Annotated in this window: 47 protein-coding genes and 2 tRNA genes (2 of these 49 running past the window's edge); 26 read left to right on the forward strand and 23 right to left on the reverse strand. The window is 37.6% G+C overall.

Going from position 1 to position 57671, the window contains the following annotated elements; genetic code table 11:
• Positions 1 to 389: the 5' portion of a bifunctional pyr operon transcriptional regulator/uracil phosphoribosyltransferase PyrR gene (pyrR, locus tag EGM47_RS10270; RefSeq protein ID WP_124980721.1), read on the reverse strand. 160 nt of this gene lie to the left of the window's left edge; 389 of the gene's 549 nt are visible here — the first part of the coding sequence; it begins with the start codon at positions 387 to 389; its stop codon lies beyond the left edge, outside the window.
• Positions 390 to 562: 173 nt separating this feature from the next.
• Complete coding sequence (gene rpsA / locus EGM47_RS10275; RefSeq protein ID WP_124980722.1) at positions 563 to 2419, reverse strand: 30S ribosomal protein S1; 1857 nt, start codon at positions 2417 to 2419, stop codon at positions 563 to 565.
• A gap of 320 nt (positions 2420 to 2739) precedes the next feature.
• Here rpsA and EGM47_RS10280 point away from each other — a divergent pair, with 320 nt between their 5' ends.
• Together EGM47_RS10280 and EGM47_RS10285 are read left to right on the forward strand one after the other, a co-directional pair.
• Entirely contained in the window at positions 2740 to 4872 is a 2133-nt protein-coding gene (locus EGM47_RS10280; RefSeq protein ID WP_124980723.1) for a vWA domain-containing protein, read from the forward strand.
• A gap of 114 nt (positions 4873 to 4986) precedes the next feature.
• On the forward strand, positions 4987 to 5442 hold the full coding sequence (locus EGM47_RS10285; protein ID WP_124980724.1) for a DUF1801 domain-containing protein: 456 nt from the start codon (positions 4987 to 4989) through the stop codon (positions 5440 to 5442).
• A gap of 3 nt (positions 5443 to 5445) precedes the next feature.
• Here the strand turns inward: EGM47_RS10285 and cmk are convergent, their stop codons facing one another.
• From cmk to EGM47_RS10305, 4 genes are all read right to left on the reverse strand, one after another.
• Positions 5446 to 6147: a (d)CMP kinase gene (gene cmk, locus EGM47_RS10290; RefSeq protein ID WP_124980725.1), complete on the reverse strand. Its 702-nt coding sequence runs from the start codon at positions 6145 to 6147 to the stop codon at positions 5446 to 5448.
• Positions 6148 to 7227: a type IX secretion system protein PorQ gene (porQ, locus tag EGM47_RS10295; RefSeq protein ID WP_124980726.1), complete on the reverse strand. Its 1080-nt coding sequence runs from the start codon at positions 7225 to 7227 to the stop codon at positions 6148 to 6150.
• 66 nt (positions 7228 to 7293) lie between these two features.
• A complete protein-coding gene (gene mtaB / locus EGM47_RS10300; protein ID WP_124980727.1) occupies positions 7294 to 8634 on the reverse strand; it encodes a tRNA (N(6)-L-threonylcarbamoyladenosine(37)-C(2))-methylthiotransferase MtaB in 1341 nt (446 codons plus the stop codon).
• Positions 8635 to 8785: 151 nt separating this feature from the next.
• On the reverse strand, positions 8786 to 9151 hold the full coding sequence (locus tag EGM47_RS10305; RefSeq protein ID WP_124980728.1) for a nuclear transport factor 2 family protein: 366 nt from the start codon (positions 9149 to 9151) through the stop codon (positions 8786 to 8788).
• A 113-nt stretch (positions 9152 to 9264) separates the two neighbouring features.
• Here EGM47_RS10305 and miaE point away from each other — a divergent pair, with 113 nt between their 5' ends.
• The 4 genes from miaE (at position 9265) to EGM47_RS10325 (ending at position 12814) form a co-directional block, all read left to right on the forward strand.
• Positions 9265 to 9870, forward strand: coding sequence for a tRNA-(ms[2]io[6]A)-hydroxylase (gene miaE, locus EGM47_RS10310; RefSeq protein WP_124980852.1), 606 nt, complete (start codon positions 9265 to 9267; stop codon positions 9868 to 9870).
• A 142-nt stretch (positions 9871 to 10012) separates the two neighbouring features.
• On the forward strand, positions 10013 to 11077 hold the full coding sequence (locus EGM47_RS10315) for a COX15/CtaA family protein (RefSeq protein WP_124980729.1): 1065 nt from the start codon (positions 10013 to 10015) through the stop codon (positions 11075 to 11077).
• Positions 11078 to 11224: 147 nt separating this feature from the next.
• Positions 11225 to 11752 carry an IS1096 element passenger TnpR family protein gene (locus EGM47_RS10320; protein ID WP_124980730.1) on the forward strand — a complete coding sequence of 176 codons (528 nt, stop codon included), beginning with the start codon at positions 11225 to 11227 and terminating at the stop codon, positions 11750 to 11752.
• Between the two features lie 3 nt (positions 11753 to 11755).
• Complete coding sequence (locus tag EGM47_RS10325) at positions 11756 to 12814, forward strand: nucleoid-associated protein (RefSeq protein ID WP_124980731.1); 1059 nt, start codon at positions 11756 to 11758, stop codon at positions 12812 to 12814.
• Between the two features lie 87 nt (positions 12815 to 12901).
• Here EGM47_RS10325 and EGM47_RS10330 read toward each other — a convergent pair whose 3' ends face one another.
• Both EGM47_RS10330 and EGM47_RS10335 read right to left on the reverse strand, forming a co-directional pair.
• On the reverse strand, positions 12902 to 13087 hold the full coding sequence (locus EGM47_RS10330) for a T9SS type A sorting domain-containing protein (RefSeq protein ID WP_124980732.1): 186 nt from the start codon (positions 13085 to 13087) through the stop codon (positions 12902 to 12904).
• Positions 13088 to 13377: 290 nt separating this feature from the next.
• The gene (locus tag EGM47_RS10335) at positions 13378 to 14442 is read right to left on the reverse strand and encodes a hypothetical protein (protein WP_240642394.1); all 1065 of its coding nucleotides are present in this window, start codon (positions 14440 to 14442) and stop codon (positions 13378 to 13380) included.
• A 58-nt stretch (positions 14443 to 14500) separates the two neighbouring features.
• On the opposite strand from EGM47_RS10335, the gene EGM47_RS10340 reads away from it, so the two are divergent.
• The 10 genes from EGM47_RS10340 (at position 14501) to EGM47_RS10385 (ending at position 31702) form a co-directional block, all read left to right on the forward strand.
• Positions 14501 to 15397, forward strand: a complete 897-nt coding sequence (locus EGM47_RS10340; RefSeq protein WP_124980733.1) for an ABC transporter ATP-binding protein — start codon at positions 14501 to 14503, stop codon at positions 15395 to 15397.
• A gap of 8 nt (positions 15398 to 15405) precedes the next feature.
• Positions 15406 to 16248 (forward strand): ABC transporter permease, encoded by an 843-nt coding sequence (locus tag EGM47_RS10345; protein ID WP_124980734.1) that lies wholly within the window; start codon positions 15406 to 15408, stop codon positions 16246 to 16248.
• A gap of 23 nt (positions 16249 to 16271) precedes the next feature.
• Entirely contained in the window at positions 16272 to 19547 is a 3276-nt protein-coding gene (locus EGM47_RS10350; protein ID WP_124980735.1) for a T9SS type B sorting domain-containing protein, read from the forward strand.
• A gap of 31 nt (positions 19548 to 19578) precedes the next feature.
• On the forward strand, positions 19579 to 21630 hold the full coding sequence (locus tag EGM47_RS10355) for a T9SS type B sorting domain-containing protein (RefSeq protein ID WP_124980736.1): 2052 nt from the start codon (positions 19579 to 19581) through the stop codon (positions 21628 to 21630).
• Between the two features lie 24 nt (positions 21631 to 21654).
• Complete coding sequence (locus tag EGM47_RS10360) at positions 21655 to 24288, forward strand: T9SS type B sorting domain-containing protein (RefSeq protein ID WP_124980737.1); 2634 nt, start codon at positions 21655 to 21657, stop codon at positions 24286 to 24288.
• Between the two features lie 305 nt (positions 24289 to 24593).
• The gene (locus tag EGM47_RS10365) at positions 24594 to 25052 is read left to right on the forward strand and encodes a MarR family winged helix-turn-helix transcriptional regulator (protein ID WP_124980738.1); all 459 of its coding nucleotides are present in this window, start codon (positions 24594 to 24596) and stop codon (positions 25050 to 25052) included.
• 1 nt (position 25053) lies between these two features.
• Positions 25054 to 27462, forward strand: coding sequence for a 3-hydroxyacyl-CoA dehydrogenase/enoyl-CoA hydratase family protein (locus tag EGM47_RS10370; RefSeq protein WP_124980739.1), 2409 nt, complete (start codon positions 25054 to 25056; stop codon positions 27460 to 27462).
• Between the two features lie 120 nt (positions 27463 to 27582).
• Complete coding sequence (locus EGM47_RS10375; protein ID WP_124980740.1) at positions 27583 to 28776, forward strand: acetyl-CoA C-acyltransferase; 1194 nt, start codon at positions 27583 to 27585, stop codon at positions 28774 to 28776.
• A 104-nt stretch (positions 28777 to 28880) separates the two neighbouring features.
• Positions 28881 to 30686, forward strand: coding sequence for an acyl-CoA dehydrogenase family protein (locus EGM47_RS10380; protein WP_124980741.1), 1806 nt, complete (start codon positions 28881 to 28883; stop codon positions 30684 to 30686).
• Between the two features lie 194 nt (positions 30687 to 30880).
• Positions 30881 to 31702, forward strand: a complete 822-nt coding sequence (locus tag EGM47_RS10385; RefSeq protein WP_124980742.1) for a mechanosensitive ion channel family protein — start codon at positions 30881 to 30883, stop codon at positions 31700 to 31702.
• Between the two features lie 617 nt (positions 31703 to 32319).
• Here EGM47_RS10385 and EGM47_RS10390 read toward each other — a convergent pair.
• Genes EGM47_RS10390 through EGM47_RS10400 form a run of 3 tightly spaced genes read right to left on the reverse strand, consistent with a single transcriptional unit; the run spans position 32320 to position 33713 of the window.
• A complete protein-coding gene (locus EGM47_RS10390) occupies positions 32320 to 32724 on the reverse strand; it encodes a hypothetical protein (RefSeq protein WP_124980743.1) in 405 nt (134 codons plus the stop codon).
• Between the two features lies 1 nt (position 32725).
• Positions 32726 to 33502 carry a hypothetical protein gene (locus EGM47_RS10395; RefSeq protein ID WP_124980744.1) on the reverse strand — a complete coding sequence of 259 codons (777 nt, stop codon included), beginning with the start codon at positions 33500 to 33502 and terminating at the stop codon, positions 32726 to 32728.
• Complete coding sequence (locus tag EGM47_RS10400) at positions 33465 to 33713, reverse strand: hypothetical protein (RefSeq protein ID WP_124980745.1); 249 nt, start codon at positions 33711 to 33713, stop codon at positions 33465 to 33467. The genes EGM47_RS10395 and EGM47_RS10400 overlap by 38 nt, the downstream gene beginning before the upstream one ends.
• A 92-nt stretch (positions 33714 to 33805) precedes the next feature.
• Here EGM47_RS10400 and EGM47_RS10405 point away from each other — a divergent pair, with 92 nt between their 5' ends.
• Entirely contained in the window at positions 33806 to 34030 is a 225-nt protein-coding gene (locus EGM47_RS10405) for a helix-turn-helix domain-containing protein (RefSeq protein WP_124980746.1), read from the forward strand.
• Here the strand turns inward: EGM47_RS10405 and EGM47_RS10410 are convergent.
• From EGM47_RS10410 to EGM47_RS10420, 3 genes are all read right to left on the reverse strand, one after another.
• On the reverse strand, positions 34017 to 34472 hold the full coding sequence (locus EGM47_RS10410) for a hypothetical protein (protein WP_124980747.1): 456 nt from the start codon (positions 34470 to 34472) through the stop codon (positions 34017 to 34019). The genes EGM47_RS10405 and EGM47_RS10410 overlap by 14 nt on opposite strands.
• 52 nt (positions 34473 to 34524) lie before the next feature.
• Positions 34525 to 34962, reverse strand: a complete 438-nt coding sequence (locus EGM47_RS10415) for a JAB domain-containing protein (RefSeq protein WP_124980748.1) — start codon at positions 34960 to 34962, stop codon at positions 34525 to 34527.
• Positions 34963 to 35152: 190 nt separating this feature from the next.
• A complete protein-coding gene (locus tag EGM47_RS10420; protein ID WP_124980749.1) occupies positions 35153 to 35524 on the reverse strand; it encodes a hypothetical protein in 372 nt (123 codons plus the stop codon).
• A gap of 253 nt (positions 35525 to 35777) precedes the next feature.
• Here EGM47_RS10420 and EGM47_RS10425 point away from each other — a divergent pair, with 253 nt between their 5' ends.
• Genes EGM47_RS10425 through EGM47_RS10455 form a run of 7 tightly spaced genes read left to right on the forward strand, consistent with a single transcriptional unit; the run spans position 35778 to position 44800 of the window.
• On the forward strand, positions 35778 to 36068 hold the full coding sequence (locus EGM47_RS10425; protein WP_124980750.1) for a helix-turn-helix domain-containing protein: 291 nt from the start codon (positions 35778 to 35780) through the stop codon (positions 36066 to 36068).
• Positions 36065 to 38953, forward strand: coding sequence for an SNF2-related protein (locus EGM47_RS10430; RefSeq protein WP_124980751.1), 2889 nt, complete (start codon positions 36065 to 36067; stop codon positions 38951 to 38953). Before EGM47_RS10425 ends, EGM47_RS10430 begins: the two co-directional genes overlap by 4 nt.
• A gap of 4 nt (positions 38954 to 38957) precedes the next feature.
• Complete coding sequence (locus EGM47_RS10435) at positions 38958 to 40706, forward strand: site-specific DNA-methyltransferase (protein WP_124980752.1); 1749 nt, start codon at positions 38958 to 38960, stop codon at positions 40704 to 40706.
• On the forward strand, positions 40696 to 43431 hold the full coding sequence (locus tag EGM47_RS10440; RefSeq protein WP_124980753.1) for a DEAD/DEAH box helicase: 2736 nt from the start codon (positions 40696 to 40698) through the stop codon (positions 43429 to 43431). The genes EGM47_RS10435 and EGM47_RS10440 overlap by 11 nt, the downstream gene beginning before the upstream one ends.
• Before the next feature lie 8 nt (positions 43432 to 43439).
• Positions 43440 to 43826 (forward strand): hypothetical protein, encoded by a 387-nt coding sequence (locus EGM47_RS10445; RefSeq protein WP_124980754.1) that lies wholly within the window; start codon positions 43440 to 43442, stop codon positions 43824 to 43826.
• A gap of 43 nt (positions 43827 to 43869) precedes the next feature.
• The gene (locus EGM47_RS10450; protein ID WP_124980755.1) at positions 43870 to 44286 is read left to right on the forward strand and encodes a DUF6998 domain-containing protein; all 417 of its coding nucleotides are present in this window, start codon (positions 43870 to 43872) and stop codon (positions 44284 to 44286) included.
• A gap of 1 nt (position 44287) precedes the next feature.
• The gene (locus EGM47_RS10455; protein WP_124980756.1) at positions 44288 to 44800 is read left to right on the forward strand and encodes a DUF6933 domain-containing protein; all 513 of its coding nucleotides are present in this window, start codon (positions 44288 to 44290) and stop codon (positions 44798 to 44800) included.
• 38 nt (positions 44801 to 44838) lie between these two features.
• On the opposite strand, the gene EGM47_RS10460 is transcribed toward EGM47_RS10455, so the two are convergent.
• Genes EGM47_RS10460 through EGM47_RS10480 form a run of 5 tightly spaced genes read right to left on the reverse strand, consistent with a single transcriptional unit; the run spans position 44839 to position 51615 of the window.
• Positions 44839 to 45927 (reverse strand): response regulator, encoded by a 1089-nt coding sequence (locus tag EGM47_RS10460; protein WP_124980757.1) that lies wholly within the window; start codon positions 45925 to 45927, stop codon positions 44839 to 44841.
• Positions 45924 to 46373 carry a response regulator gene (locus EGM47_RS10465; RefSeq protein WP_124980758.1) on the reverse strand — a complete coding sequence of 150 codons (450 nt, stop codon included), beginning with the start codon at positions 46371 to 46373 and terminating at the stop codon, positions 45924 to 45926. The genes EGM47_RS10460 and EGM47_RS10465 overlap by 4 nt, the downstream gene beginning before the upstream one ends.
• Positions 46366 to 49728 carry a hypothetical protein gene (locus tag EGM47_RS10470; protein WP_124980759.1) on the reverse strand — a complete coding sequence of 1121 codons (3363 nt, stop codon included), beginning with the start codon at positions 49726 to 49728 and terminating at the stop codon, positions 46366 to 46368. Before EGM47_RS10470 ends, EGM47_RS10465 begins: the two co-directional genes overlap by 8 nt.
• 44 nt (positions 49729 to 49772) lie before the next feature.
• Entirely contained in the window at positions 49773 to 50780 is a 1008-nt protein-coding gene (locus tag EGM47_RS10475) for a DUF3871 family protein (protein WP_124980760.1), read from the reverse strand.
• Positions 50755 to 51615, reverse strand: a complete 861-nt coding sequence (locus EGM47_RS10480) for an AAA family ATPase (RefSeq protein ID WP_124980761.1) — start codon at positions 51613 to 51615, stop codon at positions 50755 to 50757. Before EGM47_RS10480 ends, EGM47_RS10475 begins: the two co-directional genes overlap by 26 nt.
• 174 nt (positions 51616 to 51789) lie before the next feature.
• Here EGM47_RS10480 and EGM47_RS10485 point away from each other — a divergent pair, with 174 nt between their 5' ends.
• Positions 51790 to 53238, forward strand: coding sequence for a hypothetical protein (locus EGM47_RS10485; RefSeq protein WP_124980762.1), 1449 nt, complete (start codon positions 51790 to 51792; stop codon positions 53236 to 53238).
• Between the two features lie 16 nt (positions 53239 to 53254).
• On the opposite strand, the gene EGM47_RS10490 is transcribed toward EGM47_RS10485, so the two are convergent.
• From EGM47_RS10490 to EGM47_RS10505, 4 genes are all read right to left on the reverse strand, one after another.
• The gene (locus EGM47_RS10490; RefSeq protein ID WP_124980763.1) at positions 53255 to 54475 is read right to left on the reverse strand and encodes a site-specific integrase; all 1221 of its coding nucleotides are present in this window, start codon (positions 54473 to 54475) and stop codon (positions 53255 to 53257) included.
• Positions 54476 to 54667: 192 nt separating this feature from the next.
• Positions 54668 to 54742: transfer RNA gene (locus EGM47_RS10495), tRNA-Pro, on the reverse strand.
• 75 nt (positions 54743 to 54817) lie between these two features.
• Positions 54818 to 54901 (reverse strand) — tRNA-Ser (locus tag EGM47_RS10500).
• 96 nt (positions 54902 to 54997) lie between these two features.
• Entirely contained in the window at positions 54998 to 57046 is a 2049-nt protein-coding gene (locus EGM47_RS10505) for an HD family phosphohydrolase (protein ID WP_124980764.1), read from the reverse strand.
• Between the two features lie 125 nt (positions 57047 to 57171).
• Between EGM47_RS10505 and EGM47_RS10510 the strand changes: the two genes are divergently transcribed.
• On the forward strand, positions 57172 to 57671 hold the 5' end (the start) of the coding sequence (locus EGM47_RS10510) for an acetyl-CoA C-acyltransferase (RefSeq protein ID WP_124980765.1). Its footprint extends 673 nt past the window's final position; 500 of the gene's 1173 nt are visible here — the first part of the coding sequence; the start codon lies at positions 57172 to 57174; the stop codon falls past the right edge of the window.

Raw genomic sequence — 57671 nt, forward strand, 5'->3', positions numbered from 1 at the left:
AATTCTATACTCTGAGGTCGGCCAAAAGACTGAAGAGCCGTCAATGCCGCTCTTATACTGCGACCAGTATAAAGCACGTCATCAACAATCACCACCTTTTTATTTTCTACCAGAAAATCAATTTCGGTCGAATTGGCTTTTAAAGGTTCGTCGTTGCGCCTGAAATCATCCCTGTAAAAGGTAATATCCAACAATCCTGTTTGCAAATTCTTGATTTTGTATTCTTGGGTAAGCAACTGTTCCAAACGTTTCAAAAGATAACTCCCTCTGGGTTGAAGACCGATCAGAGCAGTATTTTCAAAACTATCGTGATTTTCAATCAACTGGCAGGCCAGCCTGTTCAGGATCAAATGCAGGGCGGTGGCGTCGAGAAGTAACTTTTGACTCATTAAGGACTGCTGATTGGGACAAAGATACATATTTTGCCTCATGACCACCGTACTTTTTTGATCGCATTCGATGTGGATTAGTTGAGACCGCATACTAGGCCTGGCTCTCAATAGAGAACAAAAAAAATCCCCTACCGCAGGGTAAGGGATTTTGGTTAATTAAAAGGCAATGATTATTTACCTTCCATTCTATCTTTAAGGGCCTGCAGTTTGGCATTGGCATCACCCAAGGTAGGCTTGGATTCTTCCTGCGCTTTGGCAGCCGCCTGCTGTACGTTCTTGGCTTCTTCTTCCTTGTGAAGAACCATGTGAGAACCTACGACTCTCTTGAATTCTTTATTGAACTCGATGATTTGGATTTCTGCCTTATCACCTTTCTTCAATTTAGATCCATCTTCTTTTTCCAAGTGACGAGATGGGATGAATACAGAGATATCTTCGTTGAAGTTAACTACTGCACCTTTGTCCACCATTTCGGTAATTTCTACCTCATGTTTGGTACCCATTCCAAATTCGTCCTCATACTTATCCCATGGGTTTGGCATAGTTTGCTTGTGGCCTAGAGACAATTTGCGTCCTTCAACATCAAGCTCCAATACTACTACCTCCAGGGTATCTCCTACAGCACAGAATTCGCTTGGGTGCTTCACTTTCTTAGTCCAGGAAAGGTCAGAAATGTAGATCAATCCGTCTACTCCTTCTTCCAATTCTACAAACACACCAAAGTTAGTGAAGTTTCTCACGGTACCTTTGTGACGTGAACCAACTGGGTACTTACTAGTAATATCAGTCCAAGGATCAGGATTCAATTGCTTCATACCAAGAGACATCTTGCGATCTTCTCTATCGATGGTCAATACCTCAGCCTCGATCTCGTCTCCTACCTTGACAAAGTCACCAGCACTTCTCAAGTGCGTAGACCATGACATTTCAGATACGTGTACCAGACCTTCTACTCCTTCTTCTACTTCTACAAACGCACCATAGTCGGCGATGACTACTACTTTACCTTTCACACGGTCTCCTGGCTTGATTTTGTCAGACAAAGCTTCCCATGGGTGAGCTTCAAGCTGCTTCAAACCAAGTTGGATACGTGACTTGTCCTCATCAAAGTCAAGGATAACCACGTTTAGGGTCTGGTCTAGCTCTACCACCTCATTCGGATGATTGATACGAGACCAAGAAAGATCAGTGATGTGTACAAGTCCGTCAACACCTCCAAGGTCAACAAACACACCGTAAGAAGTAATATTCTTTACGACACCTTCCAATACCTGTCCTTTTTCCAAACGAGAGATAATTTCCTTCTTTTGCTCTTCGATATCTGCTTCGATAAGTGCTTTGTGGGAAACAACTACGTTTTTGAATTCGTGGTTAATTTTCACCACTTTGAATTCCATAGTTTTATCTACATACTGGTCGTAATCACGGATAGGCTTGACGTCGATCTGCGAACCAGGAAGGAAAGCTTCTATACCAAATACATCTACGATCATACCACCTTTGGTACGACATTTTACATAACCGTTAACGATCTCGCCGGTATCGTGTGCATTGTTCACACGCTCCCATGCTTTGATCAAACGTGCTTTACGGTGAGAAAGGACCAATTGTCCTGTCGCATCTTCACGCACATCTACGAGCACCTCAACCTTATCACCTTCTTTCAAATGTGGGTTGTAACGGAACTCGTTTAGAGAAATCACACCTTCAGACTTGGCATTGATGTCAATGATGGCATCACGATCAGTCATTTTGATTACAGTTCCCTCGATTACATCGTTGTCAATAGTGTCAACAAAGTTTTCGGCAACCAGTTTTTCAAATTTTTGAAGTTGCTCTTCATCTACCTTTTCAATTCCTTCGCTGTAACGCTCCCAGTCAAAAGAGTCTAGGAATGCTTCAGGATCTTCCTGTTGCGGAGAAGTAGTTGTTGAGGCAGATGCTTTCTCTACTCGTTCTTGAACTTGTGTTTCGGTCACACCTTCTTGTGCTGCCTCAAGTTCTTGTTTTGTTGTTTCTTCAGCCATGTTGTTGCTGATTAAAATTTGTATTCCAGAGGATGGCGGAAACTGACAGAACACCTCTAGAAGATATTTTTATAACTTTTTGATTCCCAACCGGTTTCCTTGTTCTCGATTTGGGAGTGCAAAAATACATTCTTTTTTTTAGATATCCTACAACTGTTCTGGCATAAATGCTTGTGAGTGTTTCGCTTTCGCGAAAGCGAATATCAAAAAGCTTGAGGCAGGATATTCAGCTCACTCATTCAAAAGGTCGTTTGACTCATTCTCGCTTTTTAAAATCTAGCATTGGAAATAATTTAGACCTGAATTAAAAAACACCTCCAATGAAAAATTTTATGATTTTTATTGTCATCTGCCTCACAAATCTGACAATGGCACAACAAACTATTACGGGAACCGTCAGCGATGCCGATGGTCCGCTATTCGGTGCAACGGTTGTTGTAAAAGGCACCAAAAAAGCAACTACCACCGATTATGACGGAAAATACACCATTCAAGCCAGTATAGAGGATAGCCTTATATTCAGCTTTTCTGGCTATGACAGTCAGGAAGTACTGGTAGGAAATCAGCGTGAAATAAACGTACAATTAACCAGCAGTCTAGATCAGGTGGTGATTACTGGTTACCGTACCAGAACAAAAGCTGCCTTAAAGGTGTCATCAGAAACTATATCTTCTAGGCCAAATAGGTCTGTTATTCAGAGGTTGTCTGGTCAGACAACAGGAATTCAAATCACCACTGCAAGCGGCCAGCCCGGCGCAAATTCTAGCATATCAGTTAGAGGACAAGCCTCCATAAGAAGTAATAATAGTCCGTTGATTGTCATCAATGGTTATATAGCCAGCAGGGATGATTTAAGCCAGATAAATGCCGATAAAGTTTCTGAGGTAAAAATTTTAAAAGATGCCGCTGCAACAGCCATTTACGGGAATCGTGGATCCAACGGTGTCATCTTAGTCAATACACAAGGTCGCAAAAAATTGAAAAAAGCTGATAAGCTATTGCACCAAATCAAAGATCTTTTTCACAATGAATCCTATAAGGAAATTGAGGAAAACAAATTTGAACAAACCTATACTGCTCCGCTCAGCACTTTTTCTATTGATGTGGACAAGGCCTCTTATGCCAATGTGCGCAGAATGATCAATCAAGGCCAACAAGTTCATCCAGATGCAGTGAAAATTGAAGAAATGATCAATTACTTCACTTACGACTACGATCAACCTACAGATGAGCATCCTTTTGCAGTCCACACCGAACTTACACAAACCCCATGGAACGAGGATACCCAATTGGTTAAGATCGGATTACAGGGGAAAATTTATGAAGAAAAGGATTTGCCGCCATCCCACCTGACTTTTCTTATCGATGTTTCTGGATCTATGTCTTCGCCCAATAAGCTTCCTTTATTGCAATCTGCTTTCCATCTCCTGGTTCAAAAATTACGCCCAGAAGACAAAGTGTCCATCGTTGTTTATGCAGGTGCTGCTGGGCTTGTACTGGAACCTACCTCTGGAAATAATAAACAGAAGATTTTGGAAGCATTGAACAGCTTGAAAGCCGGAGGTTCCACCGCAGGTGGTGAAGGTATCGAACTCGCCTATGATATCGCCCAAAAGCATTTCATCAAAGAAGGAAATAACAGGGTAATTCTTGCCACCGATGGTGACTTTAATGTTGGTGCATCTAGCGATAATGCCATGGAAGAAATGATTGTAGAAAAAAGGAAAACTGGGGTTTTTCTTTCTGTTTTGGGAATGGGTTACGGGAATTACAAAGATGCCAAACTTGAGATTTTGGCCGATAAAGGCAACGGGAACCATTCTTATATCGACAATATGCAGGAAGCACGTAAGGTGTTTGGCCAAGAATACGGCGGTAGCTTATACACCATTGCCAAGGATGTCAAACTACAAGTGGAATTCAATCCTAAAAACGTACAGGCCTACCGGCTTATCGGCTACGAAAACAGATTGCTTGCCACAGAAGACTTTGTGGATGATACCAAAGATGCAGGGGAACTAGGGGCCGGACATACCGTAACCGCACTATATGAGATTATACCTACTGGAAGTCAAAGCGAACACCTCAAAGCATTAACCAATTTAAAATACACCAACACCCAATTTGCCCATGCTTTTGATGACGAGTTGTTCACCGTGAAATTGAGGTATAAAAAACCAGATGGAGACCAAAGTATTTTGCTAGAATCTATACAAGAAAATGAGTTGACCAAAGCTGGAACTGACATGCAGTTTGCCGCTGCGGTGGCCCTGTTTGGAATGCAATTGAGACGCAGTGACTTTAGTAATGGAGCAACATTAGAAGATATTGTCCAATTAGCTAAAGCAGGTCGAGGAAAGGACGAGGACGGCTACCGTGCGGAGTTTGTTAGATTGGTGGAAGCCTATGCAGCTACCACAGTAAACAATATGTCCTATTTACAACAAAATTAAGTTTGGGGGTGGAAACCTCGCGGCAACAAAGCCTGACCGACCTAAAAGCCAAAGGTATGGCCAGGAGCTGCGAGGTTTTTTAAATTATCTATTTTAGAGGTTTTACGAAAAGCCATGAATAGTAAAGCAAACACACCCAAAGCTTATCTGGAAGAGCTTCCTTCAGACCGACGGGAACCTATTAAAAAAATTCGCCAACAAATCCTGGATCACCTACCAGACGGATTTGAAGAGGGAATGCTTTATGGGATGCTGGGCTATTATGTGCCAAAAAAAATATACGAACCTGGGTACCATGTAGGAAAAGAGTGGACTCCACTACCTTTTATCAATCTCGCTTCCCAAAAAAATTATATCGCCCTCTATCATTCTGGGATATATGCCAACGCAGACTTGCACGATTGGTTTGTCCAAGCCTATAGCCAGCACAGCCAGTACAAATTGGATATGGGGAAAAGCTGTATCCGCTTTAAACGCATGGATGATATTCCTTATGATCTAATCGGACAATTATGCGGCAAAATGACCCCAGCAGAATGGATTGAAATCTACGAGCGGAGAAAAAAATAAGATTTAGGCAGAAGCTTTGTTAATCGCCTCCTTTGACCAGCGAACCAATTGTTCAAATTGTTCCTCCCTATTCATGTGTGAGGTATCGAGTAATTTGGCATCAGGCAATTGAACCAGTGGGCTATCCTCTCGCGTTGAGTCGATATGATCCCTTTCAAGTACGTTTTTCAGCACCTCATCGTAAGAGACGTGATCGCCACGTCCAGTGAGTTCGTCATATCTGCGCTGTGCCCTTACTTCTGGATCAGCAGTCATAAAGATCTTTAATTCAGCCTCGGGAAATACTACACTACCTATATCCCGACCGTCCATAACAATACCCTTTTCCTTACCCATGGCTTTTTGTTGCTCAACGAGTTTAGCACGAACTTCTGAAATGGCTGCTATTTGACTTACGGTATTACTGACCTCTAGGGTACGGATGTCTTTTTCGATATTTTTATCATTCAGATATACATCAGCACGATCGGTAACGGGATTGTGCTTGAAATAGATGGTAAGGGAAGGTAACTGATCTACAAGTGCAACACGATCCAATTGATCTTCTTTGATCATATTTTCGCTTAAAGCGAAAAAAGCCACAGCCCTATACATCGCTCCAGTATCCACATACACATAATGTAAATGGGCGGCCAGTTGTTTGGCAGCGGTACTTTTACCCGTACTGGAGTGTCCGTCGATGGCAATGATAATTTTGTTTTTCATTTATTGCAAATTGATGTTGACCCCAAAAAGGCTGGTATGAGATGCGAGTGTATATCTCGCGTGGGTATAACTGAACCTTAATTTATTCATTTTAAGGGAAAAACCAGCACTCACGCCAGAAAATGCCCTGGTATTCTGTATACGCAATTCCTCTGCCCTTCTAAAACTATAGCCCAATCTCACTTCAAATACCTGTTCAGGGAAAATTTCCAATCCCAACACTGTATGACGTAATATATTATTAAAAAAACCAGGTTCTTCTGGAATTACATTACCGTCCAAATCGGTTTGCGCATTGGCATCATTAGAAAAAGCGATGTTCCATTTTTGAAGATTTTCCAGCGTCACATGAAGTCGCAAAGGCAAGTTTTTCATGGTATTGGAAAAGCCAGCCGATATTTCCAAAGGCAGTTTTTCATATATCTCGTTGTAGGGGGTAAATTGAGTTCCCAAATTGCGCACTACCACAGCTGCACGTATCGCTTTATCCTCATCGTAGTAAAGTAGGCCTAGATCTACTGCTCCTCCAGTTGAAGTAAAGTTTTCCAATTGAGACGTAATCAATTTGAGATTACCACCAACATAAAAATCCGACCACGGAATATTATAACTGTAACCAAAAGAAACAGCCACCTCATTTCCACCAAATTCGCCAGTAGAATTGCCTTGTTCATCATAGCCGTCAAATGACCCGTAGTTGAGATAAGTAACTCCAGCGTGAAAAGTCTGCACGTGTCGATCCCAAGTGTAGGCATAACTGGCAGTACCATAATTCACATCGCCTAAATAATTGACATAATTAACCTGCAACTGATTATCCATCTTAGGGTTAATGGTCGCCGGATTATAGATTCCTGAAGTAGGGTCGTAATCCACAGCGGTTAATACCCGACCTCCTAATGCTGCTTGTTTGGTACCTGCTACCAAGTTCAGAAACTGATAGGTGGATTCACCGCCAATTTGCGCCTGAACGGATAAGACTGGAACTAAAAGAAATAAACCAAATAACGTGTAAAAAGTACCTGACCAGCGACAGGACAGACTGGAACAACGCGTGAAGACAGGTTTAATATTTGGCATTAAGAAATTCTAAGATCGCTATGCTGATAACGGATGCAAGTTTAAAATATTTTTAAGAGTCCGAAGCTAATTACTGGCTGAATCTACATTTTTTACTCTTACCAAGCCATCTTCATCTATGCGATCCAAGGTGACATCCTGTAAGGTATTGACCAATGCTGGGTCCCAGTATGTTTTTACTTTCACGTAATTTTCTGTAAATCCCTGAATAAAACCTTCCTTGTTTTCGGCTTCCCAAAGAACGGTTTTTTGTTTACCTAGCTGACTTTCATAAAAGGCCCGGCGTTTTTTGGCCGATAAACCGCGTAACATTTTAGAACGCTTCTTGCGAACTTTGAGAGGAACAGCGCCCTCCATCGTTGCTGCGGGTGTATTATCTCTTTCAGAATAGGTAAAAACATGTAGATATGAGATATCCAAATCACTTAAGTAATTATAGGTATCCAAGAAGTGATCATCTGTCTCTCCTGGAAAGCCTACGATCACATCCACCCCTATACAACAATCTGGCATGGTGCTCTTAATTCTTTCCACCCGATCAGTATAGAGTTCGCGGTTGTAGCGTCTACGCATTTTACCCAACAATTCGTTGTTTCCCACCTGCAACGGAATATGAAAGTGAGGAACAAAAGCATTGGCCCCTGACACAAAATCAATGGTCTCATTTTTCAACAGATTGGGTTCGATAGAAGATATGCGCAACCTTTCAATCCCTTGCACTCGATCCAGCGCGTGCACTAAATCCAAAAAGGTATGCTGATGGCGTTTATTTCCAAATTCTCCCTTTCCATAATCACCGATATTGACACCTGTAAGTACGATTTCCTTGATACCTTGCTCTGAAATCTGCCGGGCATTTTCCATCACATTTTCTAAAGTATCACTGCGCGAGATACCTCTGGCCAATGGTATGGTACAGTAAGTACATTTATAATCACATCCGTCCTGCACTTTTAAAAAAGCGCGGGTACGATCGCCGTTAGAATAAGATCCCACGTAGAAATCGGCTTCGTCAATCTCACAAGAATGGATCTGGGCAGGTAGCTCCTTGGACAACTGATTGAGGTAATCGGTGATTTTAAACTTTTCGGTAGCACCTAAGACCAGGTCCACCCCTTGCACTGCTGCTAGTTCTTCTGGTTTAAGTTGGGCATAACAACCCACGGCGATCACAAACGCATCCTCATTTAGTTGATGGGCTTTTTTGACAATGCTTTTAAAACGCTTATCTGCATTTTCAGTCACACTACAGGTATTGATCACATAAATATCAGCCGTTTGATCAAACTCTACCCGGTCAAATCCTTCCTGAGCAAAACTGCGTGCAATAGTACTGGTCTCGCTGAAGTTGAGCTTACAGCCTAAGGTATAAAAGGCAACAGATTTAGTATCAGTCTCCACAAGCATAAGATCCTCAGATTTTTGGCCTGCAAAGATAGGCGTTTTTTACAGAGGAGAAAGCTCCGGAACAATGGCAGTTAGCCTGTACAAGTTTGCGATCGAGTAATAGGAGATGACTTGAGAATTGCCCAACTAATAACTCACAACTATAAAAAGCCTACTCCTCACCCTTATCATAAAAAAACTGCTCTCGCCAGATTTTGCCATCCTTCACCTGATATACCCCTATTTCATTCATTTGAGATCGTTGACCACTAGGTTTGTGGGTGGTATCCATCCAAAAAGTCACTGCAAAATGATTATCGGCAACCATGGGATCAGAGACTTTGGTACCGTGCACCTCAAAATTTTCTTCCCACCACTGGCCTTTTTTCTGGAGACCTTCCATGCCATGCACTTCTTTCATGGGTTCTGACATTTCGATGCTCGTGATATTTGAACTGTACAATTCTTGATAGGCCTTTTCCTCCTGTTGGTTGCGGCAATAGGCCACAAGCTGGTCTGCTACTTCTTTAGTGGTCATGATAATAGGTTTAAGATTAGTTCTAGAAAGTTAAGAAAAATTCCGCTGAACCAGGGCAAGAATTTTTAGCTGAGTAATTGTTATAAATGAGCCCTGTAACCGACCTTTGTATCATGGAGAAACAAGTTTCTAAAACAACTCTCGGATTGAACCTGCCCACGGATCCGCGATGGGTAGATCTGGCCGCCATGAGCTTACAGGATATACTAACTGACCATGCCTTTTGTGAGCAAAAAGCAGCCAGTAATATCATTTCGATCATTCAAATGCACTCAGATAAACCCATGATTGTTGAAGAATTGTCGCCGGTGGTGACCGAGGAATGGGGACATTTCAGGCAAGTCTTGAACGAACTCAAAAAACGCGGGATGACCTTGGGAATTCAGCGTAGGGACGAGTATGTAAAAAAGCTTATGAAAGGTCGACCCAGCGGACAGGGCCGTCAGGCAGCATTTTTGGATCAGCTGTTGATCTGTGCCCTGATCGAGGCTCGCAGTTGTGAAAGGTTTAAAACGCTTTCGCAAAAACTGGAAGATCCAGAGCTACAGGAATTCTATCATAAATTTATGGTGGCCGAAGCAGCGCATTATAAATTGTTCTTACGACTTGCCAAAAACTATTTTGACGAACAAAAAGTAATGGAGCGTTGGAATTACTGGCTGGAATATGAAGCCAGCTTCCTCCCTCTGCTGGAGGTACGTGGGGATCGCATGCATTGAAAAAGTTGGGGTGACTTTCAATCAAACAATTGTGATGAACAAACAGTGGCATCTCGACCTTCAATACTCAGGATGCAATTTTTAAGTCCATCCTTACAACGCCATATTAGCCATTCTGGTCAGCAACAATGAAAATAAGCAGATGATCCAAAAAGTAAAAAAACAATTTACAGAACAACGCTATCGCTGGTGGCTCAGAGCCAGCATCATTGTGATTTATCTGATCATAGTCGCTGGTGCCGTGGTACGTATGACCGGAAGTGGTATGGGATGTCCAGATTGGCCCAAGTGTTTTGGGGTTTGGATTCCTCCTACTGAACAGAGCCAACTTGAATTTTCGCCGAATACCCCATACAAGGATGGTATGGTTATTATCGTCGATAAGGAACTACGGGTGGCTGCCACAGATTTTACCTCTTCAGATACCTATTTGGAATCCAATTGGGAGCCTTATACCAAACACGACTATGCAATTTTTAATGTCTATCATACCTGGACCGAATACATCAATAGATTAATCGGAGCTCTGGGTGGAGTTGTGGTATTTTTTATGTTCCTGTTTTCATTGCGGTACATCAGGCGACGCCCTAAGATCACCCTGCTCAGTTTTCTAGCAGTGGTTGCCATGGGCGTTCAAGGGGTGATCGGTAAAATTGTAGTGGACACCAATCTATCTCCAGCATTGATCACCTTTCACATGATCTTTGCCCTCCTTATCGTGGGACTGCTGGTTTATCTACTGCATAAAGTAAAGCCGGTAGACTATAGGTACAAGACCAATCCGGTGATGCCTAAATTTGCTTTGGTCTTAATTGTGCTCACTTTAGTTCAGGTCGGATTGGGTACACAGGTGCGCCAATTTATTGACGAGCAAATCGACCTATGGGGTTACCCTTTACAGTCTTATTGGCTGGAAAATAATGGCCCATTGGTTTTTTATATACATCGTAGTTTTTCCTTGGTACTCTTGGTGTTAAATGCGTGGTTTATATACAAAGCCATTACCCATTTCAAACATCCGAAATCTACCTATCTGATCCTTGGACTTTTGATACTGATTACAATTGTAAGCGGTGTTTTCATGAACTATATGGATTTCCCGTTTGGATCACAAGCGGTGCATTTGGTAATCGCCTCCATCATTTTGGGGGTTCAATTTTATTTATGGATGCGATTGCGGGTGGCTGATGATACTACTACTCTTTAAGGTCTAGCGATGTTTGTATTCAACCGATGCTTTTGGGAACAAAAGCCAGTTGACGAAAGGCCTCCGTTGAACCGCAATATTAACGATTGACTTCATCATAAACGCCGTAAATCCGTTATCTTTGCCGACCTTAAATTTTGACTTTAAATGATCTATAGAATTCGAGTCATCCTGGATGCCTCCACTGACTGTTTTAGGGATATCGAGATTGATGGTGCCAGTAATTTGGAAGAATTTCACAACGTCATCACACAATCCTTTCAATTGGAAGGTGATGAAATGGCCAGTTTCTATGCCAGTGACGAGGAATGGAATCAAGGTGAGGAATTTTGCTTGTTTGATATGAGCGAGGGCACCGCACCCGTGCAGAAAATGTGCGATACCCAATTAGAGGACGTCATGGGCAAAGAAAAGACAAGGATGATTTATGTCTATGATTTTCTTTCCATGTGGACCTTTTTGGTAGAGTTGGCCGATGTGGCTGGACCTGTGGATGGCACTTCTTATCCCCAAGTTATTTTTGCCATGGGCGAACTCCCAGATTCCCCTCCAGATAAAAATTTTGAAGCTGATCCCAGATTCCACGACGGTGAAGAAGAGTACCGTGGTGACTTAGATGATGACGATGATAACTTCTACGATGAAGAATCCTTTGACGAATACGACCTTTACTAAGCCATGATCAACCTTTATAATACAAGAATAGAAAACCTCGCCATTCACCGCGTCGGTAACAAAAACAAAGGTGAGATGTTACTTACCTCCAGCGACAGCACCTCCCTGGACGATGAGATGCATGCTTTACTGAAGGAATATTTCCTGAAACCCTTCCGTTCTAAGGAAGAGGCTTACTACAGTTTTTTCCACGATGAGGATCTTGAATTTCACGAGATGTACGCTTTCGCGAAAGCGATATTCTCCACCCCTGCCTCCTTACTGGACAACAGTAAAAAGATTGCTAAACACCTCTATCAGCAATCGGTACACCCACATATCAGAAGCGGCGAACTCTACGTTTGCTATTTTGATAATGTAATGGTGGACAATAACAAAACCGATGCTATCGGAATCTTCAAAAGTGAGATTAAACAGGACTTCCTGCAGTTTGAAGAACAGGAAGACAATCTTAAAATGATTCTACAACAAGGCGTCAACCTCAACAAACTAGACAAAGGGGCTATTATATTTAATGTAGAAGCTGAATCTGGCTATAAAATACTATCAGTAGACTCCAATAGGTATGATGCCAAATATTGGCTAGAAAGTTTTTTAGGTGTGGATGTTTTTGAAGATGAAAACTTTTTTACCAAGAAATACTTGAAATTCTGCCAGGATTTTGCCAAGGAAGTTGTGCTTCCTGCAGAAGATAAAAAAGAAGAAGTAATGTTTATGAATCGGGCGGTGAATCACTTTGCCAAAAATGATGCTTTTGAAGAAACTGCTTTTCTGAATGAGACATTGGACAACCCAGATTTGATTCCGGAATTCAAAAACTATAAGGTAGAAAAAGGGCCCAAATACTCCATTGAAGATGTATCGAGTTTCCCGATTTCCAATCAAGCCGTAACCGCGGCCCGTAAAGGCATCAAAAGTGTGATCAACCTGGATACTCATGTACAGATCAAGATGGACTTTACAAATCCCGACAGCGCAGATAAGTTTATTGAAAAAGGTTGGGACGAGGAGCGACAGATGTATTACTATCTGGTCTATTTTAACCGCGAGGAGAAAAAATAAAGACCTTCTCTTATCGGCCTAAGACCATTAAAACGCTGGAACCGCTATGATGTCGTTCCAGCCTTTGTTTTTAGCAAATATTGTTTCTTATTTGATTACCAATTTTATAGTTTGCGTGGTGGTCTTAAAGAAATAGATTCCGACTGATTGGGTCGATAGATCTACTCTGAGATCATCACCAGCAGCTACTTCTCTTCCAGCGGCGTCATACACCGACCATGTTTGTTGAGAACTAGTGTGAAATGCACCTGTATGACTGGGATCGGGAAACATGATTATATTTTCTCAATCGGCCATTGATCTACAACAACACAGCGGCTGAGTTGGGCACTCCTGCACCACACCACAACAAAAAAAGTCTTCATGATAAAGGGATGAAGAGTTGATGTAAAAATCAATCTACATTGATCCACAGCTCAAAGTTTGCTCAGTATCTATCTTAATTACTGTCAACAATGAGGACTGCCGATATCCCTTGCGAAGGCTAAACGTGGTTTAAACGAATCAGTAACTAGATCTGTTTTTAAACCAAATAGTCATATACAAGCTAAATCTAGCATAATTTAATGATCGACATCATGATAATTGCGTTTCACAAAGTTGAGTGCTGTATTCAGCACACCCCCCATGTTTCGGGCGGTTTTAAACTTGATATCGCCGGTGAATTGGTGGAGTTCGCGTCTTAACTCCTTAAATTTCCCCGGTGTGGAAAGATAATCGGCTTTCATACATTTGATCAAGTGCTTATACCTGGTTTGGGTATTGATCAGACGTTTGGCGATCAAAGCACGCTCTTCTTTTTTGTATTGTTCGATACTTTCATTTTTCAGACAATCGGCTACATTCATCACCATGGCCACATTTTCTTTAAAAAACTGTGGTCGGTATACTTTCAGTTTACCTTCATAAGATTGTTGGTCAAAATCAATGGCCCTGATGGCATAACTTACGCGATCAAAATCATGGGTGGGTATGACGACATAATTATAGGCCCTCATATCCCCCAACAAACGGATCAGACAGCGCTCGTTGAATTTGACAAATTCTTTGGCGATTTGGGTGAGTTCCTGGTGATCACAACCATCCATATAATCTTCAATGAATTCGTCACCAGGTATTCCGGCAATATGTTCTTCAATTAAGGTGTCTTTATACACTAAGAAATTGATACGGTGTGGTGAGAGCAGGTGTTCGAGTTCAAGCCCGTAAACCCGGGAGGCATCGGCTTTTTTTACGTAGAAATAGGTAAAACCGTCATTCAGGATATTCCTGATTTTGATCCTGAAGGGTTTGGTATTGCCAAACGTGCAGTAGTCTACTGCATCCACACTCAGGTAATCCAGGGACTCATCCCGGCCATCACTGTGGAGTATATCATATATTTTTTTGAGGTGATTGTCAATATGGATACGCTCGTAGTCTGGATAATAACAACGCACCCATAACGTATCTTCATCATTTTTATCATAAACAGTAACGGAGCCTGAAAACCTCAACAAATCGTCATAGGACACCGGGATGCTCGTGCTTCTGTTATATTTTTTTACGTAAGCCGCGAGCGAAGTGGCAATGGGGAAAGTAGGCTTCTTTTCTGAAAGCAATTTATCGTTCAGCACCTTTTGACTCATAGATTCGGTAACATTTTTTGTTTCTTTCAGTCACATAATACAACAAAAAAGCTTATTCATGGAAACAATCCTTGAAATTAATGACCTGCATAAAAAATATGGTAACCTGACTGCGGTGGATCATATTTCCTTTACCATAGAAAAAGGACATGTGTACGGCATACTAGGTCCCAACGGGAGTGGTAAATCAACCACACTAGGAATGGTGTTAAGTGTGGTCAATCCTACCAGCGGAAATTATTCATGGTTCGATGGAACCACGACGACTCATCAAGCACTGAAAAGAATTGGCGCTATTATTGAACGCCCCAATTTTTATCCGAGTATGAGTGCGGTACAAAACCTTAAATTGGTTTGCAAGATCAAGGAAATCGACTACTCAAAAGTTGAAGAAAAGCTAGAGCTTGTGGATTTGCTTTCGCGAAAGCACTCTCCCTTTAAAACCTATTCATTAGGGATGAAACAGCGTTTGGCCATCGCTAGCGCGCTACTCAATGATCCCGAAATCCTTATACTGGATGAACCTACCAATGGACTGGATCCGCAGGGAATAAGACAGATCAGGGATATTATTCAGAAAATTGCAGCCACTGGCACTACTATATTGCTGGCTTCTCATTTGCTAGACGAAGTGGAAAAAGTCTGCAGCCATGTGATAGTGTTGAGAAAAGGACAGATGTTGTATTCAGGCCCTGTAGATGAAATGAATAATAACCATGGTTCCATTGTTATCGACGCTCCTAATCGCGATGATTTGTTTGCCTTTATCAACAATCAGAACTATGCCGGATCCATTGAAAAATTGGCAGATGGTTTTGAAGTTATCTTAATAAAGGATGTAGACAACAGCCAGATCAACAAGGATGCCTTTGACCAGGGGATTCATCTGAGCACGCTTTTCCACAAAAAACAAAGTTTGGAAGACCAATTCATCGAACTTACCAACCAATTATAATTCCTACCATGAAAAGACTAATCGACATAGAATTCCATAAATTCAAGTACAGTAAAAGCAGTAAGGTGCTCACGATTATTTATTTGGTGATCGTATTTGCCTTAATGTTTGTAGGATTATATGAAGTTCCTTTTAAAGGTGCAAAGGCCAGTCTTTCGGACTTAGGGATTTTTGACTTTCCCTACATCTGGCATTTGAGCCCTTACATCCTTAGTTTTCTAAAATTTCTGATCGCCATTGTGATTGTATCTCTTACGGCAAGTGAATACAGTAATCGAACCTTAAAGCAAAATCTGATCGACGGTTTGAGCAAAAAAGAACTGGTATTGTCCAAGTTTTATTTGGTGGTTGCTTTGGCTCTTGTAGTGACTCTATTGGTCTTTCTGGTTTGTTTATTCCTGGGCTACCTGTATTCTGATATCACCGAATTCAATTTAGTATTTCGGGATGTAGAATATGTCGGCGCTTTTTTTCTGAGTCATCTCACTTTCTTTGCTTTTTGCTTATTTGCTGGTATTTTGGTCAAGCGCAGTGCTTTTGCACTGGGACTCATAGGCATCTGGTGTATTTTTGAATTGTTAACTTTTTTATTTACCTCCCACATTGATTTGAGGTTTGGTTACGGAATTTGGGATGTATTGCGTGATATCTTACCCATGTCTTCTATATCTAATTTGATAGTAGAACCATTTACCAAGGTAAGTCTTGTAAAAAATGGATGGGAAACTTTATCGCAAAGCGAATTTGAAAAAGATTACAGCGTGCGCTGGATCAATGTGCTGGTTTGCCTGGGATGGACGACATTGTTTACATTTTGGTCTTATCGATTGTTAAAACGCAGGGATTTGTGATACTTCTGTGGTAAATTCGCGCCATGCGCAGAAAAACCTTAGTACTACTCCTGTTTTTTATGATTTCTCTAGGCTTTATGGCCCAGGCACAACTACAGGCATCTAATTGGTATTTTGGTTTTAATGCTGGGATAAGTTTTGATCCTGCTACTGGAGCGGTTACTGCGCTTACGGATGGCCAAGTAAGTACCAATGAAGGTTGCGCATCTATTTCCGATGAAAATGGTCAGTTATTATTCTACACTGATGGAACTGTAGTTTTTGACCGTAGCCATCAAATCATGCAAAATGGTCAGGGACTGAGAGGAAACCCTTCTAGTACTCAAAGTGCGATCATCATCCCAAAACCTCAGAACCCAGACATTTATTACATCTTTACTGTAGACAATCCGGTAGGGCGTCAAGGTGGTGGAGATGGAGTGAATTATTATGAAGTGGACATGACGCTGAATCTGGGCATGGGCGCTGTAACCACCAACATAGCCAATCCGCCGCAACTTTTGTTTGACAGTTCTGAAAAATTGACCGCTATTAATCACGCGACCAATGATGAGATCTTTGTGACCACTTTGGCAAGTGCTGGGGGCGGAGCAACCTTTGATACCTTTTACACGTACAAGGTTGGTGTCAATGGAGTAGATCCAATTCCCGTGCAGTCCACAGTCGCCTCCCCTGTTTCCGAGAGAAGAGGTAATCTCAAGTTTTCTCCTGATGGCAGATTTCTCGTTTCATGTAATATGACTGCAGGTACTTATATCTATGATTTTGACCAGACCACCGGCGCGGTATCAAATGAGAGACGTGTACAGGTCAATGCTCCCAATATCGCAGGATATGGCGTGGAGTTTTCTCCAGATAGCAGTCTTCTGTATGTAACAGCCTCCAACGATGCCCAATCGGCCCAGGCTACAGCACATAACTCTTCATTATATCAATACGAATTAACCCCACAAAATTTATCGAATGTTTTACTGGCTGGGACTGTCATCGATCAGCGTCAAGGATACAGAGGCTCCCTTCAATTAGGACTGGATGGTCGGATTTATAGAGCACTTTCTGAAAGCTACAATAGTGGCCGCGGGTTTTTGGGTGTGATCAATAATCCAAATGTACCTGGCCCTGGATGTAACTATCAGCACGACGCTATCCCTCTGGCTGGGCGACTTTCCACCCAAGGATTGCCGCCATTTATTCAAAGTTTTTTTGCTTTGATCCAAGTAGAAAACACCTGTTTTGGAGATGCGACTACCTTTGAATTTCAGACCGATACACCTCCTACCAGCGTACTTTGGGATTTTGGAGATGGAACGACCTCTTCTCTAGAGAATCCAGATCACATCTACGCCACCCCAGGAATTTACAATGTCACACTCACTTTAACTACTGGAGGGGCTTCACGTGTGTATAGAAAAAATGTACAAATCTTTGAATCTCCTGTAGCCAATGCACCTACTGATATCAATGTTTGTGATTTGGGTCAAGACACAGCAGAAACTATTGATCTAGCAAATGTTATATCTCCACAGGTGCTGGGAACTCAGGATCCCACCATTTTTAACGTATCCTATTTTGTCTCAGACACAGATGCGATGGACAATATGAATGAATTGTCTTTGCCTTATACACTTACCCAACCCTCCGTAAGACTTTACGCCCGAATAGCCAATAATAACAACGCGGATTGTTTTGATTTGGTTGATTTTGAACTGAGGTTGTTTGAACAACCTATAGCAAATCCAACTAGTGATCTGGAGCAATGTGATGATGATTTTGACGGCTTGGCAACGTTTGACTTGCGCTCCCAAGATCAAACAATACTAGCTGGGCAAGATCCCAACCTTTTTGACATTTCCTACCACCGGTCGCAGGCAGATGCTGATGCAGGACAACAAGCCTTGCCAGATCTCTACACTAATGAAACTCCTTTTAATCAAACTGTCTTCGTTCGCATCCAAAACCGAAATGAGCAAACCTGTGAGGACACGACCCAAAGTTTTGTACTGATCGTTCATCCGAAACCTGTAGCGATTGACTCCCAAGCCTTCCAATGTGATGAAGATGGTACGCCAGACGGTCGGACGATTTTTAATTTATCTAATTTTGACAGTACCGTTTCTGCCGCAGCTACTGGTGTTGATGTTCAATATTACCTGAATCAAACAGATGCTGATCAGCAAAATAACCCCCTAGACAAAAACTCCTTCACCAATGCAACTGCAATGCAGGTGGTAACTGCTAGGGTCACGGATACGACCACAGGATGCTATACCTTAAGCCAGATTACCTTGTCAGTGAGTGCCAGTGATGCACAGGATACCAGCCTGGAATCTTGCGATGATGATGGTACTGAAGATGGCTTTGCTTTATTTGACCTCAACAATGCAGATAGCGATGTGTTAGCAAATGCACCAGCTGGGGTACAACTTAATTACTATGCGAACTATGATGAGGCGCTTACGGAACAAAATCCTCTTCCGGTCATGTTCACCAATACTACCGCCTTCAATCAGACCATATTTGCAAGAGCAGAGTCAGCCGATGGAAACTGCTATGGGATCGCTGAAATTGAATTAGTGGTTAATCCATTACCCAATATTGAAAGGGTAGAACTGATTGATTATTGCGGTAATGATCCACAGCCCCTCCAAATAGACAGTGGTTTATTACAAGGAACGCCCAGCGATTACAGTTACCTCTGGAGTACAGGCGAGATGACCGAGTCCATTACAGTTTCTACAGGTGGAAATTATCAGGTTACAGTAACGGATGCTAATGGTTGCTCACAAGATCGTGAAGTCACTGTGATTATTTCAGAACCCGCTACAATTGATGCCATCGATATCGTTCATGCAGGTAGTGGTACCCAGGGGTCTATCACAGCAGTTGTGTCTGGCTTGGGCTCTTATGAATACCGCATCAGTCTGGATGAACCCTATCAAGACAGTCCACTATTTCTAAATGTTCCACCTGGTTTCCACACACTTTATGTTAGGGATAAAAATGGTTGTGGTGTAACAACGCAGGAATTTAGTATAGTAGGATACCCCAGGTTTTTTACACCTAACAGCGACGGTTACAATGATTTTTGGCAACTCAGTGGCGTTAGTAATGTTTTTGAACCCAATACCCAGATTTTCATTTTTGATCGATACGGTAAGTTGTTGAAACAAATTTCTCCCGAGGGACCTGGTTGGGACGGCACGTTTAATGGGACCCCTTTGCCATCCAGCGATTACTGGTTCAAGGCGACCTTGCTTGACGGCACCACTTTTGCCGCACACTTTACTTTAAAGAGATAAGTCTAAAATCCCTATTTTTACAGATAGGAGCATGAAGCAAATCATTCTTATTTTATGTTTGAGTTGTTGCGCTTTCGCGAAAGCGCAATTGCAATCAGCCAACTGGTATTTTGGTATCAATGCCGGAATAGACTTCAATTCTGGGTCTGCTGTTCCAACAAATGATGGCCAACTGGTCACAGGTGAAGGCTGTGCGACTATATCAGATGAAGTGGGCAACCTTCTTTTTTATACAGATGGATCGCTAGTATATGATGCCTCCCATAACATCATGCCCAATGGCTCAGGCTTAAAAGGTAATTCATCTAGCACCAGCAGTGCGATCATCGTACCCCAACCTGGTAATCCCAGGCTCTTCTACATTTTTACCGTTGATACTGATGATTTAAATTATACAAATAATGAGGGCTTTCACTACAGTATCGTTGATATGGATTTAAATGCGGGATTGGGAGATGTAGACCCTGCTAACAAAAACATCAATTTACTCCCACTGGTTTCAGAAAAATTAACCGCCATCTCCAATGCCAGCGGCGACGGTTTTTGGGTAATCACCCAATTTGAAGACAATTATTTTGCCTATTCCATTACGGCCGCCGGCTTAAACCCCACACCGGTCATCTCTCAGGTAACTCCGTTTATCGAATTAGTCAATACAAATTTCTCCAATGTTGACGTCGCAGCAATGCGTGGATATATTAAGGTAAATGCTCGAGGTAATAAGCTTGTTGCTGCTCACTTTTCAAACAACAACTCTGCCGAATTTTCAGGTATTACTTCCATCAATTTTGCAAGAAGTACAGCTTATGCCAATGGTGGCGAACTGTACCTTTACGATTTTGACAACGCAACTGGGGTGATTTCAAATCCCCAACCTTTGATGACCCGTAGCGATGGAGCTTCCTTTTATGGTGTAGAGTTTTCTCCCAATGGTCGCTATTTGTATGCAGAAGCAGATTATATGACTCCTTCTGTAACGCAGATTTTTGATTTTGACAGAGGTGAGATATTGCAGTTTGATTTGACTGCTTCAAACATTGCTGGAAGCCGTACGCTGGTCCATCAGGATAATTTTAATACATTCAGGGGAGCCCTGCAATTAGGATTAGACGGTCAAATTTACCATTCACGAATCAATGAGAGTGCGCTGAGTGTAATTAATGATCCAGATGCAGCCGGTCCATCAGCCAATTATGTTTATAACCAATTTGCTTTGGCTCCAAATACGATTGCATGGTATGGTTTACCCATTTTTGTTCAGTCATTTTTGTTAGATGGTTCAATAAATGCCAATAACCATTGCTTTGGTGAACCCCAAGTTTTTGAAATCAACACTTCTGCTAATATTGTTTCAGTCAACTGGGACTTTGGAGACCCAAATTCTGGGCTTGCAAATACTTCAACGGAATTGATGCCCACCCATCTCTTTTCGGCTCCAGGGACATATACTGTCAGGGTAATAGTGGATACACTAGTCCAGGTATTTGAGTTAGAAATTGATATCGAAGTCTTTGAAAATGTATCGCTGGACCTGGAAATTACTCCCTTATCTTCCTGCGACACAGGATTTGACAAAGCCGTTTTTGATTTAACTGAAGTAGCTCAAATGGTGATCGACCTTCAGCCAAATTTAAGGGTCAGCTTTTATGAGAGCTCAGAAGATGCTAACTTGGGAATAAACGCCATCATGAACACTGACACTTATGTAAATCAATATAAAATTCAGGAGTTGTACGTTCGGGTTGAAAATGACAACTGTTTTCAGGTCATACCCTTTATTATTCAGGTGGAAGAGTGCACAATTGAAATTTTTAATGTCGTGACCCCTGACGGTGACGGAAGAAATGATACTTTAATCGTTTCTGGATTGAGAAATATCTATGATAACTTTAAATTGTATATATTTAGCAGGTATGGACAAAAAGTATGGGTAGGAAGCAATAAAACCCAGGACTGGGACGGCACTTCCAACACAGGCCTTTTCTCACCTGGTAAAAGGTTACCTACAGGTACTTATTTCTATATTTTAGAGCTAAACGAACCTAATCAAAAACCCTTATCGGGATACGTGTATTTACAGTAACAAACCAAAATTAAAAATAGCCCAATGAAAAAAGTATTACTCTTATCAATCTTCTTTCTATCCACCTGGATGTCCTTCGCACAGGAAGAGTCCTCGTGGTGGATCTTTGGTATTGAGGCAGCAGTCGAATTTACCCCAAATCCCCAAAACCGTTCTAGTGACCCTGTAGTACTCAACTCAGGTTACGCTCAGGAAGAAGGTGTTGGGACTATCTCTGATGACTCAGGTAACCTTTTGTTTTTTACCAATGGTCAAACGGTATTCAACCGAAATGGAGATGTAATGCCCAACGGAGACGGGTTACTTGGCGGAACATCTGCTACACAGGCTTCTATCGTAGTTAAAGCTCCAGAAACACCAGGAGTTTATTTCATTTTTACAGTAGGTAATGGAAATACCACACCTCTGGCCTATTCTCGAATAGAAATGGCTTTGAATGGTGGTCTCGGTGATGTCGTTCCAGGTATCAAGAACGTTGTGCTTCTTGACACTTGTGCAGAAAAAGTTTCTGCGACTATCCAAACGGGAACAAATAATGCCTATGTAATGACCTTTGCCAGAAGTAGCGCGACTGCTACTTCTCCTGGTTCTGGAGTTAACAATGCGTTATTTGCTTGGGAGGTTAGAGGTATTCCTTCAGCAGGTGTTTCCTTCGTAAATGCTGCTCCCGTGGCTCAAGGCGGAAACGGAGGCTTGCCTTATTATACAACGCCAACAGCTGCCTCGGGTGCTGATAGGGGAATGTTGAGAATTTCGCCAGATGGTACTAAATTGGTAGTTTGTAACCAAAATGCCTTTACAGGTTTTGAAGGCGCCGTATTGTATGACTTTAACCCTAGTAACGGTCAGTTTGGTGGAAACGGTCTAATATTACATACTGGACCAGTATACGGTGCAGAGTTTTCAGCCACCTCCCAGTATCTGTACCATGATGAAAGTGACGACTACGGTTCAACTGGGGATAACCCGCCTCTTGGATCTGAAATGAAAAATCTTTATCAATATAGTCTTTGCGATCAGGCCAACATTGTTTCCTCCAAGCAAACTATTGGTAGTTTTACTGGTATAGGTAGAGGAACACTTCAATTGGCCAAGGACAACAATATTTATATAGCCCATAACGGTGCGCAAAGTCTTGGTAGAATTAGTAACGTTGACACTCCCACACCGTTGGTTGAACTCAATGCTATAGATATTTCTCCTGGTAGATCTAAGCAAGGGCTACCTGTATTTATCCAGTCAGAATTTTCGAGCTCCTTTGTGGTGAATGATCAATGTCAAGGAGATGCCACCGAATTCGTGTTGGCTTGTCTACCACAAGTCGCAGCCTCCAACTGGGATTTTGGCGACGGGAATACCACCATGGTGACTGGACCTAGTGTAGTGACGAATACTTATGCCAATCCAGGCACCTATACTGTTAGTGTAAACGTAACTAATGTCTCTGGAGATGTGCGTAACTTCAGCCAGGATATTACAATTTTTGAAAATGGTATTGTGGATCCAGTGGATAACACTTTGCTAGATTATTGTGATGACGATAATTCAGGCTCTGAGATTGTAGACCTGAGCGTATTTACCTCTGACGTACTAGGAGGTCAAGATCCCAATACATTTGACATCAGTTATCACGCTAATATGCAGGATGCTGATGACGGTGTAAACCCATTGCCACTAAATTATGATCAATCTATAGGTACTTCTACCATTTGGGTCAGAATTGCAAACCGAACTTCGCCCATCGATGACGGTTGTAGCGCTATTGGCTCTTTTGACCTCACGGTAAGCTCAACACCTAATCTGACCAATATACCTGATTTCGAACTTTGTGACGAGCCGAATGGTGATGGACAGGAAGATTTTGATCTGGATGGCTACCTTAGCGTGATCGATAATGCCGCAGGAAATCCTGTAGATGTAGCATACACCATTTATAATAGTGATACAGATGCGCAGACGGAAACCAATCCTATTGACACATCTGTTCTATATACAAGTTCAGGAGGACCTGAAGTGTTGTATGTGAGATTGCAAAATACAAATGATGCTGACTGTTTTGGAGTTACTCCATTTAATTTGGTCATCAGCCAAGCTCCCGCAATTGGAACAGCTCCAGACCTTACCGAGTGTGATGAGGCTCCAATTGATGGAATGCTGGTATTTGATTTAAGCCAACAGGATTCCTTTATAGATCCAAACGGTGGCAATACAGTTAGCTACTATAGCTCACAGGCAGATGCGGAATCAGGTGCAAATGCGTTACCAACTGATTATAATGCTTCCAATGGTGAGCAAGTTTTTGCCAGATTACAAAACCCTGATGGTTGTTATAATACTACCTCATTTACCATCACCGTAGAAACTTGTGAAATAGTATTCCCTGAAGGCTTCTCTCCCAACAATGATGGCCTTAATGATACTTTCTCGATTCCAGGATTGGTAGAACAGTATGACAACTTTAATTTAAAAGTGTTTAATAGAAATGGTAGCGTGGTCTATGAAACAAGCGCTTCTAACTATGAAGAGTTTGCGGGCATACCAAATTCTGGGCTTGCAGCTGGAGACGGTTTGCTGCCTACCGGTGTTTATTTCTACGTCATTCAATACAATGAGTCAGATATTGAAGACACGGCGAGTTGGGTTTACATCAATTATTAAATCCCGCTAAACAGCTTAAGTTAAGTCCCAACCTATTTGGTTGGGACTTTTTTTTGCTTCATAGATAATGTATAAAAATTGTGCTGTGACCTCACGGAGTTAACGATCCATGCTTTACAATAGATGGCACGCCAAATTATCACAAGTATCAAACGCAGTCAACATTTATAGGCATTGACAAAAAAGCAGCTATCGAGGTAGTTGCAATCCAACCACAACCGCCCTCCTACTATAACGATTGAAAATTTTGTTATTTTACTATGCACGCATAATAAAATTAAGTATATTGCAACATATTTCAGAATATGAGAGATAAGACGATAGATTATATTTTAAGAGCGACCTGGATGTCTGTTTCAAAAATGTACAATGAACAGGCAGCGGTCAAAGGCAGTACCATGTCTACTGGATTTGCCTTAATCAGTATTGATCCTGAATCTGGTACTCCCAGTACAGCCTTGGGACCAAAAATGGGAATGGAAGCCACTTCCCTATCTAGAACACTCAAAATGATGGAAAACAAAGGCTTGATCGAAAGACGTAAAAACCCAGAAGATGGACGCAGTGTTTTGATTCACCTCACCGATTTTGGGATGGAGATGCGCGAATTTTCTAAATCTGTTGTTAAAACCTTCGATCAAACCGTTAGGGATGAAATAGATCCAGAAAAATTGGATACCTTTCTAGAAGTTGCCTATAAAATCAATGAGATCGTCAACTCCAAAAAAATTTTCAAACAAAAATCTTTATTAGTTCAAAAATAAAATGGGAAAACGCAGAATAAAACACGTAACCGTCATAGGTTCAGGTATCATGGGAAGCGGGATTGCCTGTCACTTTGCCAACATAGGCTGTGAAGTACGTTTGCTAGACATCGTACCGCGAGAGCTTACTGAAAAAGAGAAAGCCAAAGGCCTGACCCTGGAAGATAAAGCGGTGCGCAACCGTATAGTGAATGAAAATCTTCAATCTGCCATTAAAAGCAAACCAGCACCTCTGTACGATACTTCCTTTGCCAAGAGAATCTCTACTGGAAATTTAGAAGACGATTTGCACACGATCAAAAATACTGATTGGATCATTGAGGTAGTGGTCGAGCGCCTGGATATCAAAAAATCAGTTTTTGAGAAAATAGAACAATACCGCACGCCGGGAACTCTGATTACTTCAAACACTTCGGGTATTCCCATTGCTTTCATGAATGAAGGACGTAGTGAGGATTTCCAAAAACATTTTGCAGTAACCCATTTCTTTAATCCCCCACGTTACCTACAGTTGTTTGAAGTAGTTCCTGGACCCAACTGTGATCCAGAAGTTACCGATTTCCTTATGGAATACGGTGAAAAGTACCTGGGAAAGACAGCCGTTTTGGCCAAGGACACACCAGCCTTTATCGGTAATCGAATAGGAATATTTTCTATCCAAAGTCTCTTCCACACCGTCAAGGAAATGGACATGACGGTAACTGAAGTCGATAAACTCACTGGTCCAGTGATTGGACGCCAGAAGTCCGCGACGTTTAGAACTGTTGATGTAGTAGGCTTGGATACCTTGGTACATGTCGCTAACGGAGTTTATGAAAACTGCCCTGAGGACGAACACCGAGATACCTTTAAGCTACCTGACTTCATCGATAAGATGATGGAAAACAAATGGTTAGGTTCCAAAACCGGTCAAGGTTTCTACAAAAAAGTGAAAAATGATGACGGGAAAAGCGAAATTCTAGCGTTGAACCTGGATTCCATGGACTATGAAAACCAAGGCAAAGCCAAATTTGCTACACTGGAAATGACCAAAACTATCGACAAGGTAGTCGATCGATTCCCAGTGTTGATAAAAGGTAAAGACAAGGCTGGCGAATTTTATCGCAAGAGTTTTGCTGCTTTATTTGCGTATGTACAGCATCGAATCCCAGAAATCTCTGACGAACTGTACCGCATTGATGATGCGATGAGTGCAGGTTTCGGATGGGAACATGGACCTTATCAAATCTGGGATGCCGTGGGTGTAGAGAAAGGTATCGAATTGATGAAGGCTATCGGGAAAGAGCCTGCAGCCTGGGTAACCGAAATGTTGGACAAAGGCTTTGACTCGTTTTATACGGTTAAAGATGGCGCCACCTACTACTACTCTATTCCAGATAAAGACTATGTGAAGAAACCTGGTCAGGATAGCGTAGTTATACTCGATAATATCAGACCTAGCCAAGAGATATGGAGCAACTCTGGAGTATCCATTCAAGACCTGGGAGATGGTATCATCAACTGTGAATTCCGTTCCAAGATGAATTCCATCGGTGGTGATGTTTTAGCCGGACTCAATAAAGCCATTGATCTTGCCGAAGAAAAGTACGACGGACTGGTAATCGCCAATCAAGGTACCAACTTTTCTGTGGGTGCCAATATAGGTATGATCTTTATGATGGCTGTTGAACAGGAATACGACGAATTGAATATGGCTGTTAAGCAGTTTCAGAATACTTGTATGAGATTGCGATACAGCAGCATTCCTACCGTTGTTGCCCCTCACCAGATGACGCTGGGAGGTGGTTGTGAAATGTCCCTGCACGCCGACGCCGTTGTCGCTGCCGCCGAGACTTACATTGGTTTGGTTGAATTTGGGGTTGGATTGATCCCTGGTGGTGGTGGTTCTAAAGAAATGACGTTGAGAGCGGCAGATGGCTTTGAAAAAGGCGACGTGGAATTGAACCGACTCAGAGAGTACTTTCTGACTATCGGACAAGCCAAAGTAGCTACCAGTGCTTATGAGGCCTATGACCTCGGAATTTTGCAACATGGAAAAGATAAAGTGGTAGTCAACCCGGCTCATCAGATCGCTTTCGCGAAAGCGCAAGCCCGAATGATGGCTGATATGGGTTATACACAACCACCTGCCCGAAAAGATATCAAGGTTTTGGGTAAACAAGCCTTGGGAATGTTTTACGTAGGAACCGATGCGATGAAGGCTGGGAACTATATCAGTGAACATGACTTGAAAATCGCCAACAAATTGGCTTACGTTATGGCAGGAGGTGATTTGAGTCAGGCACAGGAAGTCAGTGAGCAATATCTATTGGATTTGGAGCGCGAGGCATTCTTGAGCCTTACTGGAGAACGCAAAACGCTTGAACGTTTGCAGCACATGATCCAGAAAGGAAAACCATTGAGAAACTAAACGTAAAGTAATGGGACTGAACAATAGAGGTAGAGTCTTAGACTTATAAAACTGGTCTTACCTATCCAGAAATAAACGGATCATGAGTTCCATTTTGTTGAACAATATCAAACACTAACAATGAGTACAACAGCATATATAGTAGCCGCCAAAAGAACAGCGGTAGGAAAATCGGGAAGAGGCGTATTTCGCTTTAAGCGACCTGACGAACTCGCAGCAGAAACCATCCAGGGAATGCTTAAGGAGGTTCCTGGACTGGATCCTTCCAAAATCGATGATATGATCGTAGGGAATGCCATGCCAGAAGCAGAGCAAGGTCTTAATATGGCCAGACAAATATCCCTTTTGGCGCTCGACCGGGTGGATGTTCCTGGAATCAGTATCAATCGCTGGTGCGCCTCTGGATTAGATGCCATTGGTGCGGCCGTCGCTAGGGTACAATCTGGGATGGCCCAATGTGTAGTTGCCGGTGGGGTAGAAAGCATGAGTTATGTTCCTATGGGTGGGTATAAACCAACCCCAGATTATCAATTGGCTAAACAAGGCCATGAAGACTATTATTGGGGAATGGGACTTACCGCTGAAGAGGTAGCCAACGAATACAATGTTTCCCGTGAAGAACAGGATCAATTTGCCTATGATTCTCACATGAAGGCACTAAAGGCCCAGGATGAAGACAGATTTCAGGACCAAATCGTTCCTATCGAGGTAGAAGAAACCTACCTAGATGAGGATGGAAAGAAAAAGACGCGCACTTATACCGTGACCAAAGATGAAGGTCCCAGAAGGGGAACCAGTTTGGAAGCCTTGGCCAAGTTGAGACCAGTTTTTGCCGCCGGAGGAAGCGTTACCGCAGGAAATAGTTCGCAAACCAGTGATGGAGCAGCTTTCACATTGGTAATGAGCGAAGAAATGGTCAACGAATTAGGTATCAAACCTATCGCGAGATTGGTGAGTTTTGCTGTTGCTGCCGTAGAACCTAGAATCATGGGAATTGCACCTATCAAGGCTATCCCAAAAGCTTTGGAGCAAGCTGGCTTAAAACAAGAAGATATGGCCCTGATCGAATTGAATGAGGCCTTTGCCAGTCAATCCGTTGCTGTCGTAAAGGAATTGGGTCTGGATAAAGACATCGTTAATGTCAATGGTGGTGCCATTGCTTTGGGTCACCCGCTGGGATGTTCCGGAGCGAAGCTATCTGTTCAGATTTTTGATGAAATGCGCAAAAGAGGCAACCAAAACAAATACTGCATGGTCACCATGTGTGTAGGGACTGGCCAAGGTGCTGCTGGTATTTTTGAGTTTTTGAATTAATCAGAGACGCAGCAGTCTTTACGGCAGGAAAGCATAGCCTTGAAATAAGTATTGGGAGATAGCCCAGTGCCATAAACAATTAAAGAAAAGCAAGATTTTATAACATGGAAACTTTAGAAAAAAAACAACTCATACGCGGAGGACAGTTCATCGTCAAGGAATCTGATCCGCAGGATATTTTTACTCCAGAAGATTTTTCTGAGGAGCAGGTGATGATGAAGGAATCGGTCACCGAATTTGTGGATAAGGAAATTGTACCGCATAAGGAAAGATTTGAAAAGAAAGATTATGCGCTGACAGAAGAAGTTATGCGTAAAGCTGGTGAAATGGGCTTCCTGGGGGTTGCCGTACCAGAAGAATACGATGGGTTGGGAATGGGCTTTGTATCTACCATGCTCGTTTGTGATTACATTTCTGGAGCCACTGGATCTATTGCTACAGCCTTTGGAGCACATACTGGTATTGGTACCATGCCGATCACCCTATATGGAACTGAAGAGCAAAAGAAAAAGTACGTCCCTAAATTGGCTACCGGAGAATGGTTTGGCGCTTACTGTTTGACGGAGCCTGGAGCTGGATCTGATGCCAATTCAGGTAAGACAAAAGCCGAGTTGACTGAAGACGGTAAACACTACAAAATCAATGGCCAGAAAATGTGGATCTCCAACGCTGGTTTCTGTAATGTTTTTATCGTTTTTGCCCGTATTGAAGATGACAAGAATATTACCGGATTTATCGTAGAAAATGATCCTGAAAACGGTATTTCCATGAATCCGGAAGAACACAAATTGGGAATCCACTCCTCTTCTACCCGTCAGGTTTTCTTTAATGACACCATGGTGCCTGTAGAAAATATGTTGGCTGGCCGCGGAGAAGGCTTTAAAATCGCTATGAACGCCTTAAATGTTGGACGTATTAAACTTGCCGCAGCCTGTTTGGACGCTCAACGCAGGGTAATCTCCTTGGCTACTCAATACGCCAATGAGCGCGAGCAATTTAAAACACCAATTGCCAAATTTGGTGCCATCCGCAAGAAATTGGCTGATATGGCCACCAGTGCCTATGTGGGTGAAAGTGCTTCTTACCGTGCCGCCAAGGATATAGAAAATCGGATCCATATACGTCAGGAAGAAGGTGCTGCTTTCGCGGAAGCGGAATTAAAAGGAGTTGAAGAATTTGCGATAGAATGTTCCATTCTTAAGGTAGCTGTTTCTGAAGATATCCAAAATTGTTCTGATGAAGGTATCCAAATCTATGGCGGAATGGGCTTTAGCGCTGATGCACCCATGGAAGCTGCCTGGAGAGATGCTCGTATTTCCAGAATTTATGAAGGTACCAATGAAATCAATCGAATGCTAGCCGTAGGTATGTTGGTCAAAAAAGCCATGAAAGGACATGTGGACCTTTTGGGTCCTGCACAAGCCGTGGGTAGCGAGTTGACCTCCATCCCTTCTTTTGACACACCAGATTTCTCGGCACCATTATCAGAAGAAATGGATATGGTCAAGAAGTTGAAAAAAGTATTTTTAATGGTGGCTGGTAGCGCTGTACAGAAATTGGGGACTGAATTGGAAAAACACCAACAGCTGTTAATGGCTGCCTCTGATATCTTGATTGAGATCTACATGGCAGAAAGCGCCATCCTGCGTACGCAAAAGAATATTGCGCGTACCAGCGAGGAAGCCCAAAAGGAACAAGTGGCTATGTCCAAGCTTTATCTCTACAATGCTGTAAAAATCATACAGAACAGAGCTGAAGAAGGTATTTCTAGCTTTGCCGAAGGTGATGAGCAACGTATGATGTTAATGGGGCTAAAACGTTTTACCAAATATGCTAACCTACCTAATATCGTGGCTTTGAGAAACACGATTGCAGACAAGGTGACTGAGGAAAACAAATACCCATTCTAATTTTTAATTTTAAGTGAACTAAAGCCGCTTCCCGTTTGGAAAGCGGCTTTTGATTTTTAATGCAGTTCCAAAAATTTGATTGGCTAGGTCACAGAGGAAAGCATGCTACAGGTAATTATTTAATATTTGTTCCACAAATGGTCTTAACATAAACTAAACATCATTGTTATGGACAAGGCTTAATTTTGCAGCCTATGGATAAATTCTTCGAAAACTTCGATTCAGAAAAATTGGCAGAACTAGCACTGGAATACGGTATTCCATTATTGAAAGCCGTGGTTCTCTATATCATAGGAGCCTGGTTGATCAAACGAGTGATGCGGCTTACGCGAAAGTTTTTTCAGGCCAAGGATTATGATATCACCTTGGAGAAGTTCTTGATGAACATTATCAAATGGGGTCTTTGGATCGTTTTGATCATTACTGTGGTGGGAACATTGGGCGTACAGACGACCAGTCTTGCGGCTGGATTGGCTGCCATCGGATTGGCAGTGGGGCTGGCCTTGCAGGGGTCCTTATCCAATTTTGCCGGAGGAGTGTTGCTGTTGTTGTTCAAGCCATTTAAAGTTGGTGATACCGTAGAAGCACAAGGTATTACTGGAACTATTAAAGAAATAGATATATTACAGACTAAGGTAGTCACCTTTGACCGCAAGTTGGCCATCATTCCCAATGGACCGCTATTGAATGGAAATATCATAAACCACGATGTAGAAGGTATCCGTCGCTGCGATACCACCATCGGTGTGAGTTATGACGCAGATATACCTAAAACCATGGAGGCATTGCGCAAACTGGCTGCAGAGCATCCACTGACATTAGAAGATCCTGCTCCTGTTATCGTAGTTGCAGCTAATGCGGATAGTAGCATAAATATCCACGTAAGACCCTATACAAAATCAGAAGATATGTGGACAGTGTACTGGTATCTTCAAGAAAACTTTAAGCCCACGCTGGATGCTATAGGTGTTGAAATTCCTTACCCACACAGAACCCTGGTTCAAAAACCAGAGTAAAAAGATTATTGAACCGGCGGTGTGCTATTGCCTAATGGTGAAATAGTTGATAAAGGTAGATGCTACTACTCATTCAAAAAAGGATGATCATCCTGATGAGTTGATAGCGCATATCACCATTGACAGGAATCAAATAGCGCGGTTAGCGTTCTAATATTTCCAACTGAGCAAACCAATTTAAAATTCTCCTACCTTTTATACAGACCAGGAATACTCAACAAGTTTATTTTTCAAAGACTGGAGCAAGTAAGACAACAGAACATACAATGGATGATTATTACCATTTCAAGCCACTTTATGACTTAGGCAAAACATCACCAGTACAGTACGCCATGAAATTTCATGAGGCTATTACGAGCTCATTCTATAAAGGTTGCCTCTTTTTTCTATGATGAAGAAAAGTCGATATTATTCTAAGCGTTTTAAGATATGTCTTTGGATGAACTAGCAGTTCTGTTGTGGGACGTACAAAGAAAATTTATCACATCAAAAAAGCCTTTCTACAAATTGTAAAAAGGCTTTTTGTCGGGGTGGCAGGATTCGAACCTGCTCCTCTACTACCTTATTTATTAAACATTTAAAAACTGCGAACATAATAGTGTAGCCTAAATGTACTCCTAATTTAATTTCTCATAGATAGTTTTACCATAGCATATAGTAATAGTATTTCTATCTAAACTCATCATAACTTTGACAAACTTATCATTAAATAACCACAGATTAAAAATATTATCATTGCTTACTCCTCGTTTTTGATAATACTTCTCAAATTCTGTTTTAAGTTCTAATGTTATTTGTAAAAACAAGTTTTCTTTGAAATTGGACTCAATGATATAATCCACTCTCACCAAAATGTCAGCATTAAAATACAATAAAGTTTTGGATACATTATAATGTAGAACCTCTAAAGAATAATCTGTTAGTTTATATCTATCTGCAATAACAAGGTCCTGATGATTTTCTAATTGAAACTCCCAGTTCTCATATTGTGCACCTAACTGAAAAGTTTCAAATAGTTTCATCCTAGGTATTGTTTAGTTTTTCAATGATGTAATTATTTATAGTCAAACTGGATATCATAAAAATGAGAAAAGCCAATCCTATAAACCAAAGCGTAATAAATAAACTACTTCTATTTCCTTTATCCCTTACTAGCTGTGGAATTATACTTATGAATAAGAACAATCCTAAGAAAGAAGCACTACCAGTAGAATTATAAAATTTAGAAGTGAGAACTACTCCTACAAGGAAAAATATCCATATCCAATTACTTCTCTTTTCTAATCTTCTTTCCTTTAGCTGATGAACCCTGTGTTCTTCAAGTTCTTTTTCATTTAAGTCTTTAATGGTTCTAGTATGTTGGGATGCATAATTCTGGTACCATTTATTCAATCCAATAAAAGGAAAAGAGGTGCTAAATGATTTAGATTTTTCCAATAAAAAGATTGATATACCTTTCAGCCTGTCTTTAATCTTTACATCATTTACTCCAATTAAAAGAAGAACACCTATGATAAAGATTATTAAAGAAGAAAGTATTGAGAAATATAATGAGCTATCAAAAAAGAGAAAAGCTTTACTTTGCGGTGATTCATAGATTTCACCATCTATAGTTTGATGATAGGGCACATTATATTTTCCTAAGTAAACCACTTCAGATTTGAATAGTAAAGAAGTAGCTAACAAGACTACTCCTATAAGTAAAACTATTAGGCCAATCTTTTTACTCTTAAAAACGTTTGCAATTGATGAGTTATTTTGATTAATCACAATCCCACTCCTCTCTATAAATGTTTCCATTGGCTAAAGTTGTCTCCTCGTCTACAGCAGAATCACAATCTAATTCTATATTATTTATTTCCTCAAAAAGGATTGTGCCATTTTGACCAGGCTCTCTGATAGTTATTGTTTGCACGCATTCACAAGTTCCATTGTTTTGTTCATCTTCAATATCATCTGATGAGCAAGAGAACAATAGAAAACTTGCTGTGATAAATAGTAGTTTTTTCATATTGTAGTTTTATTAATATTTATTATTGACATATATGATTACCTAAAGGGTCAAATTTAACTGAATTTTTGAGTTGTCAAATATGTCAACTCATGAGTCAAAAAGATTTATACAAGAAAATCGGTTTAAGAATAAGAGAACTGAGGACTCAAAAAGAAATGACACAGTTAGATGTTTCTGCGCATTGTAATTTTGAGAAAACTAATTTGAGTAGAATTGAAGCTGGAAGAGTAAACTCTACGGTAAATACTCTTAATAAGATAGCTCTAGCTTTAGAGGTGCCTTTATATGAATTATTCAGATTTAATGAGAATTAAGTCCCAATAATTCCATTAGATATTCTTCATCAATATCCTGACATACAGCTTCAATAATGCAATCTGAAGTATCATTAAGATTAACATGAACATGGTTCAATGTCTCCCAGTTCCCATTATAAAAATTCTTGTCATTGCATTCACAGAAATCGTAATTAAATGAACAGTTGCATTTTGGGAGTTCAACTTTGTCTGGAAACAATAATCCTAACGTCAATTTCTTATTTACAGTTTTGTTTTTATGTATAACATTCCAGTTAATAAATTCCTTAAACTCAAGTATTAGTTCATAGGACCATTTAATATTCTGATTTGCTGAAATTTCTGACCAGTTTAAAATATCGCTATATTTTGTTAGCTGCTCTTTGGAAAATGGATAGTAATACTGAATACTCTCTTTAAGCTTTCTGTCAAATTCATCTTTGGTTAATCCTAAAAACATAGTAGGTATTCAATTAAAACTGAAAAATAATTCAATCTTAATTGAATAAGAACTACACAGCGTCTTTTATACTTGCAAAGTTTTCTTTAGTGATGATGAGATGATCTAAAAATTGAATATCAAGGTACTCACAGGCTTTAATCAGCTTTTGAGTTAATTTAATATCTTGATGACTTGGTTTAAGATTTCCAGATGGATGATTATGGGCTAAAATAATACTGGAAGCACAGGCTTTAATAGCAGCTACTAAAAGTAATTTAATATCCACCACAGTACCAGAAATTCCTCCTCGACTTAAAGAATATATCCCTAATACGCAGTTACTCCTATTGAGCAAAAGAGCCTTACATTCCTCTTGCATTTCCAAGGTGCTAGTATCCCAATTGTCCTTAAAATAATTATAGGCAACTTCATTAGAAGACACTTTAAACTTATCCTTATTTCCTCCTTGGGTAGAATAGGATAATTTGATTTCTGCTATTTCATTCATGGCAGTAGTTTTAAGATTTAGCTATGTTATTTAATCTATAGTTTAGTCATAGGAGGACTTCCCAGTAAAAAAACATAGATTTTGTATTCATTCTTACAAGCAATAATCCCACTGATGACAAACCAGTGGGATTATGTAAAATGACAATTTTTATAGTTACCAACATAGAGTTCCCATAAAAAACGTCATTCTATGGCTGAGCATACAAAGCATCTACATCATCGTGATACCCACCAACAGCATGGAAAGGCAATGCTTCAATAGATTGCTTTTCCTCTACATACTCATAGGTGTGAGATAAGATAATTTCTTCTCCTGTAGTTTTGTTTACATAGGAGTATGGTTCACATTTCACCTTTTTGATGTCTCCAGGAATCTGCTGTCCTAATATCATCTGACAGCCTTCTTCATCAAAGGTTGATGGAATGCTAGTTTTTCTGGCAGTCATATACATATTGCCATTTTGAGAAGTGACCACTTCTACTCCTCCCTGAATTGTTAGAGTACAGAACTCTCTTCCATCCTCTGCTTGTCTTTTTTCATAACCGATTACAGTTACCATAATGTTGAATTTTTAAGTTAAACAATGATTATCCCTTTTACCATAGGAGTCCAATGCAGCTATCACCTTGCATTTAGATTAACCTGCGATTTTTCACTTTTGATAGATGAAGGTGGGGGGATGTTTTCCACCTGAGAATGGGTGGGGGTTTTGTGCAGGGAAGGTTAAACATTCACTATAAGGCTGGTAATTTTTTTAATAAAAAAAATAAACTAGATTTAGACATTCTTTGACAAGATTTAATTTGACAAATATGATACTTGCTGAACTATTGAGAACACAGAGAGAATCTAAAGAGTTACTATTAAGAGAAGTTGCAGCTTCAATTGAGGTAGACACTGCTCTAATAAGTAAAATTGAAAAGGGAGATAGAAAACCTACAAGGGAACAAATAGACAAATTGGCTATTGCATTAGATATTGAACATAGTAAACTTTTAAAATTTTGGCTTAGTGAAAAAATATATGAAGATGTAAAAGGGGAAGATTTAGCTATTGAAGCTATTAAACTGACTTTAAAAAGGTTGAAAATAGAAAATAAATGATTACAGATTACCAAGCTAAATATTTTGCTCACGAATTAACTCGAAGATTACCTGCAAATGATATAGGTAAATTTACAGCTTCTTTACAAGATGCTCAGGTAGATATGAATCCGCATCAGGTAGAAGCTGCTTTATTTGCTTTTCAATCACCCTTGTCTAAAGGTGCTATTTTAGCTGATGAAGTTGGACTTGGTAAGACTATTGAAGCTGGAATTATTATTTCTCAAAAATGGGCAGAAAGAAAAAGAAAACTACTTATTATTTGTCCTGCTAACTTAAGAAAACAATGGAATCAAGAATTATCAGATAAGTTTTTCATTCCATCTATAGTTTTGGAATCTCAATCTTTTAATAAGCTTAAAAAGCAGGGTAAAAGAAACCCTTTTGACCAAAAGCAAATAGTTTTAGCCTCATTTCAGTTTATAAAGTCTAAAGAGCAATTTGTAAAAATGATAGATTGGGATTTAGTCATTATTGATGAAGCGCATAGACTTAGAAATGTTTATAAACCCAAAAATAAAATTGCTAATGCTATAAAGGTTGCTCTTCAACATGCACCTAAAATACTACTAACTGCTACACCTCTACAAAACTCAATACTAGAATTGTATGGGTTGGTAAGTTTTATAGATGAGTATATATTTGGAGACTTAAAGAGCTTTAAAACTCAGTTTGGAAAAATTACTACAGAAGATGCTTTTTTTGAATTAAGAGAACGTTTAAAAACAGTCTGTAAAAGAACCCTTAGGAGACAAGTTTTAGAATACATCAACTATACCAACAGAATTGCTATTGTAGAAGAGTTCTATCCTTTTAAGGATGAAGAAACGTTATATGACCTTGTTTCAGAATATCTACAAACACCTAAACTTTATGCCTTACCCAATAGTCAAAGACAACTAATGACTCTCATTTTAAGAAAGTTATTAGCTTCTTCTACATATGCTATTTCTGGTACTTTACAGGCTTTAGAAAACAAATTAAAAGCCATTTTAGCAGACCAAAAATTTCTAAACGAAAAGGTAGAATTAGGAACTGAATTTGAGACCTTAAATGAATTGGAAGATGAATGGGACGATGAAGAATTAAATTCTTTTGAGTTACTTACTGATGAAGAATTAGCTGAAGTACAAGCTGAATTGGATAATGTTTCAACATTTAGAGAGCTGGCTGTTTCTATTGAAAAAAATGCTAAAGGAGAAAAACTATTAACTGCTTTAACCAAAGGTTTTGAAAAACTAGAAGAACTTGGTGCTAATAAAAAAGCAATCATCTTTACAGAATCTACAAGAACACAGCAATATTTAGCCAACCATTTAACTAACAATGGTTACAAAAACAAAATAGTATTGTTTAATGGTTCTAATAATGATGCTAAATCTAAACAGATTTATAAAGATTGGATTGAAGAGCATAAAGGTACTGATAGAGTTAGTGGTGCAAGAGATGCTGATATGCGACAAGCTATTGTAGATTATTTTAAAAATACAGCTACCATATTAATTGCTACTGAAGCTGCTGCTGAGGGTATCAACCTACAATTCTGTTCCCTGCTAGTTAATTATGATATGCCTTGGAATCCTCAAAGAATAGAACAACGTATTGGTAGAGTACACAGATATGGACAAAAACATGATGTTGTTGTTGTTAATTTCTTAAATCAATCTAATGAAGCAGACCAAAGAGTATATGAGTTACTAGACCAAAAATTTCAACTCTTTAATGGGGTTTTTGGTGCTTCTGATGAAGTTTTAGGTAGTATTAGTTCTGGTGTAGATTTTGAAAAACGTATTGCTCAAATTTATCAGGAATGTAGACAACCTTCAGAAATAAAAAATGCTTTTGATGCTTTACAGCAAGAAATGGATGAAAGCATTAATACTAGAATTGATGAAACAAGAGAGCAATTACTAGAGCATTTTGATGATGAAGTACACCAAAAATTAAAAGTAAACCTAGAGAAAGGTAAAAGCTATTTAAACCAATACGAAAACTGGTTATGGACTGTTACCAAACATTACCTAAATGGTTATGCCGAGTTTGATTTTAAGAGAGATGTGTTTCGACTTAAAAAGAATCCTTTTCCTCAATGTAAAATTAATGAAGGTCCTTACCAACTCTTAAAAAGTGGTGATGTCATAAAAAAATCGCAACAAGAATTAGATAATGATACCAACTTATATAGAATAGGTCACCCACTAGCTAAACAAATAGTAGAAGCCTGTAAAACAAAAGACCTAGAGTTACAAAAAGTAATTTTTGATTATTCTAACCACCCAACAAATATGGCTATTGTAGAAGATTATGTAGGTAGTAAAGGGACTTTAAGAGTAATACAATTAAGTATTCTATCTTTTGAAGAGGAGGACTATTTACTTACACAAATTTTAGATAAGCAACAAAACAAAATAGATGCTGAAATAGCTCAAAAATTATTTACCTTACCTGCAAAAACTGCAAACACAACGGCTATTTCTGATGAAACAGACCTATTGCTTAGAGACCTATTTAAAGCCCAAAAGCAAGAAGTTTTAGAAGATAACATGCAGCGTAATGCTGAGTTCTTTGACCAAGAATATGACAAGCTAGATAAATGGGCAGATGATATGAAAATAAGCTTAGAAAGAGAAATTAAAGACATTGATGCAGAAATAAAATTACGCAAAGCAGAAGCTAGAAAAACACTAGATTTAAAAAGTAAAGTAAAAGAACAACGTGCTATTAAAGACTTGGAGAAAAAGCGTAATGAAAAAAGAAAACATTTATTTGAAGCACAAGACCAAATAGATGATAAAAAAGACGATGTTTTAAGTAACATAGAAGAGCGTTTAGCACAACGTATAGAAGAAAAAGAATTATTTACCATTAAGTGGGAATTGATATAACAATATGGCAAACAAAAAACAACAAAAACTAGAACTAACATGGATAGGTAAAGGTGAAGAACCTACTCTAGAACCTAGAATACTCATAGAAAACCCAGAATATAGCTATGGAGACCCTAAAACAGAAAACTTACTTATTCACGGAGATAACCTTTTAGTCTTAAAAGCACTAGAACAAGACTATGCTGGTAAAGTGAAATGTATTTATATAGACCCGCCTTATAACACTGGTTCAAGAATAGATTCTGATGGTAAGGAAGTTGGATATGAAGATGGTATTGAACATTCTGAATGGTTATCGATGATGAAGCCTCGTCTTGAGTTATTAAAGACACTATTACATGATGATGGAACATTAGCTATTCAGATAGACGACAATGAATTTGCCAGGTTGTATTTACTATTATTAGAGGTATTTAATAGTCAAAAAAACTTAAAAACCATTTGTGTAAAAATGTCGGAAGCTACTGGTGTGAAAATGGCACATGTAGTAAATTCAGGAAGAATCCCTAAGCTAAAAGAATACATTATTATAGCTAGAAAAAATGGAATTAAAAATTTGTTTGTAGAAAGAATCCCTAAGGATAAATGGGATAACGAATATAAAATATTTGCTAAAGGTGTTACTAAAAAGGAAGTTACTTTTGTTAAGGAAATAATGAATAATATAGATTCTACTGAAAAAGATATAGAAATAGCTGACACTATTTGTTCAAAAATGCAATTTTCAAACATAAATGAGTTGTTTGAAATAGAAAACATTAAATCTGAAGAAGACAAATTAAGGGTTAAATATGAAAATTCTTGGAGAATATTTAGAGATGTTGCCACAACAGGTGGAGCAAAAATAATTGCTGACAAAAAAAGATTAAGTAATTCAAATAGTGCATTTTTAATTGTCACCCCGAAAAAGAAGAAATATTTAATAAAGTCTGGCTACAATGTTGATGCCGCCCAACCTAGGATTAAATTACTCTTTGCAGATGATTATTTAACTATACATCCTGGAGATTTTTGGCAAGATATTAAAACTACAGGTTTGGACAACGAAGGAGGAGTAACTTTTAAAAAAGGTAAAAAACCTGAAGCTTTAGTGAAACGTATTATTGGCATGGCTTCTAATGAAGGAGATATCGTTTTAGATAGTTTTATTGGAAGCGGGACTACTGGAGCAGTAGCAACTAAGATGAATAGAAAATGGATTGGTGTAGAAATGGGACCTCACTGCTTCACACATTGTATACCTAGAATTAAAAATGTCATTGACGGAAGAGATTCTCAAGGTATAACAACAGAACTAAATTGGCAAGGTGGAGGTGGTTTTAAATTTTACGAGTTAGCACCAAGCTTATTAAACAAAGATAAATATGACAATTGGGTAATTAATAAAGAGTACAACCCAACTATGTTAGCGGCTGCTATGGCTAAACAAGAAGGTTTTACCTATGCACCAGATAAAAACACCTATTGGAAACAAGGCTATAGTGCAGAACAAGACTTTATTTTTACTACTACGCAATTTGTCACAGTAGAGCTATTAGACCAATTACAAGACCAATTACAGGAAGGAGAAAGTCTATTAATTTGTGCCAAAAAGTTTCAACCTGAATGCCGTAATAAGTTCAAGAACATTGTACTTAAAAAAATACCTAAAATGTTGTTAGGTAAATGTGAGTTTGGCAAAGAGGATTACAGCTTAAACATCATTAATCCCCCAGTATTAACTGAAGAAGAATTAGGTAATGAAGAATAGTACTAGAGATTACATAATTGAACAAGCTAACCCTAGTGTAGATACAATTATAAACAGAATTAATAATAGGCTATCACTAAGAGACCCGTTACGAGATTCCCTTCAATTAGTAGCTTATTTAGCAGAAGAGTTAGAACTAAAAAAAGAGGTTGACTTAAAGGCAGAACTAGAAAAAGTTAAACAACATTACCCAAGTTGTAAAAACTTTGAAAGAGATTTTGTGTCACTATGCTTTTCAATAGCTACAGGTGTTGGTAAAACCAGATTAATGGGTGCTTTTATTACCTACCTATATTTAAAAAAAGGAATACGTAATTTTTTCATTTTAGCACCAAACTTAACCATCTATGAAAAGTTAATTGAAGACTTTGGTAATCCTAACTACAAAAAATATGTATTCAAAGGTATTAGTGAATTTGTAACTAACAGACCCGTAATTATCAATGGAGATAATTATGCAGAAAAAGGAAGTTTATTTGGTGACCAAGAAGTTAGAATCAACATTTTTAATATTTCTAAATTCAATTCAGACAACAAAGTAGGAAGAGGAAAAGCAGATAAAGGCAAACCACCAAAAATGAAACGATTATCAGAGTATTTAGGTCAGTCTTATTGGGACTACTTAGCAGGTCTAGATGATTTAGTTATTTTAATGGATGAAGCTCATAGGTATCATGCAGATGCTTCAAAAAAAGCAATTAATGAGTTAAAACCTATTTTAGGTTTAGAGCTAACCGCTACACCACTAGATGAAAAAGGAAAAGCTTTTAAAAATGTAGTTTATGAATACAATTTAGCACAAGCCTTAGAAGATGGTAAATATGTAAAAGCACCTGCTATTGCCACACGTAAAGATTTTGACAAGAAAAATTTAACACCAAAGGAAGTAGAACAGTTCAAACTAGAAGATGCTATTTCAGTACACGAAGACACAAAAAATGAATTAGAACTCTATGCTAGAAATAACAATGTACCGTTAGTAAAACCTTTTATTCTGGTAGTTTGTAAAGATATTAACCATGCTACTGAAGTTTATGACTATATAAGTTCTGATGCATTTTACAATGGTAAATATGAGGGTAGAGTTTTACAGATAGATTCTAGCACTAAAAAAGTAGAAGAAATTGAAAGACAATTTTTATCCTTAGAAAGTCCAGATAATGAGATTGAAATTGTAATACATGTAAACATGTTAAAAGAAGGTTGGGATGTTACCAATCTATATACTATTGTTCCTTTAAGGGCTGCAAATGCTTCTGTTTTAATTGAGCAAACTATTGGTAGAGGCTTACGATTACCATATAATGGTAAAAGAACAGGAGTTGACAAAGTAGATAAATTGACTGTTTTAGCTCACGATAACTTTAACAAAGTCATTCAAGAAGCTCAAAACCCAGATTCTGTATTAAACAAGTTAACCTATGTAGAATTGGATGAAGACGATTTAAAAACTGAATCTACGATTATCACTTCTGAAACAAAGATTAATGCAGAAATAAGAAAAGAACAAGCTAAAATAAATGCAGTAGTTAACCCTGAAAAAAAACTAGAGTTAACACATGCTTTAGAGGCTAAAAAGGCTATTGTGAATGCTATTCCAACTTTTTCATCTACTGATGGTGTAAAAAGTGTAAATGATTTATCTAAACCAGAAGTAAAGCAAAAGGCAATTCAAAAAATTAAGGAGACTTTATTTAGAGGTCAGCAAAATATTTTTATGCCTCAAATTGTTGCTGAAGCAGAAGCTCAATATGATGAAGTAGTTGCTAATTTTAAAAATCAGATTATTGAAATACCTAGAATGGATTTAGTTCTAGAGGAAGTAGAAACTTGGTTTGAAGATTTTGATTTAGATACAAGCAAGGGATTTGATTTAAACATTATGCAAGAAGAGATTTTAAGGATGGATTTAAAAGACAAGACTAAAATTGATTCTTTAGGTGTTAAACAAGGAGCATTTGTAAATGAAACACCTGTCAATCAAGTTATAGCAGAACTTATTAATTTTCCTGAAATTGACTACGATGAAAGTGCAGACTTATTACATAAATTGGTTACTCAGGCTTTAGAAAAATTATCAGAAAACCTTTCAGATAAAAACCAACTTCCTGTATTAATTAGACAATACAGAAAAGTCATTGCAGGAAAGATATATGACCAGTTAAAAATTCATTTTAAAATGAGTAACCCTGATTATATACCACCAACAATTTTACCTTTTGTAAAAATTGAAGATTGGAACTATACAGTACCTAAAGAAAATGGTTATAAACATTATACGGATGTAATCACACCTTTGAGTCTAGTTCCTAAATATGTATATAGAGGCTTTGAGAAATCTTGTCATCCAGAATATAAATTTGATTCTAACACAGAAAAGGATTTTGCTTTTGTCATAGAAAATGATGCATCTGTATTAAAATGGTTAAGACCAGCTGCTAATCAATTTAGAATTTATTGGGGTAAAAACTCCAATAAGTATGAGCCTGACTTTATTGTAGAAACAGAAGATTCAATTTTCATGTGTGAGCCAAAAAAGGCTAAAGAGATAGAGAGCGAAGAGGTACAATTAAAAATGAAAGCAGCCTTAAAATATTGCCAGTATGCTAATGAATTTACTAGTAAAAATGATGGTAAAACTTGGCGATACTTATTAATTCCACATGACCAAATTGACAAAACCTCTAGTTTTCAAAATTTAGTCAATAAATTTGAAATTATTTGAATAAAAAAATGGATAACAACTTAGAACAGTTCTCTGATGAGGAACTATATATAATAACAGATTATTTAGTTAAAAGTGCGAAAACCAGATTTAATTATACAAAATTCAGGAAATCACTTAGTCAATTTGATGAGGAGTTTATTGATTTTCATTTTATAAATACAATTGTAATGAGTAAAGCTGGTGGGCTTGAAAATCATGAAATTGCAGCAAGGATTCTACCTAATGTTCTATTATCTGGATACAATGTAGAAATAGATGAGTTAGTTAATATTGTAAATCAAAAAGAAACAGACTTAGGTTTAGAAATTTTGGCAGCACAAATTGCTATGGACTCTTTACAAAACGGTACTCATCCTAACCTAGTTGTCCAACAAATTTCAAAAATTTTATAACATTTAAGAAAGCATAGTAGTGATCATAAGTAACATTCCAGAATTGGAGCAAATTGCAAAAAGTATCAAGTCTTTAAAGGAAAAAGGGATAATAAGATCAAACAATCTTGTGGGAGATTTGGGAGAATATTACTGTTCCAAATATCTAGGAATTGAGCTATGTAATAATAAAGTTCAAAAAGGTTTTGACGGCAAAGATAATACTGGTCAAACTGTACAAATAAAAACACGAAAAAAACCTAAAGGAAATGCTGTTATAAATTTCAAGAATTTACAATTTGATTATTGTATTTTCATTGAACTTGATAATCAATTTAAAGTAGTCTTAGCACTTAAGATATTTAATACAGAAATAAGCTCAAATATTTGTGAAAAAAGAAATAGAATATCAATAAACAAATTAAAAAACATTACTAAAAAGGTAGTTCTCTTATCTGAACCTAGATATAAAATGTCATGATATGATGAATATTCATTGTTTTAAAATGTTTGAAAATTTTTATAATATTAGTATTTCAGATAAATCATTTGATATTAGTGAATCAAGTTGGACTGCTCACAAATTCAAAGTTGAGCAAAAAGACTGTGCTATTTTTTTACATCATAAGTCTTTATTTTCAGTGGTTATTTTTGAATTCACAAAAAATATGATCAGTGATCTAAAATATAATTTCACAAAAAGCACAATTGAACATCTTGAAAAAGATATACATTTAAGAGATGATGAAAAAAATATAATAATTGATGAAATATGCGATTTTAACTTTACATCAAAATTTAATAGTAAATTAGTAAACAATCTAATTACTAACTATATTAAAGTTATTAAAGGTTTAAAATTATTACATGATCCCATATTTCCTGACAAAAATACAATGGAAGTTTGTTATTGGAGTAACGAGTGTTTTAATGATATTAATAATTGTCTAGACTTTAAGGAGGCAATTCTTAAAAGAAAACTAGCTAATTGTTAACGAAAACAAGTAGTCATCATTATAAAATTTTCTATAATCTATATTTCTAGCTTTTTTTTGATATCCTCAATTAATGGTACAAAGTTTTTGTAAATATCTCTATTTTCAGGAATTGATAATATGTAATCTGAAAAATTTTTTTTGCTTTCTCTATTTATCTTTTTGAGATACATTAGGGAGTCTTCACTCAAGTTGCATTTTACAATATAATCTTTTAGACTTTCCTCTAACCATTCCATGTTTTTTGGTATTGAAAACTCTGATGTCTTTCTATTTTCAGTCCAACCTTCTTTGATAGCGTGTTCCCAGCAAAAAACTGGAAATAAGGATTCTATTTCAAAAGGAATTTTTAGACCTATACGATATAAATTCAAAATATCATTTGAATATTCACAATCTAATGTTAAAACCTTTAATAGCTTTCTTTGGTTTTCAGACGAAAAAGATTTAAGAATTTCATTTTTGACTTCATTTCCTGCGAAATCATTATCTAATAATGCAACTGCTTTAACATATTTCATTTCAGCATCTTTTGGGTACATGTTCATCCAAACTATTGCCTGGTTTAAAACCCATTGTGCACCACCAACCTTTTTAGCATATTTTAAATCTATTTGATTTAACAATCCTGGTTCATAAAACTCTATAGCTTTTTCCAAAAAAATAAAATCAGTGACACCTTCTAACAAAACAGCTGGCTTATTACTTGAGTTGTCTATTTGTTCATAAGTCACATAAGAAATGTGTGTAAGTAATTTTTTAAGAGACCCAATCCAAGTCGAGTCATTTGAAGAGTAATGAATTACATTCCAAACTGAAAAATAATCATTAATAAACTCCTTGTATTGAGTTAATCCAACTAAGTAATTAGGCACATAAATGGAATCAAGCTTCCTATAAATTTCCTGTACAACTTGTTTACCACCATTACTATTTGGGCTATCATTCTCTTTGTAAGGAAGATTTATGTCCAAGATTAATAAATCATAACGAATTAATTTCATTTTGCGCAAGGCATCCATTCCATATTCAGCAATTTCTATTGTTGGATTAGAAATTATAGTAGGAATGATTTGCGAAATTACTTTTAATTTTATGGTATCATCATCAACTATTAGAACCCTCATAACAAACCTTTAAGATCATTTATCCAAGTATTACTTCCTGATGAATAATAAACCAAACCAAGATAAAATGTAAAATTTTGTTCGCATAATTCATTGATTTTTGATAAGGAAATATAATTTTCATCACTTCCAAACTCTCTGAACATTGTGATTAAAATTGTAGGAGTGGTTATACTTTTACGTTTCATCTCTTTTAAAAGGTTAAATCCACCAAAACTTTCATATTCGACACTATCTCCTACCAAGTCATCTTCCCATTTAGGAATGGTCATATCTAAGATTATTAAGTCAAACTTTTTAAATCTCAAAGCTTTTAAACCACCTCTAAATGATTTTTTAATTGTTAAATTTGATTTGAAATTGACTTCATTATTAAAGAAACTCCTTATGTCGGAAATTTTTTTTGTGTCATCTTCGACTATTAAAATTTCTTGTATACTACTCATAAATTTTCATTGGAATTAACAATTCAATAGTAATTCTATTATTTTCATACTCATAATCAAACTTACTTAGTTTAGCACCTAAATCATACTTCAAAATTCGTTTAATTTTTGCCAAACCACTACCACCTTCAATATTTACTTTTGAGCCATCAGTATCTGAAGTTATCCAATCTTTTTTAATACTATCTAATGTATGAATTAGGTGTTTTTTGTCAAGTGTTTCACAAACGTTATTTGCTACTTTTATATTTAAGGTTGATTCACTGTGAGATAATTCAATTGAGCATTTTTGTTTCTCATACTCTAAGTGAGAATGCTCAATGACATTTTCTAGCAAAATTTGAAATATGTAGATAAAATGTATATATCCGTAAGTTGAAAAATCTTCGTCACAGATAATTTTTGGTTTAAATCCTATGTTTTTGAATTGTACTAGTGACAGACTTGTTTGAATAACGGATGAAAAGTCTAGAAGACTTTCATAATAATCTTCTGTAAGCTTGAACCATTTGAAGACATTATTCTCCATCTCATTAATAAATTGCGTCTTAGCAGACATAATACTGTTTTCAAGGGACACCAATTTTTTGTCTTGAAATTCTTTATTAATGCTATCAGACAATGAGTTAAACTCTGATAACACATTTTCCAATACAAGAGGAAAATGTAATTGTCTAATTTTATCACATATTGAAACTGTTCTTGTTTTAAGAATGTCAAAAACAGCATCTACAAACTCATCATAATTTGTGTCCGCTGATTTTAAAGTCTCATAAACATACATGTAAAAATCTTCATTGAATTGGTAGTTGAAAAAACCTTGTGGTGATTGCTGATTTTTAGAAGTGTAAATCTGAATTTTATTTTCAATAAGATCAATTATTATCTCGTCTATTTTTTTTGAAAAAATTTTCAAACAGTTCTGGAGCCTTAAAATTTCATCTCTCGTAAAAATATTATATTGAATAGTCCAAAACTCAATGTCTTGGTAAGTGCCATCATTAATCTTGGATACTAAATTAAATCTTTCTATTGTTCCCCTTATCACATTTTCAAGTGCACCATGTCTTATTCTGGTGCTTAAACAACCATCAAGCCCATATTCTTTACTATAAAGAAAGTTATTCGTTAATTCGTTAAATAATGCTTTGAAAGCAACAAATGAAGCATTTGAAGTTTTAGTCTTAACTTCATTTTCGTAAATGACTGAAATTTCTCCCTCATCATCATAGATCAGAAAATCATTATCCTTAGTAAATTCAATTAACAATTTTAATCGAGAGAAACTATTCTGAAGGACTGTTCGGTGAGTTAAATCAAGACTACTAGAATTAATCGTTATTCTTCCATCATTGACTTCTTTCATCAATGATTTTATTTTGCGCTGGCTATTAATTCTAGCTAATTCACTAATAATAGCCTCCTTATTATCAACATCATAATCTAACAATTTGGTAAGGATAAATTTTCTTTCTTCCGTAACTTGATTCCTATCTTCAAATTCCAAAAAGTTACCCATAACATCCTCGGTACAGATGTTTTTAAGTAGATATATAACTTTCCATTTTTCCAGAACATTAATATAATCCAAAAGCCCTCTAGGCTTATCAATAGATATACTATTACAAAAGTCTTCCAAAGCTACAAATTGATAATATGAAGTTGCATTGGCTTGATGATAAAAAATAACCATCTCTATTTCGTTAACCAATACTTCTTCTTCTGTTATCTGTTGATAAACAAGTTCTACATCCACAATTGTACTATGTAGCTTTTCACTATGACTGGAATCAACATACAATTTTACAGCTTCTGCGTAACTTTTATTTCTTAATAAAGTATAAAACTCATAAACAAAAAGCTCAGATTCTTCAGCGCCAATCAATTTATAGCTATCTTGAAATTTACAAATTTCCTCTTTCAATTTGACTATATCATTTCTACCAAATAAAGATCTAATATGATAAAGATGTCTTTTCTTTTGAGGAATTAAATCTTTTAAATCCTCTAATTCATAAGTATTTTGAGAAATTTTATAATTAATTGAATGACTTAATGAATTTTCAAAATTGAAGTGAATAGCGGGATTAATCAAATAACCAACTGGATTAGAATAATTTGAATTAAAAAAATAAAGATTATTTATAATTTTAGAACCATTTATTCTGGTCATTCCTGATACTAACGATAGAAGTTTAAGAGAAAAACTTAGCGTAGGGTATTTAATTATAATTTTTAGAAGTTCTTCTATATCATATGTATTTTCTAAAGAATTGTTGTAAATGTGGTATAAACAAATTATAGCTTTACCAATCTCAGAATCATCTACCTTCATTTTTAAAGGAATAGACAGTTCATACGTTGATTTGATAAATGGCTCTATAATCTCTATCGCATCTGGGTTGTTCTCTAAAGTCTTTTCAAACTCATCAATACAGTACTTATACTTTCCACGACTATAAGCTTCCATATACTTATGGACATCACTTGAGCTTGAGTCTTCAAATTTTAAAACTTCTAGGTATTCTAAAATTCTTTTGATTCTGTCATCCTTTATTTTTGAACTAATTAATAATAAACAACTTTTAACATCATCTAAATTTTCAAAATTTTCTTTAGACACTAGGTGCTGAATTAATGTTATCACCAATTCGTATCTATCTATCAGAGAATTTGCAGTAGATCTAAGTAAAAATTGAGAGTAGTTTTCATATTCAGGATAAATAAAATGCCCTAATCTAAACATCAAAAATTCTCTCCAACCAGAGTCCAGATTACCTAAATCATAATTCATACTTCTCTTATATCTTGTGTATGAGATGTCTGTTTCAGCTTTTTTACTCAAATAGTTAAAATAGAAGCCAATTAAATTAGCATCTTTACTTTTTTTTAATTCTTTTGTTAATGTATTAAGATATTTCCAATTTCCCTCTGTCCCTTTGAATGTCTCTAAAACGGAGAATCTATTTTCTATACCCCAAAAAGAATAACTAATTTGTTCATCTATTTTGGCTAAAATTTTTAACCCTTTATCTAAATCATTTTTCACCAAATTGTTTTCAAATGATTTCTTTAGAGTTATGAAGTGATTAAGTTTATCAGCATGTTTATAAAAACTCCATGTTAACCATGCTAATTCTCCTCCAAAATTATCGGAGTAATAAACTGAGTTGGAAACATGAATCTTGTTAATATTCTGAGGAAACAAATTGCCTTCAACAATAAGTCTTATATATGGATTGTTTTTATTCTGTTTAATTTGTTTAATAAACCCATTGAAACCTTGTTCTTTAAGATTACTTAGAATGGAGACCTTATTGGTTTTGGGATGATACAAAGACTGCTTAAAATTCATATAAGTAAAAATAATAAATGGGAGCATAAAACTCCCATTTAGAATCAACTTAAAAACCAACGGTAATCTGAATCACCATTGATAGCTTTTGAGATACCTTCTGCAAAACTGAAGGCATTTTCATTCCTGTCTAGGAAAGAATCGATGTAAGATGATTTATTGGCTCCTGTGAAAAGATTATATACCTTCCACAGAGAGATATCACCAGACTCATTGCGACAAAAGCTATCATCTTGATAATAGTCTTTTGCAATTGTGTTGAATTGATTATCCGTAAGGAGTAGTTCTGGTAACTTACGCTTTTCCTCCTTGGATAAATACTGATACAACTTTGCCCTACCTATTAAACTAGCGAATTGTGAGTCTGACATCACCTGCTTTTCTAAACTAAGCATTTGAGTTAACTGCTGGTCATGATTATAACTTGCTGTAAACTCCTTAACCTTTGCAAAAAGGTCATCAGTATTATCAGCTTTGATTTCTTTGCTATATCCATCAGTAGATATACAAAGGTTGCAGCAAACCATATTTTGAAAACCTACAAAGAACTTGAACTTTTCAAATGTCTTTTTGCTATACAGGTTTTCTTGATTATAAGCTCTAACTCCTCCAATAGTAAGTGCTAACAAGTTTCCCCCTACTTCCAATGTAATACTGGGTATTCTAGCAATCCAAGCCATTCTTTCATAATAGATAGTTCTTTGGTGGTCCTGCAATTCATTTGTTGGTATATGAATAGCATCAGGAGTTCTTCCCTTTATCATATGGCTAATTCTAATCTCTGGTTGAGAAATTTCTCTGCCCAAAGCTTCCCTAGCCCCATTTAGAGCAGTATCTATAAACTGATTATGGCTTATAGTGATTTCGTTATCCTTACTGAATACGGGAATTGTGCATTCCTTTTCTAAATGAGAAAGGCTAACACTTTTGGTATTAGCCTCTATAAATGGATTTTTAGCTTCTATTTTTCTAGGTAAGCTTATTTCTCGACTAGTTGTAACTCCTTGTGGTAAAATACCATTAGGACTATTGTTGACTATTTGTAATTCCATTTTGACTGTGATTTAAGTTAGTTAATACTTGATTTCTTATTCTGTGTTGTGCTTTAGCGAAAGTGTGATTTAATTCGTCTTTATATTCCTTATTAGAATGATATAACTGGGATAACTCCTGCTCTGTGGTGGCTGTTTGGATTTTCTGTTTAATACTCTCCAAATCCACTCCTGAATTACACCATTGTTTTATTCGCTTACCTGTGGCTGCATTTATGATAAATTCTGGTTTATCGGTGAACAATCCAGTTCTATCTTTGCTAGCTTTAGCATAGTGAGCTATGTCCAAATCAAATACAATGGTAAATTCGTAATCCACAGAATCACGTTGAACTGCTTTAAGTCCTACCTTTTCTGGCACCATTTTACCATTCTTATTGTTAAGTACATAATCCTGTTTTACTCTCATAGTTGCAATGAAATGAGCATCAGACTGAAGTATTTTATTGATAAATGCTTGTTGTCTTGGAGTGATCTTACCCCAGTTAGTAAAACTATTTCCTGGAAGAGAAGAATGAAACTCAATGAGGAAGTCCCAGCAGTGGCTTATAGAATCTATAATAATTACCTCCATATTTGCCTTTAGGCATACATCAATTGCTTTAATGTAATTCTCTGGTGAATATGGTGGCTCCATTCTTAATACATTGTACTCTCCTAGATGAGCATACAAATCTGCTGAGCCATTTTCAGTATCAATTATTGCGACTTTGGATAGGTCATTTGTGATTCCTTTCGCTAGGAGCAGTGAACTATAGGTTTTTCCTGCTCCTGATGGCGCTTGTAATGCCATCTTAATTTTGGCATTACGCCTTTCTGATTTTCTTAATTGCATGATTATTAGTTTATAATTAGTGAATTTTATGATTTTTCGTTATTTTTGTAGCTCATATGAAGCCAGTGAACTGTCTAATCATTTAGTGGTTTTTCTGATTAGGAAATTCAGTTCACAGCCTGCCATTAGTAATTAAATTAGTGGTTGCTCTTTCTTCTTCTGAAGAAAGGGATTATGGAAAAAGCCATAGAAAAACCTGATACTGAAAAGCCACAGGTTACCCTAAGTCCAAGCTCTCCAAGGCAAGTATTATCGGATAGAGCTACACATATTCCTTGTGAATACACCATTTATATTCCATCTAATTTAGATTTAGAAAAATTGATGGCAGATAACCCTCCTAACTTTAAAACTAAATTAGATAGGGTTGCGTACATATGCTCTTTGATTTATGACAGGTCATATAGAAAACAAAAAGGTGAGGATAAAGTACCAAAGGCTTATGTTAGATTACATTCAAAGATTTTAGAATCAAAGGTCAAAGAATATCCAAAAATTTTTATCTACTTAGAAGAACAAAATATAATATCAATAGATAGAACAAGTATAATAGGTAAGAAATCGAGAGGTTATAAATTTCAACAACAGTTTTGGACAGAACCTAAACAGCATAAAATAAAAAGCAAAGTACTTATAAAGGCTATTCTGAGATATAAAGATTTATTTAAAAAGCAAGCTAGAAATACATCAAATACTATAGAGTACCATTATCCTGAACACCTGGACATCTGGTTCAACAATTTGTTGAAAATAGATTATAAAGGAGCTATTAGAGAATTAAACAGTCTTTATTTATCCGATTTGAAAGAATATGGTGAAGAAACTGCCTTTTTGAAAAAAACTTCCAGACACATTCCTTTAATTAAATTGCAAAAAGGAATTTTTCAAAGTACCATAGATAAAACAGCAGGTAGATATCATACTGTTCTAACCCAGTTAAAAAGTAACTTTAGAAAATTTATTACTTATAACGGTAAAAAACTTGTTTCAATTGATATTGTCAACTCTCAACCTCTGTTAAGTCTTGCTTTACTAAATACAGATATATACTATAGAAATAGAATTGATAAACTGATAAAAACATATAATGATAACTTTTTACAACAACACTATTATGTTCGCAGTTTTACAAATCACAAGGATGTCATTGAATACTCACAGTCTGTAATCAATGGAACTATTTATGAAGACTTTGCAAATAAGCTAGTAGCATCCAATTTAATATCTACAAGCCTTTCTAAAAAAGAAATGCGTAAAGTAGCTAAGTCTGCGATGTTTAGCTGCCTTTTTAATAGAAAGAATGCTGATTACTATGATGATAGAGTAAAGCTATTTCAAAAAACATATCCAAACGTTTATTCAGCTTTTAAGGAAGTTAAAAGAGGTAAAGAAAATCATAGGGCACTAGCTTGTACTCTTCAGAATTTTGAAGCTCAATTAATAATTCAAACTGCTACTAAATATTTGTACGAAATAAACAATAAAATCCCTCTCTTTACATTACATGATTCTATAATAACAACTCCAGAATATGAGGACTTAGTTTATCGAGTTATGAATAATACAATTTTTAAAGCCATGAATATTGAACCTATACTAAAAATAGAATCTTGGGCTGCATAATTTGAAGAGGGGTATATTACCCCTCTTTTACTTTTAGTTTTTCAGCTAAACTTTTCATCTGCTCACTAATACTCTTTTGGACAACTTTTCCATAATGAGCTTGAGTAATAGACATATTTGAATGCCCAAGGAGTTCACTCACTATTTCCATAGGAACATCATTATACAGCAAAACAGTGGTTGCAAAAGTCTTTCTAGCAAGATGATGAGTCATTCTTTTTTCAATACCACAAACACCAGCAATTTCTTTTAAATAGGAATTGAATTTCTGATTTGAAATAACTGGCAAGAGCTTTCCTGATGGTAAATCACTATATAATTCAAGAATACTCTTTGCTTTAGGTAATAATGGTATAGCTAGTTGAGAACTAGTTTTCTTTCTCTTCATTTTAATCCATTCCACACAATCAAAACCTATTTCAACATTCTTTCTTGTAAGTGATGACATTTCTGCATAAGCTAATCCAGTATAACAACAGAAAACAAACATATCTCTAACTTGTTGCAACCTTTCCTGAACAAAAACCTTTTCCTCTAATAGTTTTAATTCTTGTTGAGTTAGAAATAAGACTTCTTTTTTATATCTCTTAGGCTTATAGGAAATGAATGGATCTCTTTGCAAATAACCTTCTGAGATTGCTAATGAAATTACTTTTCTAACTCTTTGAATACATTTATTCACGGTGATTTGCTTATGTCCTTTTTCTGATTTAAGAAAGTAATCAAGGTCCTCAAGAAATTTCATAGTTAGGGAGGAAAGCAAAACATCTGATTTTTTGTAAGTAAAACTTATAAAATCTTTCAGTAGAGTTTCAGTACCTAACCATTTCTCAAAATATCTAGGAGCATAACTTTTGCCTACAAGCTTTTTCATTCTTGAATTATGTAAAGCCATAGTTTCTAAGAATGTTTTGTTCTTTTTGACGTTTTTGCCTTGATAAGCATAAAGAATATCGGCTACATCAAATTCTTCATCTTGAACTTGTAGCATAAAAAAAGCCTTATTAATCTTTTGACTAATAAGGCTCAGTTGAGAATTTAGTAACTCATTTTGTTCTGTAGGAGGAAAAGCTTTTTGTTTCTTGCTATTCCAGAAATCTGGATTAATAAACAACCCAGTTGAGAAAGCTCTTCTCTTTTTCATATAGGTTAACCTACATTTTATAGGACATAATCCTTTTTTGTTCAGCTTTGCTTTTTGTAAAACAAAGAGAACACTCAATTTATCTTGATACATAATATCTAATTTTTTGGGGTACTCGAAATTTATTTTGGGAACCTAAAATGAACCCTTTTTAAAAAAAATAAAGAATGTAATCTTGAAATATCTATGATTTTTTGAAACCTAAGAGGAATAAGGTAATCCTAAGCTATTACTTGATTTATAAGCACAAAAAATCCAGACCACATAATGTAATCTGGATTATTGTCGGGGTGGCAGGATTCGAACCTGCGACCTCCTGCTCCCAAAGCAGGCGCGATGACCGGGCTACGCTACACCCCGATTGAAAGTTATAAACTGTTCCAATCTTAAGGATTTGTCCCTTAAAGGAACCATCCTGAAATTTTCTGGCACTTGCGGAGAGACCGGGATTCGAACCCGGGCAACGTTTGCACGTTGACAGATTAGCAATCTGCTCCATTACCACTCTGGCACCTCTCCTATTCCTAAAGAACGAGCTCCCATTTCTGAAAGCGGTTGCAAATGTAAAATAAGTTTACAGATCCCCAAACTATTCTGCCCACTTTTTCTAAAAAATTACTCTGGATATTCGATGCGCAAATGGTAAATACTGGCCAACTTCTTTTTAATCACCGACTTGATGCTTTCCAATTGCTTAAAAGTAATATTGGCATTCAAAAATTGCCCGCTTTTGACCTGACCATCCATGATTTTATTCACTAACTCATCAATAGCGACAGAAGTTGGGTTCTTTAAACTTTTGGAAGCTGCTTCTACGCTATCGGCTATCATTAAAATAGCTGTTTCCTGGCTGAACGGCCTCGGACCTGGATATCTGAATCGTTCCTCCTCTACGTCTGGATTGTTTTGTTTGGCCTTTTGGTAGAAGTAATACACGAGACTATCACCATGGTGTGTCCTTATAAAATCAATAATCCGGTCTGGCAAATTGTATTTTTTGGCAATTTCAATTCCTTTGATGGTATGGTCGATAATGATCTGAGCGCTTTCTTCTGGATCTAGATCATCATGCGGATTGATTCCCGATCCTTGATTCTCAGTAAAATAAGTCGGATTGCTCATCTTGCCCACATCATGATATAAAGCCCCTACTCTCACCAGCATAGCATTGGCACCAATTTCATTGGCTACAGATTCGGCTATATTGGCGACATTTAAAGAATGATGGAATGTCCCAGGTGCTTTATTGGAAAGCTCCTTTAGTAGTCTTGAGTTGGTGTCGCTGAGTTCCAATAAGGAAACGTCACTTACAATACCAAAAGTCTTTTCCAGAATATAGATCAATGGCCAAACAAACAGCATAGCTAGTCCGCAGAGGGCAAAATAAGCTACACGTTCCCATTCCCATCCTGTTACACCGCCCTGATTGATCGAATAGAAAGCAAAATAAGATATAAAATACACCAAGCAGATCTGACCAACGGTGATGAATAGATTAGCTCTTTTGTAGATCTCATTACCCGACAAGATGGTTACGATACCCGCCATCATTTGCAAGAAGAGATATTCATCGCTATTAGGGACAATAAAACTGAGTACAAAGATGGCTATCACATGGCAAAATAGTCCGAGTCGCGAATCAAAAAAGGCTTTGATGATCAAAGGCAGTATACATACAGGCACCACATAAATGTATTCCACATTCAAATTCACAGTGGCTACAGTAAGCACAACAAATACCGAAATATTAAAATAAATGAAAACCAGTTTTTTGAAATTCTCGAAAATCGGCGTTCTGTACCTCCAGATAAATAACATCAACATGGTATAGGCCATAGCTACCAATAATAAATAACCCATGAGCTTCCATGCATATTGTGAATCAGACCAGGTTTGGGATTGGTAGGTGTTATTCAGTGTGTTTAAGATCTGTAGCTTATCTCCTTCTACAATTTCGCCTTGAGCGATAATACGCGCATTGCGTCTGACCAGTCCTCTTGTAGGAAGTATTTTATTGAGTTCGTCGCGAATCGCTGCATCGGTAAGTTCCTCGTCATAGCTTACATTAGGCTCCAAAATCTCAACAAAGGATCTCTTGAGTCGTGCAGCGCTAATTCCAGGCAAATCCAATCCTTTAAATTTTTTGTTCAGCAATTCCCCCAGATCTTTGGGCAGGGTAATTTGTCCATAGGTCTGGTCGGTAATTTTGTCACCTGTTTGTAATAAAATCGGATGGTCGCTCTCCAACTCCATGGGTTGATTGAGATACCCATACCTGTAGATATCATCGATAAGCTCTCTTCCAGCATTCCTGAAGTTGCGTAATTGCCTGTTGCTAACTGAATCGTTTTGAAGATTTTTTGCAGACTCGTCCCATGCATTTTTTACCAATCCAGGAACATCCGTTTCGACCAAAAAATACCTGGGAGCTGAAGCCTCTGCCTCTTGTCGTTCCTGTTTGAGTTCGCCCTCTGTTTTTTCAATGGGAAATGCAAATGGTGCGTATAAAGTTTCATACTCCCAAGGCTCCCCTTGCTTATAATCATATTTAAACCTGTCATTATTTGGGAAAATATAAACAGTGACCGCTGTGCAAACCACCAATAACAATATCTTGAAAAAGATATCTTGATGTTTGTAAATCCTACTTTTCTGCAGTTCCATAAGCTACAAATTAACAACTATAGTTTTGAATTACCATCCTGAGATAAAAAACCCTTGGTTTAAAGCCATTCAGGTTATGAATATTCCTGGCCAAATTCATTATTTTCGCAGGATAAAGTAAGATCATGAAAAAAGTTGTTATAGTTTCTTATGCCCGAACCCCCATAGGTAGTTTTATGGGGCAATTATCCACCGTCCCTGCGACTCAGTTAGGCTCTATTGCCATCAAAGGCGCCTTGGATAAAATTTCTCTTGACCCTAATGAAGTCCAGGAGGTTTTGATGGGGAACGTTGTACAAGCTGGAAATGGACAGGCACCTGCTCGCCAGGCCGCATTGGGTGCTGGCATTGGGGATCAAGTACCGGCAACCACGATCAATAAAGTCTGCGCCAGTGGTATGAAAAGTATCATGATGGGAGCTCAGTCTATTGCCTTGGGAGATGTTGATGTAGTTGTAGCGGGAGGTATGGAGAATATGAGTATGATCCCGCATTATGTACATATGCGTACTGGAAAGAAATTCGGACCAGAAACATTGGTTGATGGAATGCAGAAAGATGGTTTGGTGGACGCTTACAACCAACAAGCCATGGGAGTTTGTGCTGATTTATGCGCAACAGATCA

The organism is Nonlabens xiamenensis (assembly GCF_003865345.1).
GTDB lineage: Bacteria > Bacteroidota > Bacteroidia > Flavobacteriales > Flavobacteriaceae > Nonlabens > Nonlabens xiamenensis.

What these genes read in the sequence shown, in the direction of transcription:
- rpsA (WP_124980722.1), bottom strand. Translation starts at nt 2,419, where the DNA reads ATGGCTGAAGAAACAACAAAACAAGAACTTGAGGCAGCACAAGAAGGT.
- EGM47_RS10280 (WP_124980723.1), top strand. Translation starts at nt 2,740, where the DNA reads ATGAAAAATTTTATGATTTTTATTGTCATCTGCCTCACAAATCTGACA.
- EGM47_RS10285 (WP_124980724.1), top strand. Translation starts at nt 4,987, where the DNA reads ATGAATAGTAAAGCAAACACACCCAAAGCTTATCTGGAAGAGCTTCCT.
- cmk (WP_124980725.1), bottom strand. Translation starts at nt 6,147, where the DNA reads ATGAAAAACAAAATTATCATTGCCATCGACGGACACTCCAGTACGGGT.
- porQ (WP_124980726.1), bottom strand. Translation starts at nt 7,227, where the DNA reads ATGCCAAATATTAAACCTGTCTTCACGCGTTGTTCCAGTCTGTCCTGT.
- mtaB (WP_124980727.1), bottom strand. Translation starts at nt 8,634, where the DNA reads ATGCTTGTGGAGACTGATACTAAATCTGTTGCCTTTTATACCTTAGGC.
- EGM47_RS10305 (WP_124980728.1), bottom strand. Translation starts at nt 9,151, where the DNA reads ATGACCACTAAAGAAGTAGCAGACCAGCTTGTGGCCTATTGCCGCAAC.
- miaE (WP_124980852.1), top strand. Translation starts at nt 9,265, where the DNA reads ATGGAGAAACAAGTTTCTAAAACAACTCTCGGATTGAACCTGCCCACG.
- EGM47_RS10315 (WP_124980729.1), top strand. Translation starts at nt 10,013, where the DNA reads ATGATCCAAAAAGTAAAAAAACAATTTACAGAACAACGCTATCGCTGG.
- EGM47_RS10320 (WP_124980730.1), top strand. Translation starts at nt 11,225, where the DNA reads ATGATCTATAGAATTCGAGTCATCCTGGATGCCTCCACTGACTGTTTT.
- EGM47_RS10325 (WP_124980731.1), top strand. Translation starts at nt 11,756, where the DNA reads ATGATCAACCTTTATAATACAAGAATAGAAAACCTCGCCATTCACCGC.
- EGM47_RS10330 (WP_124980732.1), bottom strand. Translation starts at nt 13,087, where the DNA reads ATGTTTCCCGATCCCAGTCATACAGGTGCATTTCACACTAGTTCTCAA.
- EGM47_RS10335 (WP_240642394.1), bottom strand. Translation starts at nt 14,442, where the DNA reads ATGAGTCAAAAGGTGCTGAACGATAAATTGCTTTCAGAAAAGAAGCCT.
- EGM47_RS10340 (WP_124980733.1), top strand. Translation starts at nt 14,501, where the DNA reads ATGGAAACAATCCTTGAAATTAATGACCTGCATAAAAAATATGGTAAC.
- EGM47_RS10345 (WP_124980734.1), top strand. Translation starts at nt 15,406, where the DNA reads ATGAAAAGACTAATCGACATAGAATTCCATAAATTCAAGTACAGTAAA.
- EGM47_RS10350 (WP_124980735.1), top strand. Translation starts at nt 16,272, where the DNA reads ATGCGCAGAAAAACCTTAGTACTACTCCTGTTTTTTATGATTTCTCTA.
- EGM47_RS10355 (WP_124980736.1), top strand. Translation starts at nt 19,579, where the DNA reads ATGAAGCAAATCATTCTTATTTTATGTTTGAGTTGTTGCGCTTTCGCG.
- EGM47_RS10360 (WP_124980737.1), top strand. Translation starts at nt 21,655, where the DNA reads ATGAAAAAAGTATTACTCTTATCAATCTTCTTTCTATCCACCTGGATG.
- EGM47_RS10365 (WP_124980738.1), top strand. Translation starts at nt 24,594, where the DNA reads ATGAGAGATAAGACGATAGATTATATTTTAAGAGCGACCTGGATGTCT.
- EGM47_RS10370 (WP_124980739.1), top strand. Translation starts at nt 25,054, where the DNA reads ATGGGAAAACGCAGAATAAAACACGTAACCGTCATAGGTTCAGGTATC.
- EGM47_RS10375 (WP_124980740.1), top strand. Translation starts at nt 27,583, where the DNA reads ATGAGTACAACAGCATATATAGTAGCCGCCAAAAGAACAGCGGTAGGA.
- EGM47_RS10380 (WP_124980741.1), top strand. Translation starts at nt 28,881, where the DNA reads ATGGAAACTTTAGAAAAAAAACAACTCATACGCGGAGGACAGTTCATC.
- EGM47_RS10385 (WP_124980742.1), top strand. Translation starts at nt 30,881, where the DNA reads ATGGATAAATTCTTCGAAAACTTCGATTCAGAAAAATTGGCAGAACTA.
- EGM47_RS10390 (WP_124980743.1), bottom strand. Translation starts at nt 32,724, where the DNA reads ATGAAACTATTTGAAACTTTTCAGTTAGGTGCACAATATGAGAACTGG.
- EGM47_RS10395 (WP_124980744.1), bottom strand. Translation starts at nt 33,502, where the DNA reads ATGGAAACATTTATAGAGAGGAGTGGGATTGTGATTAATCAAAATAAC.
- EGM47_RS10400 (WP_124980745.1), bottom strand. Translation starts at nt 33,713, where the DNA reads ATGAAAAAACTACTATTTATCACAGCAAGTTTTCTATTGTTCTCTTGC.
- EGM47_RS10405 (WP_124980746.1), top strand. Translation starts at nt 33,806, where the DNA reads ATGAGTCAAAAAGATTTATACAAGAAAATCGGTTTAAGAATAAGAGAA.
- EGM47_RS10410 (WP_124980747.1), bottom strand. Translation starts at nt 34,472, where the DNA reads ATGTTTTTAGGATTAACCAAAGATGAATTTGACAGAAAGCTTAAAGAG.
- EGM47_RS10415 (WP_124980748.1), bottom strand. Translation starts at nt 34,962, where the DNA reads ATGAATGAAATAGCAGAAATCAAATTATCCTATTCTACCCAAGGAGGA.
- EGM47_RS10420 (WP_124980749.1), bottom strand. Translation starts at nt 35,524, where the DNA reads ATGGTAACTGTAATCGGTTATGAAAAAAGACAAGCAGAGGATGGAAGA.
- EGM47_RS10425 (WP_124980750.1), top strand. Translation starts at nt 35,778, where the DNA reads ATGATACTTGCTGAACTATTGAGAACACAGAGAGAATCTAAAGAGTTA.
- EGM47_RS10430 (WP_124980751.1), top strand. Translation starts at nt 36,065, where the DNA reads ATGATTACAGATTACCAAGCTAAATATTTTGCTCACGAATTAACTCGA.
- EGM47_RS10435 (WP_124980752.1), top strand. Translation starts at nt 38,958, where the DNA reads ATGGCAAACAAAAAACAACAAAAACTAGAACTAACATGGATAGGTAAA.
- EGM47_RS10440 (WP_124980753.1), top strand. Translation starts at nt 40,696, where the DNA reads ATGAAGAATAGTACTAGAGATTACATAATTGAACAAGCTAACCCTAGT.
- EGM47_RS10445 (WP_124980754.1), top strand. Translation starts at nt 43,440, where the DNA reads ATGGATAACAACTTAGAACAGTTCTCTGATGAGGAACTATATATAATA.
- EGM47_RS10455 (WP_124980756.1), top strand. Translation starts at nt 44,288, where the DNA reads ATGATGAATATTCATTGTTTTAAAATGTTTGAAAATTTTTATAATATT.
- EGM47_RS10460 (WP_124980757.1), bottom strand. Translation starts at nt 45,927, where the DNA reads ATGAGGGTTCTAATAGTTGATGATGATACCATAAAATTAAAAGTAATT.
- EGM47_RS10465 (WP_124980758.1), bottom strand. Translation starts at nt 46,373, where the DNA reads ATGAGTAGTATACAAGAAATTTTAATAGTCGAAGATGACACAAAAAAA.
- EGM47_RS10470 (WP_124980759.1), bottom strand. Translation starts at nt 49,728, where the DNA reads ATGAATTTTAAGCAGTCTTTGTATCATCCCAAAACCAATAAGGTCTCC.
- EGM47_RS10475 (WP_124980760.1), bottom strand. Translation starts at nt 50,780, where the DNA reads ATGGAATTACAAATAGTCAACAATAGTCCTAATGGTATTTTACCACAA.
- EGM47_RS10480 (WP_124980761.1), bottom strand. Translation starts at nt 51,615, where the DNA reads ATGCAATTAAGAAAATCAGAAAGGCGTAATGCCAAAATTAAGATGGCA.
- EGM47_RS10485 (WP_124980762.1), top strand. Translation starts at nt 51,790, where the DNA reads ATGGAAAAAGCCATAGAAAAACCTGATACTGAAAAGCCACAGGTTACC.
- EGM47_RS10490 (WP_124980763.1), bottom strand. Translation starts at nt 54,475, where the DNA reads ATGTATCAAGATAAATTGAGTGTTCTCTTTGTTTTACAAAAAGCAAAG.
- EGM47_RS10505 (WP_124980764.1), bottom strand. Translation starts at nt 57,046, where the DNA reads ATGGAACTGCAGAAAAGTAGGATTTACAAACATCAAGATATCTTTTTC.